The 43,356-nt window shown below is 71.2% G+C and carries 38 protein-coding genes and 1 tRNA gene (1 of these 39 cut by a window edge); 23 read left to right on the top strand and 16 right to left on the bottom strand.

What is annotated here, in order from left to right:
* Positions 1-77 precede the first annotated feature (77 nt).
* A complete protein-coding gene (locus ACFYWQ_RS41070) occupies positions 78-965 on the bottom strand; it encodes a DUF262 domain-containing protein (protein WP_389525146.1) in 888 nt (295 codons plus the stop codon).
* 383 nt (positions 966-1,348) lie between these two features.
* Here ACFYWQ_RS41070 and ACFYWQ_RS41065 point away from each other — a divergent pair, with 383 nt between their 5' ends.
* Together ACFYWQ_RS41065 and ACFYWQ_RS41060 are read left to right on the top strand one after the other, a co-directional pair.
* The gene (locus ACFYWQ_RS41065; RefSeq protein ID WP_389525143.1) at positions 1,349-2,200 is read left to right on the top strand and encodes a helix-turn-helix domain-containing protein; all 852 of its coding nucleotides are present in this window, start codon (positions 1,349-1,351) and stop codon (positions 2,198-2,200) included.
* A gap of 155 nt (positions 2,201-2,355) precedes the next feature.
* Positions 2,356-3,138 carry a site-specific integrase gene (locus ACFYWQ_RS41060; RefSeq protein ID WP_389525140.1) on the top strand — a complete coding sequence of 261 codons (783 nt, stop codon included), beginning with the start codon at positions 2,356-2,358 and terminating at the stop codon, positions 3,136-3,138.
* A 74-nt stretch (positions 3,139-3,212) separates the two neighbouring features.
* Here ACFYWQ_RS41060 and ACFYWQ_RS41055 read toward each other — a convergent pair.
* The 3 genes from ACFYWQ_RS41055 to ACFYWQ_RS41045 all read right to left on the bottom strand — a co-directional run bounded on the left by ACFYWQ_RS41055 (position 3,213) and on the right by ACFYWQ_RS41045 (position 5,239).
* A tRNA-Pro gene (locus ACFYWQ_RS41055) sits at positions 3,213-3,286 on the bottom strand.
* 51 nt (positions 3,287-3,337) lie between these two features.
* Positions 3,338-4,123, bottom strand: coding sequence for a Pr6Pr family membrane protein (locus tag ACFYWQ_RS41050; protein WP_389525138.1), 786 nt, complete (start codon positions 4,121-4,123; stop codon positions 3,338-3,340).
* Positions 4,124-4,312: 189 nt separating this feature from the next.
* On the bottom strand, positions 4,313-5,239 hold the full coding sequence (locus tag ACFYWQ_RS41045; protein WP_389525135.1) for a metallophosphoesterase: 927 nt from the start codon (positions 5,237-5,239) through the stop codon (positions 4,313-4,315).
* Positions 5,240-5,314: 75 nt separating this feature from the next.
* On the opposite strand from ACFYWQ_RS41045, the gene ACFYWQ_RS41040 reads away from it, so the two are divergent.
* The gene (locus ACFYWQ_RS41040; protein ID WP_389525132.1) at positions 5,315-5,779 is read left to right on the top strand and encodes a GatB/YqeY domain-containing protein; all 465 of its coding nucleotides are present in this window, start codon (positions 5,315-5,317) and stop codon (positions 5,777-5,779) included.
* Between the two features lie 217 nt (positions 5,780-5,996).
* Here ACFYWQ_RS41040 and ACFYWQ_RS41035 read toward each other — a convergent pair whose 3' ends face one another.
* Positions 5,997-8,267: a transglycosylase domain-containing protein gene (locus tag ACFYWQ_RS41035; protein WP_389525129.1), complete on the bottom strand. Its 2,271-nt coding sequence runs from the start codon at positions 8,265-8,267 to the stop codon at positions 5,997-5,999.
* 407 nt (positions 8,268-8,674) lie between these two features.
* On the opposite strand from ACFYWQ_RS41035, the gene wblA reads away from it, so the two are divergent.
* A complete protein-coding gene (gene wblA, locus ACFYWQ_RS41030) occupies positions 8,675-9,013 on the top strand; it encodes a transcriptional regulator WblA (protein WP_324787120.1) in 339 nt (112 codons plus the stop codon).
* Between the two features lie 95 nt (positions 9,014-9,108).
* Here wblA and ACFYWQ_RS41025 read toward each other — a convergent pair whose 3' ends face one another.
* Both ACFYWQ_RS41025 and ACFYWQ_RS41020 read right to left on the bottom strand, forming a co-directional pair.
* Positions 9,109-10,569 (bottom strand): ArsA-related P-loop ATPase, encoded by a 1,461-nt coding sequence (locus ACFYWQ_RS41025; RefSeq protein ID WP_389525125.1) that lies wholly within the window; start codon positions 10,567-10,569, stop codon positions 9,109-9,111.
* A complete protein-coding gene (locus tag ACFYWQ_RS41020; protein ID WP_389525122.1) occupies positions 10,566-11,543 on the bottom strand; it encodes an ArsA family ATPase in 978 nt (325 codons plus the stop codon). Before ACFYWQ_RS41020 ends, ACFYWQ_RS41025 begins: the two co-directional genes overlap by 4 nt.
* A 139-nt stretch (positions 11,544-11,682) precedes the next feature.
* Here ACFYWQ_RS41020 and ACFYWQ_RS41015 point away from each other — a divergent pair, with 139 nt between their 5' ends.
* From ACFYWQ_RS41015 to ACFYWQ_RS41000, 4 genes are all read left to right on the top strand, one after another.
* Complete coding sequence (locus ACFYWQ_RS41015; RefSeq protein WP_003967454.1) at positions 11,683-11,841, top strand: DUF4177 domain-containing protein; 159 nt, start codon at positions 11,683-11,685, stop codon at positions 11,839-11,841.
* Positions 11,838-12,299 (top strand): RidA family protein, encoded by a 462-nt coding sequence (locus ACFYWQ_RS41010; RefSeq protein ID WP_389525119.1) that lies wholly within the window; start codon positions 11,838-11,840, stop codon positions 12,297-12,299. Before ACFYWQ_RS41015 ends, ACFYWQ_RS41010 begins: the two co-directional genes overlap by 4 nt.
* Positions 12,300-12,761: 462 nt before the next feature.
* Positions 12,762-13,631, top strand: coding sequence for an NUDIX hydrolase (locus ACFYWQ_RS41005; protein WP_389525116.1), 870 nt, complete (start codon positions 12,762-12,764; stop codon positions 13,629-13,631).
* A complete protein-coding gene (locus tag ACFYWQ_RS41000; RefSeq protein ID WP_389525113.1) occupies positions 13,628-14,458 on the top strand; it encodes an MBL fold metallo-hydrolase in 831 nt (276 codons plus the stop codon). Before ACFYWQ_RS41005 ends, ACFYWQ_RS41000 begins: the two co-directional genes overlap by 4 nt.
* A 133-nt stretch (positions 14,459-14,591) precedes the next feature.
* Here the strand turns inward: ACFYWQ_RS41000 and ACFYWQ_RS40995 are convergent, their stop codons facing one another.
* Positions 14,592-15,266, bottom strand: a complete 675-nt coding sequence (locus ACFYWQ_RS40995; protein WP_133928442.1) for a Crp/Fnr family transcriptional regulator — start codon at positions 15,264-15,266, stop codon at positions 14,592-14,594.
* Positions 15,267-15,517: 251 nt separating this feature from the next.
* On the opposite strand from ACFYWQ_RS40995, the gene nth reads away from it, so the two are divergent.
* From nth to ACFYWQ_RS40980, 3 genes are all read left to right on the top strand, one after another.
* Positions 15,518-16,504, top strand: coding sequence for an endonuclease III (gene nth / locus ACFYWQ_RS40990; protein ID WP_389525109.1), 987 nt, complete (start codon positions 15,518-15,520; stop codon positions 16,502-16,504).
* A gap of 261 nt (positions 16,505-16,765) precedes the next feature.
* A complete protein-coding gene (locus ACFYWQ_RS40985; RefSeq protein ID WP_389525106.1) occupies positions 16,766-17,461 on the top strand; it encodes an NUDIX hydrolase in 696 nt (231 codons plus the stop codon).
* Positions 17,462-17,474: 13 nt separating this feature from the next.
* The gene (locus tag ACFYWQ_RS40980; RefSeq protein ID WP_389525103.1) at positions 17,475-18,674 is read left to right on the top strand and encodes a MarP family serine protease; all 1,200 of its coding nucleotides are present in this window, start codon (positions 17,475-17,477) and stop codon (positions 18,672-18,674) included.
* A 627-nt stretch (positions 18,675-19,301) separates the two neighbouring features.
* On the opposite strand, the gene ACFYWQ_RS40975 is transcribed toward ACFYWQ_RS40980, so the two are convergent.
* The 5 genes from ACFYWQ_RS40975 to ACFYWQ_RS40955 form a co-directional block, all read right to left on the bottom strand.
* Complete coding sequence (locus ACFYWQ_RS40975; protein ID WP_389525100.1) at positions 19,302-20,267, bottom strand: alpha/beta fold hydrolase; 966 nt, start codon at positions 20,265-20,267, stop codon at positions 19,302-19,304.
* Positions 20,264-20,752, bottom strand: coding sequence for a phage holin family protein (locus tag ACFYWQ_RS40970; protein WP_389525098.1), 489 nt, complete (start codon positions 20,750-20,752; stop codon positions 20,264-20,266). Before ACFYWQ_RS40970 ends, ACFYWQ_RS40975 begins: the two co-directional genes overlap by 4 nt.
* Positions 20,753-20,833: 81 nt before the next feature.
* Positions 20,834-22,330: a Na+/H+ antiporter NhaA gene (gene nhaA / locus ACFYWQ_RS40965; protein WP_389525095.1), complete on the bottom strand. Its 1,497-nt coding sequence runs from the start codon at positions 22,328-22,330 to the stop codon at positions 20,834-20,836.
* Between the two features lie 281 nt (positions 22,331-22,611).
* Complete coding sequence (acs, locus tag ACFYWQ_RS40960) at positions 22,612-24,570, bottom strand: acetate--CoA ligase (protein WP_389525093.1); 1,959 nt, start codon at positions 24,568-24,570, stop codon at positions 22,612-22,614.
* Positions 24,571-25,137: 567 nt separating this feature from the next.
* Positions 25,138-27,789 (bottom strand): SulP family inorganic anion transporter, encoded by a 2,652-nt coding sequence (locus ACFYWQ_RS40955; RefSeq protein WP_389525090.1) that lies wholly within the window; start codon positions 27,787-27,789, stop codon positions 25,138-25,140.
* Positions 27,790-28,128: 339 nt separating this feature from the next.
* Here ACFYWQ_RS40955 and ACFYWQ_RS40950 point away from each other — a divergent pair, with 339 nt between their 5' ends.
* Positions 28,129-29,436: a hypothetical protein gene (locus ACFYWQ_RS40950; protein WP_389525087.1), complete on the top strand. Its 1,308-nt coding sequence runs from the start codon at positions 28,129-28,131 to the stop codon at positions 29,434-29,436.
* A 63-nt stretch (positions 29,437-29,499) separates the two neighbouring features.
* Here the strand turns inward: ACFYWQ_RS40950 and ACFYWQ_RS40945 are convergent, their stop codons facing one another.
* Complete coding sequence (locus ACFYWQ_RS40945) at positions 29,500-30,480, bottom strand: ATP-binding protein (RefSeq protein WP_389525084.1); 981 nt, start codon at positions 30,478-30,480, stop codon at positions 29,500-29,502.
* Positions 30,481-30,581: 101 nt separating this feature from the next.
* Here ACFYWQ_RS40945 and ACFYWQ_RS40940 point away from each other — a divergent pair, with 101 nt between their 5' ends.
* Positions 30,582-31,406, top strand: a complete 825-nt coding sequence (locus tag ACFYWQ_RS40940) for an oxidoreductase (RefSeq protein ID WP_389525082.1) — start codon at positions 30,582-30,584, stop codon at positions 31,404-31,406.
* A gap of 441 nt (positions 31,407-31,847) precedes the next feature.
* Here the strand turns inward: ACFYWQ_RS40940 and ACFYWQ_RS40935 are convergent, their stop codons facing one another.
* Entirely contained in the window at positions 31,848-32,684 is an 837-nt protein-coding gene (locus ACFYWQ_RS40935) for an HAD family hydrolase (protein WP_389525079.1), read from the bottom strand.
* A 569-nt stretch (positions 32,685-33,253) separates the two neighbouring features.
* Between ACFYWQ_RS40935 and ssd the strand changes: the two genes are divergently transcribed.
* The 7 genes from ssd to ACFYWQ_RS40900 all read left to right on the top strand — a co-directional run bounded on the left by ssd (position 33,254) and on the right by ACFYWQ_RS40900 (position 38,592).
* Positions 33,254-34,366, top strand: a complete 1,113-nt coding sequence (gene ssd / locus ACFYWQ_RS40930) for a septum site-determining protein Ssd (RefSeq protein WP_389525076.1) — start codon at positions 33,254-33,256, stop codon at positions 34,364-34,366.
* Complete coding sequence (locus ACFYWQ_RS40925; RefSeq protein WP_389525073.1) at positions 34,363-35,571, top strand: TadA family conjugal transfer-associated ATPase; 1,209 nt, start codon at positions 34,363-34,365, stop codon at positions 35,569-35,571. The genes ssd and ACFYWQ_RS40925 overlap by 4 nt, the downstream gene beginning before the upstream one ends.
* A complete protein-coding gene (locus ACFYWQ_RS40920) occupies positions 35,555-36,424 on the top strand; it encodes a type II secretion system F family protein (RefSeq protein WP_389525070.1) in 870 nt (289 codons plus the stop codon). Before ACFYWQ_RS40925 ends, ACFYWQ_RS40920 begins: the two co-directional genes overlap by 17 nt.
* 221 nt (positions 36,425-36,645) lie before the next feature.
* On the top strand, positions 36,646-37,431 hold the full coding sequence (locus tag ACFYWQ_RS40915) for a type II secretion system F family protein (RefSeq protein WP_389525066.1): 786 nt from the start codon (positions 36,646-36,648) through the stop codon (positions 37,429-37,431).
* Between the two features lie 126 nt (positions 37,432-37,557).
* Positions 37,558-37,767: a DUF4244 domain-containing protein gene (locus ACFYWQ_RS40910; protein ID WP_389525063.1), complete on the top strand. Its 210-nt coding sequence runs from the start codon at positions 37,558-37,560 to the stop codon at positions 37,765-37,767.
* Between the two features lie 34 nt (positions 37,768-37,801).
* Positions 37,802-38,152, top strand: a complete 351-nt coding sequence (locus ACFYWQ_RS40905) for a TadE family type IV pilus minor pilin (RefSeq protein WP_389525061.1) — start codon at positions 37,802-37,804, stop codon at positions 38,150-38,152.
* A complete protein-coding gene (locus ACFYWQ_RS40900) occupies positions 38,149-38,592 on the top strand; it encodes an Rv3654c family TadE-like protein (protein ID WP_389525058.1) in 444 nt (147 codons plus the stop codon). Before ACFYWQ_RS40905 ends, ACFYWQ_RS40900 begins: the two co-directional genes overlap by 4 nt.
* Here the strand turns inward: ACFYWQ_RS40900 and ACFYWQ_RS40895 are convergent.
* A complete protein-coding gene (locus ACFYWQ_RS40895; RefSeq protein WP_389525055.1) occupies positions 38,546-41,011 on the bottom strand; it encodes a DEAD/DEAH box helicase in 2,466 nt (821 codons plus the stop codon). The two genes, ACFYWQ_RS40900 and ACFYWQ_RS40895, sit on opposite strands and share 47 nt — an antisense overlap.
* An 81-nt stretch (positions 41,012-41,092) precedes the next feature.
* On the opposite strand from ACFYWQ_RS40895, the gene bldG reads away from it, so the two are divergent.
* The 3 genes from bldG to ACFYWQ_RS40880 form a co-directional block, all read left to right on the top strand.
* The gene (bldG, locus tag ACFYWQ_RS40890; RefSeq protein ID WP_121787637.1) at positions 41,093-41,434 is read left to right on the top strand and encodes an anti-sigma factor antagonist BldG; all 342 of its coding nucleotides are present in this window, start codon (positions 41,093-41,095) and stop codon (positions 41,432-41,434) included.
* Between the two features lie 118 nt (positions 41,435-41,552).
* Positions 41,553-41,987 carry an ATP-binding protein gene (locus tag ACFYWQ_RS40885; RefSeq protein ID WP_389525052.1) on the top strand — a complete coding sequence of 145 codons (435 nt, stop codon included), beginning with the start codon at positions 41,553-41,555 and terminating at the stop codon, positions 41,985-41,987.
* A 375-nt stretch (positions 41,988-42,362) separates the two neighbouring features.
* On the top strand, positions 42,363-43,356 hold the start of the coding sequence (locus ACFYWQ_RS40880; RefSeq protein WP_389525049.1) for a sodium-translocating pyrophosphatase. 1,412 nt of this gene lie beyond the right edge of the window; only the first 994 of its 2,406 coding nucleotides appear in the window; the start codon lies at positions 42,363-42,365; its stop codon lies off the right edge, out of view.

Genomic DNA, 43,356 nt, shown 5'->3' with positions numbered 1-43,356 from the left:
GCATCGCCCGCCTCCACAACCTCACCCTCGCCAGATGAGAGGCAACGATGCTGGTCAACCGGCATGTCGTAGATCATTTACGGGACAACGCTTAGAGTCTCGGTGCCATAGGCGTTTAGGTCAATGGCAAGCGATTGGCTCTCAGGGGTAGTTGGATCGAAATATTTATCAAGTACATCAGAGCTGACGCTAAATGTGTTTCCCCTGACAACTGAAATGCAAATATCCGCTAGAAGCTGCTCATCTTCACTTTGCTGTAGCTGGCGTGGATTCAGGACTCCCAAGCTGCACCAAAATGTCTCCTCTGCCGCGATCCCGTACCCGAGTCTTTCGCGTGCGGAATCGATGGAGACAACCGGCATCTTGGTGAGCGGGAGCACGTCGGGTGAGCCGTCGTATCGAAAATCGGAGGCAAGCCTCCTAACCATCCGAACGAAGTCGCTGACGACACCTGCCTGTCGTTTCTCCTGCGCACTGAGTTGGCGGCCTCCTGAGTTGATGCGTCGGAATACTTCGGTTACTTGCGTTTCCTCTTTCGAATCGAAGATGGTTACCGCTAGCTGATAGTCAAGCAAGTCGGCGCACTTGCTTGCTGGAAGGAGGTCAGGGTTTCCGGGTTCGGCTTCAAATGCTCCCGCCTCTGCGAATTGTCGCGCTCGCGAGAATTCCTTGAGGTCGAAGAACTGTTTTGCGTCACCGGCTTGAATGGCATACTTGTGTTCAATGAATCCAAAAATCGCGTCCAGCCTCTGCATGCCATCGATGATTTCAAAGTTGCCGTCTAGTGTTTCAGCAAAAAGAAACAGCGGGATCGGGAATCCTTTTAGGATACTGTCAATCAAGTGGACCTTTTCGTCTACCCCCCACACGAGTTTTCTTTGATAGTTGCGATTCACGATAAGCCTTTCACCTCGATAAAGGCTGTAGGCTTCTTGGATCGACATCCCTCGGGGGGTAATGGACATCGATGGGCCTCCTGTCGGTCAAGTCTGGTGACGCGGTAGGTGCAATATCTACCTACTACTCACCGACCAAGAGGTAGGTGTTGGATCTTGTCGGAATTTGTAGGAGTGTGCTTGGCGGAGCCGACCGCCCCAGCCGTGACCTGCCTTTTCTCTGACGTCAGGTGCCTGACTGCTCTGAGCGCGGCGCGGGTGCCGGCCGGGCTGGAGCGGGACGGAGGCTGGAGCGCAGGCCCGGCCGGGGGCCGGGCCGCGCGCGGGGAGCGGAGCGAGCCGCCTTGAACCAGTAGAGAAAGTTTGGATCATGGTCTGACTCCCGGTGTGCCGTTGACCGTCATCGAGTCCGTAGGGCAGGTCCGTTCGGGCCGTGGTGCAGAACCCTGGTTATGGGGAGTGAGCGGCAGGAGTGGATGAAGGCGTTTGGGGTGCGTCTTCGGGGGCTTCGTACTGAGGCTGGTCTGACTGGTGCCGTGCTGGCGCATCGAGCCGGGGTGGGGCAACCGACCATGTCCAAGGTGGAAAACGGGCGCATGGTTCCCAGCGCTGACGTCCTGGACCGCTTGGCTCGCGCCCTTGACCTCGACGAGTCGACGACGCAGGAAGTGCGTGACCTCCTGGTTGCGGTGGAGACCGCATCGGACGCTGTTGAAGCTCCGGAAACTCAGGCCTTCGCCGTGGGGGCTCTTGATGAAGCGGTGCGCTCTGCTCGGCTGGTCCGCTCGTTCGGGTGCGTCGTCCTGCCGGCCATGCTTCAGAGCGCGGAGTATGCCCGTCATGTCTTCGGCAGTGCGCCGGACGCGACTCCGGAAGCTGTCGGCCGTGCGGTCGCCGCCCGTGTGGAGCGGCAGAGTCTCTTGTACGAGCCGGGGCGGGAGTCGGTGTTCGTGCTGACGGAGGCGGTGTTGCGGACCTGGCCGGGGAGTCCTGCGCTGATGCTCGCCCAGCTTGACCGGCTGCTGGCTGTCGAGAGCCTGAGCACGGTCCGCCTCGGTGTCCTGCCGTGGCGTCGCGCCGTTCCCGTCATGCCTCGTCACGGGTTCACCTTGTGCGACCGTGTGTCGGTCGTCGTCGAAACCTCCCGGGTTGAGCGGGCATCGGACGACTTCGCCGAAGTGGCCGCGTACGAGGAGGCGTTCGGTCGCTTCGAAGCGGCCGCGGTCTTCGGGGCTGAGCTGCGGGAGCTGCTGCTCCGAGTGATGGCGGACTTCCGGGACCTGGGCAGCTCCACCACTCGTTAGAGGAATACTGCCGGTGCTGCGCGCAGGGCAAGGACGCCAGGCGGCCCGAGGAGCGACGGCGTTGCTGTGCCAAGGGGGAGTGCTGCCGACAGACCCTGTCGAAGCGCTCGGTCAACGACGCCCGGACGATCCTCCGCAGCGCGCTGACCAACGCCATGGTCGAGGAGCGCATCTCCAAGAACGTCGCCCAGCTCGTCAAGGTCCAGCGGGCCCGGCGAAAGCGGCCCGACCCCTGGTCGGTCGAAGAGGCGTGCACGTTCCTGGAGAACGCCCAGACCTGGCGTGACTACCTCTACTCCGCGTACGTCCTGATCCTCGTCCTGGGCCTGCGCAAGGGAGAGGTCCTCGGCCTCACCTGGTCGGACGTGAACCTGGACACCGGTGAACTGCACATCCGGCACCAACTGCAGCGGGTCCGCCGGCGGCTCCAGCACACCGACACGGCCAAGACGGAAGCGTCGGAAGCCGTGCTCCCGCTGCCGGACGTCTGCCTGACCGCCCTCCGACTCCGGCAGAAGGAGCAGCGGGCCGCGAGGGAGCGGGCCAAGGATCTGTGGACGGAATCGGATCTCGTCTTCACCACCCGCTACGGCAATCCGGTGGAGCCGCGGAACTTCACCCGCGAATTCGACCGCCGCTGTGAGCGCGCCGGCGTCCGCCGCATCCGCGTGCACGACACCCGCCACACCTGCGCCTCGCTCCTGGCTGCCCTCGACGTCCACCCGCGGATCGCCATGCAGATCCTGCGGCACTCCGAGATCGCGGTCACGATGGAGGTCTACACGCACGTGCCCTCCGCCGAGACCCGCCGGGCGCTCCGCAAGCTCGGCAAGGCGCTCGGTGGCGGTAGCAAGCAGAAGAGGGAGAAGAAGGGCAAGCGCAAGCAGGAGGAGCGGGCCGGAGAGCAGCCGGACAAGGACGGCCAGCAAGAGTCATAGCGGTTGCTGTACTCCGCTGCTGTACGCACGACAGAGGCCCATTCACGATCACGTGAATGGGCCTCTGACCTGTGTCGGGGTGGCGGGATTTGAACCCACGACCTCTTCGTCCCGAACGAAGCGCGCTGCCAAGCTGCGCTACACCCCGATGTCGCTGCGGGTCCTGCTTGTGCTGCTTGTCGCGGCGACGTCGTTTACTTTAGCCCACCGGTGGCTGTAGGCGAAATCCGGTTCTGGCGCGGAGGCGCATCGGGTTCGGGCGGGCGTGGTCGAGGGCGACCAGGAGGAGGGCGAGGGCGTAGAAGGACAGGCCCAGGAGGAGTGCGTTGGCGAGGGTGTGCCGGTAGCCGTGGGCGGCCGTGTCGAGGAACGGGTAGAGGTGGCGGCCGGGGGTCCCCGGGAGGATCAGCTCCGCGCGGATGAGGGAAAAGGCCAGGTAGGCCGCGGGGTACAGCAGCCACGGTGCCGCCTGGCGCAGGCGGAGGCGGCCGGCGGGGGTCAGCAGGAGCCAGTCCAGGACGGCGGCCGCGGGGATCACCGTGTGCAGGAGGTGGCCGGCGAGCGCGTGCCAGCGCGTGGGGGTGGCTGTGGTGGCCGTCACGGAGAACGGGGTCGCCGCGTCGGTGAGGAGCAGGTGGTACACCAGGGCGATGATCGTCACGTAGAGCAGGGCCGCGCCGGTCCAGGCGGCGGAGAGGGGGCGGCGGGCGGTCCAGGCGCGGCGGGCCGACAGGGCCGTGACCAGCGCCAGGAGGATGCTGCTCTGGACGGCGAAGTGGCTGAGCACCCGCAGTGGGCTGCCGAGCAGCAGGGCCAGGGCGACGCCCGCCGCCGCGGTCGCGGCGATCAGCAGGCGGAGCACCGCGGCCACGGGGCGTCGTACGGGGGCCACCACCGCCGAGGCGGGGACGGAGGAGGGCAGGAGCGCGTGCGTCCGCGGGATCGCCGGCAGGTCCGGGAGGTCCCTGGGTATCGGGGCGGTCATGCCCTCACGCTAGGGAGGGGGGAGGAAAGGGGCTATTCGGGCGGGCCCGTGTGGGTGATCCGACACCCGGGAGGTCCGGTCCGACCACCCCGACAGCCTCGATGGCCCTGCCCGGCCGACCGCTCCGTCCCGGGCCGAGAGCTGAGTCCTCCGCCGCCCCCTCCGCCCAGGCCGGCAGCGTCCGATCCCCTACTCCCGTCCCACCAACGTCAGCAGAGTGGCCTCCGGCGGGCAGGCGAACCGTACGGGGGTGTACCTGTTCGTTCCGCAGCCCGCCGACACGTGCAGATACGCCGTACGGTCCTCCGCCGTGTGTGTGGACAGGCCCTTCACCCGGTCCGTGTCCAGGTCGCAGTTGGTCACCAGCGCGCCGTAGAAGGGGATGCACAGCTGGCCACCGTGGGTGTGGCCGGCGAGGACCAGGGGGTAGCCGTCCGCGGTGAACGCGTCCAGTGTGCGCAGGTAGGGAGCGTGGACCACGCCCATCGAGAAGTCCGCCGTGCCCGACGGGCCGCCGGCCACCTCGGCGTACCGGTCCCGCTTGATGTGCGGGTCGTCCAGGCCCGTGAGCTCCACCGACACGCCCTCGACCTTGAGCGTGCCGCGTGTGTTCGTCAGGTTGAGCCAGCCCGCGCCGTCGAAGGCGTCGCGCAGTTCCTCCCACGGGTTGTGGACGACGTTGACCGCGGGCGCGTTGCCGTTCAGGCCGTGGCGGCCCTGGGTCTTCTCCAGCAGGTAACGGGCGGGGTTGCGCAGTTTCGGGCCGTAGTAGTCGTTGGAGCCGAAGACGTACGCGCCCGGGAACTCCATGAGCGGGCCGAGCGCGTCGAGGACCTCCGGGACGCCCTCCGGGTCGGACAGGTTGTCGCCCGTGTTGATCACGAAGTCGGGGCGCAGACCGGCCAGCGAGCGCAGCCAGCGCTGTTTCTTGCGCTGGCCGCCGACCATGTGGATGTCGGAGACCTGCAACACGCGCAGGGGACGCATCCCGGCGGGCAGGACGGGAACCGTCACCCGCCGCAGGCGGAAGGAGCGGGCTTCGAAGCCCGCCGAGTAGAGCAGTCCGGCGGCGCCGACCGCCGCGATTCCTAGGGGCACTCCGTATCGCGCGCGCATGTGCCCATCGTGTCAGAACCGTCGCCCGTTAAATGAACGGGCGTCGGACTGTCCGCACCTGCGACAATCGCAGCCATGACCACGCTCAAGTCGAAGCTGCAGGAAGACCTCAACGCCGCGATCAAGGAGCGCGACGAGCTCCGCTCCTCGACGCTCCGGCTGACGCTCACCGCGATCACCAAGGAGGAGGTCGCGGGCAAGGAGAAGCGCGAGCTCTCCGACGACGAGGTGCAGAAGGTGATCACCCGCGAGGCGAAGAAGCGGCGGGAGGCCGCCGAGGCCTTCGCGCAGGGCGGTCGCACCGAGTCCGCCGAGCGGGAGAAGGCGGAGGGCGAGGTGCTCGCCGCGTACCTGCCCAAGCAGCTCAGCGACGACGAGCTGAACGACATCGTCGCCCAGGCCGTCGAGGAGGCGAAGGCGGCCGGTGCGGAGGGTCCGCGGGCCATGGGTGCCGTCATGAAGATCGTGAACCCGAAGGTGGCCGGCCTGGCCGAGGGCGGCCGAGTCGCTGCCGTGGTGAAGAAGCTCCTCGCGGGCTGACCCCGGCCAACCCCTCGCCCTGGATCCGGCCGATGCCTCGCCCTGACTCCGGCCGGGGCCTCGCCCGACGGCGGCCGACACCTCGCCCGACGGCGGCCAGTGCCTCCCCCGACGGTGACCGGCTCCCCTACGTCGAACGGCCCCCGTCCCTCCGTACGAGGGGCGGGGGCCGTTCCCCGTCAAGGACGGGCGGGCCGGGCGGGCCGGGCGGGGCCGCTCAGCCGCGCCCCCCGTTCCCGTTGTTCCCGTTGCCTCCGTTGCTCTGCCCCTGGAACAGGTTCTCGGGGAAGGAGTACGACGGGGTCGGCACCGTGCCGCCGGTCGTCGTGCCGCCGTTGGTCAGGCCGGCGATGAGGCCCTGGTCGTCGTCGTTGCCGCCGTTGTCGTCGCCGTCCTCGTCGCCGCTGTCCTTGTCGCCGCCGGGGATGTCGACGAGGTTGAAGTTCGGGGCTTCCTTGCCCTGGAGCGCGCCGGACATGGCGTCCCGCCAGATCGGGCCGGGTGTGTCACCGCCGTAGACCTGGGCGTGGTAGACGCCTCCGATGGTGATGTTGGTCATCTTGACCTTCTGGGTGGCGCTGCCGACCCAGACGGCGCCGGAGAGGTTCGGGGTGTAGCCGACGAACCAGGCGTTCTTCCGCTCGTCCGTCGTACCCGTCTTTCCGGCGCTCTCGCGGCCCGACAGGCCGGCCTGCTGGCCCGTGCCGGAGTCGACCACGCCGCGCAGCAGGGTGTTGATGCTGTCCGCGGTCTTCTCGCTCATCGCGCGCGAGCACGTCGACTTCGGGACCTCCAGCGACTTCTTCGTGCCGCCGACGGTCTGGGTGATCGACTCGATGGCGATCGGCGTGCAGTACATGCCCCGGCTGGCGAACGCGGCGTACGCGGTCGCCATCGTCAGCGGCGACAGACCGGTCGAACCGAGCGTCATCGAGGACGGCACCTCGGGGACCTTGTCGCCGTTGCCCTGGACCACGCCGAGCGCGTCGGTCATCTTCACCACCGGGCACATGCCGATGTCGGCGAGCATCTGCACGAAGTAGGTGTTGACCGACTTGGCCATGGCCTCCTTCAGCGTGTACGGGCCGACCTCGGACTCCGCCTCGTTCTCCAGCTTCTCGTTGGCCGCGTTGGTCCAGGGCTTCCCGTTGCACGTCTGGACCGAGGCCGGGTAGGGCATCTCGTACGGCGCGGCGTACGACTGGTTGATCGGCCGGCCCTGCTCCAGGGCGGCCGCGGCCACGAACGGCTTGAACGTCGAACCGGTCGGGAAGCCGAAGTTGGAGCCGCCCATCGCCGCGTCGACCGAGTAGTTGTACTCGGTCTCGTTCTTGCCGTAGCCGTACGGCTTCGACTGGCCCATCGCGAGGATCTTGCCGGTGCCGGGCTCGACGAGCGTGGCGGCCGCGGCGACCTTGTCCGACTTGTACACGTGGTCCTTGAGCGAGTCCTGGACGGACTGCTGGGACTGCGGGTCGAGCGTCGTCTGGATGGTGAGGCCGCCCTGGTTCCAGACCTTGGCGCGCTCCTCCTTGGTCTTGCCGAAGACCGGGTCGCTGAGGAAGACCCGCTCGACGTACTTGCAGAAGAAGCTGGCGCCCTGCACGGCCGTGATGCAGCCGTTCTTCGGCTGGGTGACCTTCAGGCCGAGCGGGGCCTTCGTCGCCTCTGCGGCCTCGGCCTGCGAGATGTCGCCGACCTCGGCCATGCGCTCCAGCACGACGTTGCGCCGCTTGGTGGCCTCCGCCGCGTCGTTGACCGGGTCGTAGCGGCTGGGCGACTGCACGATGCCGGCCAGCAGGGCCGCCTCGGGCAGGGTCAGGTCCTTGGCGCTCTTGGAGAAGTACCGCTGGGAGGCGGCCTCCACGCCGTATGCCTGCTGGCCGAAGAACGTGATGTTCAGGTAGTTCTCGAGGATCTTCTTCTTGCCCAGTTCCTCCTCGACCTGGATCGCGTACTTCAGTTCGCGGATCTTGCGGCCGATGGTCTGCTGGGTGGCCTGGGCGACCTTCGTCGGGTCGTCGCCCGCCTCCTCGACGAAGACGTTCTTCACGTACTGCTGGGTGAGCGTCGAGGCGCCCTGGGAGACCCCGCCGCTCTGCGCGTTCTGGTTCAGTGCGCGCAGGACGCCCTTGAGGTCGACGGCGCCGTGCTCGTAGAAGCGCGAGTCCTCGATCGCGACGATCGCCTTCTGCATGTAGGGCGAGATGGCGTCGAGGTCGACGACCGTGCGGTCACGGGAGTAGACCGTGGCGATCTGGTCGCCCTTGGCGTCGAGGATCGTGGTGCGCTGGCTCAGCGGTGGCGTCTTGAGATTGGCCGGGAGTTCGTCGAACGACTCCACCGACCCCTTGGCGGCCAGGCCCAGGGCGCCGAACGCGGGCAGGGCGATACCGGCCAGCACGGCTCCCGCGAGAACACTGACACCGAGGAACTGGGCGGCCTGCTGCGTCGCCGTCAGACCACCGCCCGAGCGCTTCTTTGGCATGGGGGAAGCCTACGTTCTCATTCGCCGGACACGCGTCAATGCCTTGGCCTAAGCTGCCCTCAACTGTCACAGCAGCAGGGCTACGTATCAATACGTCCGGAGACCCCGAATCGTTCCGGAGGTTTCTCGCTTCTTGGTGAGAGCGTGTCCGAATCCGCCTCGTGTGTCGCTCGGCGTCCGTTGTGACTCAACAGGACTGTCCCGTTTTGCAGCGGATAGTCACGCATGTCGCAGGCTCACTCCCCCGGGTGATCTGCCGCTTGCGCATAGTCCGTTCGGGCCATTCAAGATTGGGCCCGAAGGGGGTGTTGCGCTGTGCCCACCTTCCGTAACGTCCTCAACTGGCGGCGGTGAATATGCCGCTGCCGCCGTGGGGGAGCCTCGATTCGGGAGAGGACGGCGCCGGTATGGGCTGGGTAACCGACTGGAGTGCGCAGGCTGCCTGCCGCACTACCGATCCGGATGAACTGTTCGTTCAGGGAGCAGCGCAGAACAGGGCCAAGGCGGTGTGCACCGGATGTCCGGTACGCACGGAATGCCTGGCCGACGCGCTCGACAACCGCGTCGAGTTCGGTGTGTGGGGAGGCATGACGGAGCGCGAGCGCCGCGCCCTCCTGCGCAGGCGGCCGACCGTCACCTCGTGGCGCCGGCTGCTGGAGACGGCACGCTCGGAGTACGAGCGCGGAGCGGGCATCGTGCCCCTCGACGACGACCAGGTGTACGAGAACTACGCGGCGGTGGGCTGAGGCGACCCCTCGGCTCGGCTGCCGGAAGCCGGCGCGGACACTGGCCCAACTGTGGGCTCAGCCGCCGTGGGTCGGCTCGGCTGTGGGCAGTCGGCTCATCCGTCGGCCGCCTCGGGCAGCTCCGGCCGGTTGGCCGCGAGCCGGATCCCGATGTCCCGCAGTCCCGCGAGGTCATGGACATCGCCGGGCAGTGCGGCCACTTCGGTGACCGCGACCTCGGGGTGGAGCGCGGTGAAGCGGTCGCGGGTGCGCTGCTCGCGGGAGAGCAGGTGCATCCGCTCGGCGTGCAGCCTCAACAGGCCCGCCGTGAGATCGTCGACGGTCCGGTCCGCGTCCGCGGGGGAGTCGGACGTGGCGGCCGGCGACCGGGGCGCGGGGGAGCGCCGTGCCGGGGGCCGGTCTGTCGAGGCCTCGGACGTAGGGGACCCGTCCTCCGGGGAGTCGGAGGATCCGTCCACCGGGGAGCCGGAGGACCCGTCCTCCGGGGAGCCGGGGGAGTCGGGGGTCTCTGGTGCCGAACTGCCATACGTGTCGGGGGAGTTACGAAGTCCAGCTTTCCCGTCGTCCTGATCCACAATGCGGGGCTCTTCAAGATTTTCGGCGGCGGCGAGCGCCCGCTCGGCGGACAGCTGGGCGGCGCCGCTGCCGTGGACCCGGTTGAGCACCAGACCCGCCAGCGGCATGTCCTCGGCGGCCAGCCGCTCCACGAAGTACGCCGCCTCCCGCAGGGCGTCCCGCTCCGGAGCCGCCACCACCAGGAACGCCGTCCCGGGCGCCTGGAGCAGCTTGTACGTCGCGTCCGCGCGCGTACGGAAGCCACCGAACATCGAGTCCATCGCCGCCACGAACGTCTGCACGTCCTTCAGCAGCTGACCGCCGAGCAGCTTGCCGAGGACGCCGGTCATCATCGACATGCCGACGTTCAGGAACTTCATCCCCGCGCGGCCGCCGACCTTGGCGGGCGCGAGCAGGACGCGGATCAGCTTGCCGTCCAGGAACGACCCGAGCCGCTTGGGCGCGTCCAGGAAGTCCAGCGCCGAACGGGACGGCGGTGTGTCGACGACGATGAGGTCCCACTCGTCCCTGGCGCGCAGCTGCCCGAGCTTCTCCATCGCCATGTACTCCTGCGTGCCCGCGAAGCCCGCCGAGAGCGACTGGTAGAAGGGGTTGCCCAGGATCGCGGCCGCCCGCTCCGGGTCCGCGTGCGCCTCGACGATCTCGTCGAAGGTGCGTTTCATGTCGAGCATCATCGCGTGCAGCTCGCCGTCGCCCTCGACGCCCTTCACCCGGCGCGGGGTGTTGTCGAGCGAGTCGATGCCCATGGACTGCGCGAGCCGGCGCGCCGGGTCGATGGTGAGGACGACCACCTTGCGGCCCCGCTCGGCGGCCCTGAGGCCCAGCGCGGCCGCCGTCGTCGTCTTGCCGACGCCGCCCGAACCGCAGCACACCATGATGCGCGTGCCCGGATCGTCGAGCAGCGGGTCGACGTCCAGCACGCGCGCGGGGGAGAGGCCGTGCCGGGTGCTCCCCTGGCCGTGAGTCTGGTCCGGACTCATGACATCCCCTGCTTCCGCAGCTCGGTGGCGAGTTCGTACAGGCCCGCGAGGTCCATGCCCTCGGCGAGCAGCGGCACTTCGTGCAGCGGCAGGTCCAGCTCGGCCAGGACGGACCGCTGCTCGTGCTCCAGCGCGTACCGCTCGGCGTACTCCTCGGCCTGCGCCAGGAGCGGGTCGACCAGCCGCTCGGCGTGCCCGCCACGCCGCGCCCCGCCGAGTCCCGCGGCCGACAGCGACCGTGCGACAGAGGAACGGCCCACCGTCCGCAGGAGTTCCAGTTCGTCCGCGTCGAGCAGCTCCGGCCGCACCATGTTGACGACGACCCGTCCCACCGGCAGCCCCGCCCCCCGCAGTTCGGCGATGCCGTCCGCGGTCTCCTGGACGGGCATCTCCTCCAGCAGTGTCACCAGGTGCACCGCCGTCTCCGACGACTTCAGCACCCTCATGACCGCCTGGGCCTGATTGTGTATGGGGCCGATCTTCGCGAGCCCGGCGACCTCGTCGTTGACGTTCAGGAAGCGGGTCACCCGGCCCGTGGGCGGGGCGTCCATGACGACGTAGTCGTACACGAACCGACCACTGCGGTCCCTCCGGCGCACCGCCTCGCACGCCTTGCCGGTGAGGAGGACGTCCCGCACCCCGGGCGCGATGGTGGTGGCGAAGTCGATCGCGCCGAGCTTCTTCAGGGCCCGTCCGGCACCGCCCAGCTTGTAGAACATCTGGAGGTAGTCCAGAAGTGCCAGTTCGGGGTCTATGGCGAGGGCGTACACCTCCCCGCCCCCGGGAGCGACGGCGATCTTCCGCTCCTCATAAGGCAGCGCTTCCGTCTCGAAGAGCTGCGCGATGCCCTGCCGGCCCTCGACCTCGACGAGAAGCGTCCGCTTCCCCTCGGACGCGAGGGCCAGCGCGAGTGCGGCGGCGACCGTCGTCTTTCCGGTCCCGCCCTTGCCGCTGACGACCTGGAGCCTGCTCACGTCTTCGAGCGTAACCAGTCGGCGCCCGGGCCAATCGGGAGGCTGTGGACAACGGGGTGCGCCCGCCCCGGCCCAGGGGCGGCAATCGGCCACGTGGCCTGCGACGGATCACGCGGTCCACAGCGGATACAGTCGGCCCATGACCAAGTGGGAATACGCAACCGTGCCGCTGCTCGTCCACGCCACGAAGCAGATCCTGGACACCTGGGGCGAGGACGGCTGGGAGCTCGTCCAGGTCGTGCCCGGACCGAACAACCCCGAGCAGCTCGTCGCCTACCTGAAGCGGGAGAAGGCGTGAGCGCCGTCGAGGCGAGGCTCGCCGAGCTGGGCCTGACCCTGCCGGCGGTCGTCCCCCCGCTGGCGGCCTACCAGCCCGCCGTGCAGTCCGGGCCGTACGTGTACACGGCCGGCCAGCTGCCGATGGTGGACGGCAAACTGCCGGTCACCGGCAAGGTCGGCGCGGAGGTCACCCCCGAGGAGGCCAAGAACCTCGCCCGCACCTGCGCCCTGAACGCCCTGGCCGCCGTCAAGTCGGTCGCGGGCGACCTGGACCGCATCGCGCGCGTGGTGAAGGTCGTCGGCTTCGTCGCCTCGGCCTCCGACTTCACCGGCCAGCCCGCCGTCCTCAACGGCGCGAGCGAGCTGCTGGGCGAGGTCCTCGGCGACAAGGGCGTGCACGCGCGCAGCGCGGTGGGCGTCGCGGTGCTGCCGCTGGACGCGCCGGTCGAGGTGGAGATCCAGGTCGAGCTGGCGTAGGGCGCGGGGAGACGGCGGTCGCCGTCTGCCGGTGGTCGTGCGCACGGGTACGTACCCGTAGGCGTTCCGGGGATACGTACGGGGCGCCTGCGGGGCGCCTGCGGTAATGGGGCGGCCCGGTGTCGCGGCGTCGGCAGGGCGTGCGCCGGAGGTCCGGCCGCCGCTACTACACCTGGGTGCCTGCGGTGCTTGCGGTGCTTGCGGGGCCTGCGGGGCCTGCGGGGCCTTGCGGTGCTGTTCTCGACCCTCAGACCCCGATTCCGGGGCAGGCCGGCGCCCTCGCGCCGCCACGCCCCCGGAGCACGCCTGGTGCCCGGCCTGCCCGGTGCCGCTCAGCCCGGTGCCGCCTCGCCCGCCCGGTGCCCCGCTCGGCGCTCCCCGGGCGCCCAGGCACTCCCAGGCACCCCTAGGCACCCGTAGGCACCTCTCGAACATTCACGCACCACGGGATAGCCTCCGGCCATGGCGAATGGGCAGTGGTTTCCCGCGGACTGGCCGGATCGCATCCGCGCACTGGCGGACGGGACCCTCGAGCCGGTCGTGCCGAGGCGCGCGGCCACCGTCATGCTGCTGAAGGACACCGACGGCGGTCCCGTCGTCCACATGCTGCGCAGACGCGCCTCCATGGCCTTCGCCGGCGGGGCGTACGCCTATCCGGGCGGGGGAGTCGACCCGCGGGACGACGACCGTCACGTGCGCTGGGCGGGACCCACGCGCGCGTGGTGGGCCGAGCGGCTCGGGGTGGACGAGGCGGCGGCCCAGGCGATCGTCTGCGCGGCCGTACGGGAGACGTACGAGGAGGCGGGGGTCCTGCTCGCCGGGCCGGCCGCCGATTCCGTCGTCGGGGACACCACCGGCGCCGACTGGGAGGCCGACCGGGCCGCCCTGGTCGCCCGGGAGACGTCCTTCGCGGAGTTCCTCGACCGCCGCGGACTGGTACTGCGCTCCGACCTCCTGGGCGCCTGGACGCGCTGGATCACCCCGGAGTTCGAGCCCCGCCGCTACGACACCTGGTTCTTCGTCGCCGCGCTCCCGAAGGGGCAGCGCACCCGCAACGCGTCCACGGAGGCCGACCGCACGGTCTGGATCCGGCCGGCGGACGCGGCCGCGGCGTACGACGACGGCGAGCTGCTGATGATGCCTCCCACCATCGCGACCCTGCGCCAGCTGACGTCCTGCGCCACGGCCGCCGAGGCCCTGGCGGACGCCGACGCGCGCGATCTCACGCCCGTTCTGGCACGGGCGCGCCTCGACGACGGCGAGGTCGTGCTGACCTGGCCGGGCCACGACGAGTTCACCAAACACATCCCCACAGGTGGAGCCCCCGCATGACGGACGCAGCAGCCCTTCCCGGCCGGCCCCGCGGCGGGGTCCTCTCCGGTCCCGCGACCGCCCGCGCGGTCAACGTCCTGGCGCCCAACGCCTCCGCGATGACGCTGGACGGCACGAACACCTGGATCGTCGCCGAGCCGGACTCCGACCTGGCCGTCGTGATCGACCCGGGGCCGCTGCACGACGGCCATCTGCGCGCGGTCGTCGACACGGCGGAGAAGGCCGGCCGACGTGTCGCCCTGACCCTGCTCACGCACGGCCACCCCGACCACGCCGAGGGCGCCGCCCGCTTCGCCGAGCTGACCGGCACCAAGGTGCGGGCCCTGGATCCCGGGCTGCGGCTCGGCGACGAGGGGCTGGCCTCCGGTGACGTGATCGCCGTCGGCGGGCTGGAGCTGCGGGTCGTCCCGACGCCCGGCCACACCGCCGACTCCCTGTCGTTCCACCTCCCGGCCGACAGCGCCGTCCTGACCGGCGACACGGTCCTCGGCCGCGGTACGACGGTCGTGTCCCACCCCGACGGCCGTCTGGGCGACTACCTGGACTCCCTGCGGCGGCTGAGGTCCCTCACGGTCGACGACGGCGTCCACACGGTCCTGCCGGGCCACGGCCCCGTCCTGGAGGACGCCCAGGGCGCCGTCGAGTTCTACCTCGCCCACCGCGCCCACCGTCTCGCCCAGGTCGAGACGGCCGTCGAGAACGGCCACCGCACCGCCGAGGAGGTCGTGGCCCACGTCTACGCCGACGTGGACCGCTCCCTGTGGCCGGCCGCCGAGCTGTCCGTACGGGCGCAGATGGAGTACCTGGAGGAGCACGGGCTCATCTAGGGCCTGCGCCGTCACCCGGGCCCGGGCTCGTCACTGGGCCCGGGCTCGTCACTGGGCCCGGGCTCGTCAACGGCCTGCGACCGCCGTCGGCGGTCGGCCGTCGGCGGTCGCAAGGGTGGCCGGATGGTGTCGGTCAGCGCGACCGCTTCGCGAGCCGCTCCACGTCCAGCAGGATCACCGCACGCGCCTCCAGGCGCAGCCATCCGCGCTGGGCGAAGTCGGCGAGTGCCTTGTTCACCGTCTCGCGGGAGGCGCCGACGAGCTGGGCCAGCTCCTCCTGCGTGAGGTCGTGGACGACGTGGATGCCTTCCTCGGACTGCACGCCGAAGCGGCGCGAGAGGTCCAGCAGGGCGCGGGCGACGCGGCCGGGCACGTCCGAGAAGACCAGGTCCGACATGGCGTCGTTGGTCTTGCGCAGGCGCCGGGCGACGGCGCGCAGCAGCGCGGAGGCCACCTCGGGGCGGGCGTTGAGCCAGGGCTGGAGGTCGCCGTGGCCGAGGCCCAGCAGCTTCACCTCGGTCAGCGCGGTGGCGGTCGCCGTACGCGGGCCGGGGTCGAAGAGCGACAGCTCGCCGATCAGCTCGCTGGGGCCGACCACCGCCAGCATGTTCTCCCGGCCGTCCGGGGACGTGCGGTGGAGCTTCACCTTGCCCTCGGTGACGACGTAGAGCCGGTCGCCCGGGTCGCCCTCGTGGAACAGGGAGTCGCCACGGGCGAGGGTCACCTCACTCATGGAGGCGCGCAGCTCCGCGGCCTGCTCGTCGTCGAGTGCCGCGAAGAGCGGGTTGCGCCGCAGAACGTCGTCCACGAGTTCTCTCCTTGTCGACCTGCTCAGGGGATCTTGCTCCCCTGTCTGCCAGGGGACCGTGTTCCCCATTTTGCCGGACGGTCCAAACAGTGTGATCTGTCACAAGGATGCCGCACAGGTGCCCTGAGGTAAGCGGCAGGGGTCCGATCGGGGGCTGATCTTCCGAGGCCGAGGCGGATGTCGGCGGTGGGCTTTAGGCTGGCCGGGTGTCCAAGTCGCCGGTGAGAGTGCAGGCCTGAGGGGGTTGGGCGGTGGTTGTACGACGGGATTCCGCTGTGGGCGAACAGGTGTCCGGTGAGGGTGAGAAAGCGGCGAAGGTGACGAAGAAGGCGCCTATGAAGAAAGCGCCCGTGAAGAAGGAGCCCGTGGAGAAGGAGCCCCTGGAGGCAGAGCCCGTGACGAGGGGGCCTGCCAGGCCGTCGGCCGGGAAGACCCCGCCGGGAAAGGCGGCGCCCGCGGCGCGGAAGCCCGAGTCCCGTACGGCTCTCGTCCGCCGCGCACGTCGGATCAACCGCGAGCTCGCCGAGGTCTACCCCTACGCCCACCCGGAACTCGACTTCGAGAACCCCTTCCAGCTGCTGGTCGCCACGGTCCTGTCCGCGCAGACCACCGACCTGCGGGTCAACCAGACCACCCCCGCCCTCTTCGCCAAGTACCCCACCCCCGAGGACCTGGCCGCCGCCGACCCGCAGGAGGTCGAGGAGATCCTCCGGCCGTGCGGCTTCTTCCGCGCCAAGACCAGGTCGGTGACCGGGCTGTCCAAGGCCCTGGTGGAGGAGTTCGACGGCGAGGTCCCCGGAAAGCTGGAGGACCTGGTCAAGCTGCCCGGCGTGGGCCGCAAGACCGCCTTCGTGGTGCTGGGCAACGCGTTCGGCCGGCCCGGCATCACCGTGGACACGCACTTCCAGCGGCTGGTGCGGCGCTGGAAGTGGACCGAGGCGACCGACCCCGACAAGATCGAGGCGGAGATCGGCGCGCTCTTCCCCAAGAGCGACTGGACCGACCTCTCCCACCACGTCATCTGGCACGGCCGCCGCATCTGCCACGCCCGCAAGCCCGCCTGCGGAGCCTGTCCCATCGCCCCGCTCTGCCCGGCCTACGGCGAGGGTGAGACGGACCCGGAGAAGGCGACGAAGCTCCTGAAGTACGAGAAGGGCGGCTTCCCCGGCCAGCGTCTGAACCCGCCCCAGGCCTACCTGGACGCCGGGGGCCGGCCGGCGCCCCCGCTGGGTGCCTGATGACGGGAAGGACGGACACGGGACCGGGCCCACGGCCGACCATGCGCCCCTTCCCGGGCCTACGGCCGACCGTGCGCTCCCTCCCGGCCCCATGGCCGACCGCGCGCCCCTTCCCGGGCCCGCGGCCGACCGCGCGCCCCCGCTTCGGCCCCGGCGACGGCTCCCTGCCCCGCCCTCCGAACGCCCCGGCAGCGGCACGTGCCGCGGAACGATCTATGAGGGCTCGGGCGTTGGACTCGGCAGGACGGGGGTGGTGTCTCGGTGACAAGGGCGAGTGACACGCACGGCGGGCCGGTGACGGTCAGCAAGGCGGGGCTGCCGGACTGGCTGGAGCCGGTGGTGCGGGCCGTGGAGACGGTGGAGCCGCGCCAGTTGAGCCGGTTCCTGCCGCCGGAGGACGGGGCGGGACGGCAGTCGGCCGTGCTGATCCTCTTCGGGGAGGGCGCGCGCGGCCCCGAGTTGCTGCTCATGGAGCGGGCCGGCTCCCTGCGCTCGCACGCGGGGCAGCCCTCCTTCCCGGGCGGCGCCCTCGACCCGGAGGACGGCGATCCGCACGGCGACGGGCCGTTGCGGGCGGCCCTGCGGGAGGCCGAGGAGGAGACCGGTCTCGACCCGGCCGGTGTGCAGCTCTTCGGCGTGCTGCCCAAGCTGTACATCCCGGTCAGCGGCTTCGTCGTGACGCCGTGCCTCGGCTGGTGGCGGGAGCCGAGCCCGGTCGGTGTGGTCGATCCCGCCGAGACGGCCCGCGTCTTCACGGTCCCCGTGGCCGATCTCACGGACCCCGCGAACCGCGCCACGGCCGTGCACCCCTCGGGCCACCGCGGTGCGGCGTTCACGGTCGCCTCCGCCCTCGTATGGGGGTTCACCGCCGGACTCATCGACCGCCTGCTGCACTACGCGGGATGGGAGCTGCCCTGGGACCGAGAGAAGCAGGTCCCGCTCGACTGGCGGTCATGACAGGGTGTCCCTCGTGAACGTGCTGGACATCCTGTTGCTGGTCGCGGCCGTGTGGTTCGCGGTGGTGGGCTACCGCCAGGGCTTCGTCGTCGGCATCCTGTCGGTGATCGGGTTCCTGGGCGGCGGCCTCGTCGCCGTGTATCTGCTGCCCGTCATCTGGGACGCGCTGACCGACAACGCCGAGGTCAGTACGACGGCCGCCGTCGTCGCGGTCGTCGTGGTGATCGTCTGCGCCTCCGTCGGCCAGGCCCTGACCACCCACCTCGGCAACAAGCTGCGCCGGTACATCACCTGGTCCCCGGCCCGTGCGCTGGACGCCACCGGCGGCGCCCTCGTCAACGTCGTCGCCATGCTGCTCGTGGCATGGCTGATCGGCTCCGCGCTCGCCGGCACCACCCTGCCCACGCTCGGCAAGGAGGTCCGCAGCTCCACGGTGCTGCAAGGCGTCTCCCGGGCGCTTCCGGACCAGGCCGACAACTGGTTCACCGACTTCTCCACCGTCCTCGCGCAGAACGGCTTCCCGCAGGTCTTCAGCCCGTTCTCCAACGAGCCGATCACCGACGTCCAGCCGCCCGACCCGGCGCTCGCGGGCAGCGCGGTGGCCACGCGCGCGCAGCGCTCCATCGTCAAGGTCATGGGCACCGCGGAGAGCTGCGGCAAGGTCCTGGAGGGCACCGGCTTCGTCTTCGACGAGCGCCGCGTCATGACCAACGCGCACGTGGTCGGCGGCGTCGACGAGCCCACCGTCCAGATAGGCGGCGAGGGCCGCAAGTACGACGCCACCGTCGTGCTGTACGACTGGAAGCGCGACATCGCCGTCCTGGACGTACCGGACCTCGACGCACCCGTCCTGGAGTTCACCACCGCGGACGCGGCGAGCGGCGACAGCGCGATCGTCGCCGGCTTCCCCGAGAACGGGTCCTACGACGTCCGCGCCGCGCGTGTGCGCGGGCGCATCGACGCCAACGGCCCCGACATCTACCACCGCGGCACCGTCAGCCGTGAGGTCTACTCGCTGTACGCCACCGTCCGCCAGGGCAACTCCGGCGGCCCGCTGCTCACCCCCGAGGGCAAGGTCTACGGTGTGGTCTTCGCGAAGTCCCTCGACGACGCCGACACCGGTTACGCGCTCACCGCGGACGAGATCCAGCAGGACATCGCGCAGGGGCGCACCGCCGGCCAGGAAGTCGACAGCGACAACTGCGCTTTGTAGTCCTCCGCCTCACGCCGGGCGGCCTCACGCCGGGCGGCCCGCCGGACAGGCCCCACGCGGGCTCTGTACCCGCAGCGGATGCCGTGGCGGATGTGGTGCCCGCGCCGGATGCCCCGTGCGGGTGCGGGTGCCCGTGCACATGACCCGTCCCGACACGGGCGCCGTGGGGGTGATGCGTGTCCCCGTGTCGGCGCGTCCGCGGTAGGTGCAGGTGCGACGACAGGGGGAGCCGGCTGTGCCCGGCGAGGCGACGTCGGACAGCGGCCGTACGGGACGGAGCCGTGGGAGGCGTGCCGCGGGGGTGTCGTGGTGGGGCGGTGGGTCAGCCGCGCGGGTGACGCAGGCGTACCGAGACCCAGCGGGCCCGGCGGCGCAGGATGCGCGGAATGCCCACACGGAGGTCGCCGCCTTGCGGCGCGTAACCTCGCTCGTGGGGGCTCAGGCCGGAGGCCGAGCGGCGGGTGCGTGCTGCATCACTGTAGTCGTGCGTCCAGCCCATACCCCGACGTGTGCCCTCGCCCCAAGGTCGATAACCTCCCGGAGGGCAGCCAATTGGCCTATGCGCCGGGCAATTGGCTGTTCGTAGGACAGGTGTTCAGTCTCCGGATACCGGGCGCGACGGCCGCGTCACCGATCGGGTTCGGGATCCTTCAGCCAGTTGACCAGTTCGGTGGAGAAGGCGACCGGGTCCTCCTCGTGCGGGTAGTGGCCGAGCCCGTCGAACAGCCGCCAGCGGTAGGGCGCCTCGACATACTCCCCGGAGCCGGCCGCGCTGCGGGTGCGCAACACCGGGTCGAGGGAGCCGTGCAGGTGCAGCGTCGGCACGCGCACGGGCCGCTTCATGCGCCGGTAGAACTGGACGCCGTCCGGCCGGGCCAGCGACCGCACCAGCCACCGGTACGGCTCCACCGAGCAGTGCGCCGTGGACGGGATGCACATCGCGCGCCGGTACGTCTCCACCGCCTCCTCCTCCGGCGGTCGCGGCCCGGACCATTCCCGGATCAGCCGGCCCACCAGTTCCCCGTCGTCCGCGGTCAGCTGCCGTTCCGGGATCCAGGGCCGCTGGAACCCCCAGATGTGCGAGCCGGCGGCGGTCTGCCGGACGTCGGTGAGCATCGCCGAGCGCCAGCGGCGCGGATGCGGCATCGAGGCGACCGCGAGCCGCCGGACCAGCTTGGGGCGCATGACGGCCGCCGTCCACGCCAGGTAGCCGCCCAGATCGTGGCCGACCAGCGCGGCGTCCGGCTCACCGAGGGAGCGGATCACGCCGGTGATGTCGAGGGCGAGGTTGGCGGGGTCGTAGCCGCGGGGGGTGCGGTCGCTGCCGCCGACGCCGCGCAGGTCCATGGCGACGGCCCGGAAGCCCGCGTCGGCGAGCGCGGTCAGCTGGTGCCGCCAGGTCCACCAGAACTGGGGGAAGCCGTGCACCAGCATCACGAGGGGGCCGTCGCCCAGCTCGGCGATGTGGAAGCGCGCGCCGTTCGCGGCGACCTCCCGGTGGGTCACCTTCCTGCCGTCGACCAGGTCGGGTCGTACGACTGCCGTGGGGGGCACCGGGGCGGGCTGCGCCGAAGGCGTCGCGGGGTCCGTCATGACGTCGAGCGTGCCACAGCCTCGATGGCCTGCGGGGCCCGGTCCTGCACGAGCTCGGGCCGCGGGTGCGGCTTCGCCTTCTGGAGGACCCCCGCGGACTCCTTCACGGAGGCGGCGACCTTCTGCGGACCCTTGCCCTTCTTGGCCTTCTTCGCGAAGACGACGCCGATCAGCACGAGGACCAGCGCCACGAGGACGTTGGCCGCGAACGACAGCAGGAAGCAGACGGCGAGGTTCCAACGGCTCCAGGTCCGGATGCCGTAGGCGAGGGCGAAGTTCAGCATCGGCAGCGAGAAGAGGAGGATCGCGCCGGCCAGCGAGAACGCGCCGCCGCTCGTCGCGCCCCGCTTGACGTCCTGCCTGAGCTGCGCCTTCGCCAGCGCGATCTCGTCGTGCACCAGCGCCGACATCTCGGTCGTCGCGGAGGCGAACAACTGGCCGATGCTTCGTTCGGCGCCGACCGGGCTGCCGTCGGGTGCGCTCATCGCGGTCTCCCTCATCTTGTACGGTTCCGCCGTCTTCTGCCTGACTGCGTACGGTCCCGTCTTTTGTACCGTCCCGTCAGATCATGCCGGACGGTCGCCCTCCTCGCCCGCCCCGCCCGCGACTTCGGCCCGCCTGTGGCGTGTGGCCGGCTCTCCGTGCGGTTCTCCGTGCGGTTCTCCGGACGGCGCCCCGGATGTCCCCCCGGCCTGCTCCTCGGCGATCCGGCGGTGTTCGGCGGCCTTGCGGTCGTAGATCTCGGCCATGCGCAGGTGGTACGCCGGATCGTCCTGTTCGTAGACGTCCGGGATGCCGTCGAGGTCGTCGTCGCGCTCCTCCTCCTCGCTCATCCGGCGGTACCCGGCGTTGCGTACCTTCAGCAGGACGGTCGCCAGGCACGCCGCGATCAGTGAACCCATCAGGACGGCGGCCTTGACCTCGCCGGTGAGGGCCGGATCGCCCTCGAACGCCAGTTCCCCGATGAGCAGGGAGACGGTGAAGCCGATGCCGGCGAGCGACGCGACGGCGAAGACGTCCGCCCAGGCGAGGTCCTCGCTGAGGGAGGCCCGGGTGAACCGGACCGTGAGCCAGGACCCGCCGAAGATGCCGATCGTCTTGCCGACGACGAGCCCCAGGACGACACCCAGTGTCTCCGGCCGGGAGAACACGTCCGCGAGAGCACTGCCCGAGATCGTCACACCGGCGCTGAACAGGGCGAACAGCGGAACGGCAAGGCCTGCGGAGAGGGGGCGCACGAGATGCTCGATGCGCTCACCCGGAGACTGCTCCTCGCCCTCCCGGAGGGTGCAGCGCAGCATCAGGCCCATGGCGACGCCGGCGATGGTGGGGTGGATGCCGCTGTTGTACATCAGCGCCCAGATGACGACCGCGAGCGGAACGTACACGTACCAGCCGCGCACGCCCGCCCGCAGCAGCAGCCAGAACAGCGCGAGGCCGGCGACCGCGCCGCCGAGCGCGGCGAAGTCGAGGGACTCCGTGAAGAAGACCGCGATGATCAGGATCGCGAACAGGTCGTCGACGACGGCGAGCGTGAGCAGGAAGGCCCGCAGGGAACTCGGCAACGAGGTGCCGATGACGGCGAGCACGGCCAGCGCGAAGGCGATGTCGGTGGCGGTGGGCACGGCCCAGCCGTCGGTCGCTCCCCCGCCCATGAGATTGGTCAGCGTGTAGACCAGCGCCGGTACGGCCATGCCGCACAGGGCGGCCACCACGGGCAGCACGGCGGCCCTGGGGTCCCTCAGGTCACCGGCGACCAGCTCGCGTTTGAGCTCGATGCCGGCGACGAAGAAGAAGACGGCGAGCAGGCCGTCGGCGGCCCAGTGCGCGATCGACAGGTCCAGACCGAGGGCCTCGGGGCCGAGGTGGAAGTGGCTGACGCTCTCGTAGCTGTCGTGCAGGGCGGGGACGTTCGCCCAGATCAGTGCGGCGACGGCGGCGACGAGCAGGATCACACCACCGACGGTCTCGGTGCGGAGCGCGTCCGCGACGTAGGTCCGCTCGGGGAGGGACAGTCGTCCGAGGACCTTGCGGGGGGCGGGGGTGCGGGGCGGCGCGGTCACGGGGGAGACCTCCGGTCGGTGGGCAGGACGGAACACCTGCCGACCAGACTTCCCGGCGCACCTGTTCGCTCATTTTACGTAACGGGCGTGAAGAGGGGCACCTGGTGGTGCACCGGTCCGACGGGTGTCCGGGGCCGACGTTCTCGGTCGTCCCCGGACACCCGTCACCGTTCTCGGCTGCCCTTCTCGGCCGCTGTTCGCAGCCGACCGGCTCAGCCGCCGTTCTCAGCCGACGGGCTCAGCCGTCGTTCTCAGCCGACGGGCTCAGCCGTCGTGGCTGCTCAGTCCTCGCTCGGTGCGGCCGGCAGTTTGGCCTGGATGAGATCCATGACCGTCGAGTCGCTCAGCGTGGTCACGTCACCGACCTGACGGTTCTCGGCGACGTCCCGCAGCAGGCGGCGCATGATCTTGCCGGAGCGGGTCTTCGGTAGTTCGGCCACCGGGAGGATGCGCTTCGGCTTGGCGATGGGGCCGAGCGTGGCGCCGACGTGGTTGCGCAGGTCGTTGACGAGGCTCTCGTCCTCCGACGCCGTACCGCGCAGGATCACGAAGGCGACGATCGCCTGGCCCGTCGTCTCGTCCGCCGCGCCGACGACGGCCGCCTCGGCCACCGCCGGGTGGGAGACCAGCGCGGACTCCACCTCGGTGGTGGAGATGTTGTGGCCCGACACGAGCATCACGTCGTCCACCCGGCCCAGCAGCCAGATGTCGCCGTCGTCGTCCTTCTTCGCGCCGTCACCGGCGAAGTACTTGCCCTCGAAGCGCGACCAGTACGTGTCGAGGAAGCGCTGGTCGTCGCCCCAGATGGTGCGCAGCATGGACGGCCACGGCTCGGTGAGCACCAGGTAGCCGCCCCCGCCGTCGGGCACCTCGTTCGCCTCGTCGTCGACGACGGTCGCCGCGATGCCGGGCAGCGGGCGCTGGGCCGAGCCGGGCTTGGCCTCGGTGACGCCCGGCAGCGGCGAGATCATCATCGCGCCGGTCTCGGTCTGCCACCAGGTGTCGACGACGGGAGTGCGGTCCGCGCCGATGTGCTTGCGGTACCAGATCCAGGCCTCGGGGTTGATCGGCTCCCCGACCGACCCCAGGACGCGCAGGCTGGAGAGGTCGAACTTCGCGGGGATGTCGTCGCCCCACTTCATGAACGTACGGATCGCGGTCGGCGCCGTGTACAGGATCGTCACGCCGTACTTCTGGACGATCTCCCAGAACCGGCCCTGGTGCGGGGTGTCCGGGGTGCCCTCGTACATGACCTGCGTCGCGCCGTTCGCCAGCGGCCCGTACACGATGTACGAGTGCCCGGTGACCCAGCCGACGTCGGCGGTGCACCAGTAGACGTCCGTCTCCGGCTTCAGGTCGAAGACGGCGTGGTGCGTGTACGCGGTCTGGGTGAGGTAGCCGCCGGAGGTGTGCAGGATGCCCTTCGGCTTCCCCGTGGTGCCGGAGGTGTAGAGGATGAACAGCGGGTGCTCGGCCTCGAACGCCTCCGGCGTGTGCTCCGCCGACTGCCGCCCGACGATCTCGTGCCACCACTGGTCGCGTCCGTCGTCCCACGCGACGTCCTGGCCGGTGCGGCGGACCACGAGCACATGCTCGACGTTGTCGACCTTGGCGACCGCCTCGTCGACGGCCGGCTTGAGCGCGGACGGCTTGCCGCGCCGGTAGCCGCCGTCCGCCGTGATGACGACCTTGGCGTCGGCGTCCTGGATGCGGGTCGCCAGCGCGTCCGCCGAGAAACCGCCGAAGACGACCGAGTGCGCGGCGCCGATGCGGGCGCACGCCAGCATCGCGACCGCCGTCTCGGGGATCATCGGCATGTAGACGGCGACCCGGTCGCCCTTGCGGACCCCCAGCTCCAGCAGGGCGTTGGCGGCCCGGGAGACCTCGTCCTTGAGCTCGGCGTAGGTGAGGGCGCGGCTGTCGCCGGGCTCGCCCTCGAAGTGGATCGCGACCCGGTCGCCGTGCCCGGCCTCCACGTGCCGGTCCACGCAGTTGTAGGCGACGTTGAGCTCGCCGTCCTTGAACCACTTGGCGAACGGCGGGTTCGACCAGTCCAGCGTCTCCGTCGGCTCCTTGGCCCAGGTCAGCCGGCGGGCCTGCGCGGCCCAGAAGCCGAGCCTGTCAGCCTTGGCCTGTTCGTACGCCTCCGCCGTCACGTTGGCGTGGGCCGCCAGGTCGGCGGGGGGCGCGAACCTGCGCTCCTCCTTGAGCAGGTTGGAAAGGGAGGACGACTCGCTCACTGTTCCCTCTCCTTCCCGGACAGGTTGGCCAGGCTCTCGTTGCTCACGACATCTCCCTCTCGCAGGGTGTCCGATGTGTCCCAGGCCACACCTCATCAGACCCGGGGGCCCGGTGACAAGGGGCGACGGACAAATGGTTTAGACCTGTGGACCGTGTTCCAGGCTCGCTTCCCATGGCCGGCCCCGACCGTCGACCGGGGGTCACCCGTAGCCACGGACGCCGACCGGGCCGAGTTCAGCCTCTGTGCTGCCTTTCACATCCCCACCCCAGGACGAGTGAAGCGCCGCCCGGGCGAGGGCAGCCTGGCGGGACAGGGTGGGAGCAGCGGCCGGAGGGAGCATGGTCGGAGGGAGCATGGTCGGAGGGGGCGTAGTAAGTCGCTGGGGACCGGGACACCTGCGGAAGCCGGCGTGCGGGGAATCCGGCGTGGCCTGAACCGGAACCGTCCACGCGCTCAGGGGCAAGCTGCTGTCGCCCTGCGCGGTGGAGCGGTGACCGCAGCGCCGGGCCGATGCCGGAGCCGGTGTGCGACCCCGCCCCGACGGGGCCGCACACCGGCGCCGGGTTCACGCCGACACGTCCATCACCCCCACATGGTCGAACACCTCGCCGTCGCTGTCGTCTGCCTCCGTGAGCAGATACGCCTGTGCCTCGCCCACGTGGAAGTACATCCCGTGCAGCTCCAGCGCCCCGGCCCGCAGTGCCCGGGCCACCGACTCATGGCCGCGCAGGTGGTCCAGCTGCTGGACCACATTGATCAGGCAGAGCTGCTCGACCGCGTCGGCGGGCGCCCGCCCGGCCAGCCGGACCCAGGGGCGGTCGGCGTCGGCCATCCGCTCCAGGCTCGGCAGTCCGAGGCGCAGCCATCGCTTCAACGGAGTCTGCGCCGCACCCGGTTCGGAGGCGAGGAGTGCCTGCATGGCCCCGCACCCGGAGTGCCCGCACACCGTGATGGACCGCACCTTGAGCACGTCCACCGCGTATTCGATGGCGGCCGCCACCGAGTCGTCCCCGCTCTCCTCGCCGGGTGGCGGAACCAGATTGCCCACGTTCCGCACGACGAACAGGTCGCCGGGACCACTGGAGGTGATCATCGACGTGACCAGCCGTGAGTCGGCGCAGGTGAGGAACAGCTGGGACGGCTGCTGCCCCTCGCGGGCCAGTCGGGCCAGTTCCCCTCGCACCAGCGGGGCGGTGTTCCGGTGGAATGCGTTGATCCCTCGTACGAGTTGGCGTGCGCTCGGTTCGGATTCGGCAGATCTGGCCGGGGTGGTCGGTTCGGGTTCGGCGGACCCGTCGGGGGTCGTCGGTCGGGAGTCGGCCGGCCTGCCCGGAGCGGTCGGTTCGGAGCCGGTGGCTCTGTCCGTGGCGGCCGGCTCCTCGGACGTCGGTGTGGTGGTCTTCCCCGAACCGCCCGCCTCCTCGCCCGCGTCGGTCATGGTGGGTCCCTCCGGCGGGCCGCCCGCTTGTCCGGCCGACGGCCGCTCCTCCGGCTTCCCGCCGGTCCGGTCGACGGGTGAGGACGAGGGTGGGGACGAGGGGGCGGACGGCGGGACCTCGCACTGGTGGTTGCGCCAAGGCGTCCACGGACGGCACCGGCAGCCGGCTCTGGGGTCGCCCGTCACCGGGTCGGAGCCGGTGGCCCCGACGGCGGTGGGCTCGGAGACCTTCACCCCGCTGCCGGGGCTGCGGCCGGTCAGTTCGACGGAACCTCCCTGCGCGGTGTGCGTCTTCTGCCAGTCCTGGAGGGTCTCGTACGCCGCGTGGTCCATGAAGGACCCGTCCAACTCGACCACGACCGGGGAGCCGTGGGGCACCAGGTGCAGGGCGCGGCTCAGCCGGGGCACCGCGAGGAACGTCAACTGTCCTCGTACGTGCAAGTGATGGACTCCTTCCCTTTCGTCGTGGGTGATGCGGGTGCGGGCGAGGCGGTGCAGGGACACGGCGACGGCCACGGCGATCCCCAGCGCCACGCCCTCCAGGACGCCGAGGAGCACCACGCCGAGGGTGGTGACGGCGTACACCGGCACCTCTCGGTGGCGGGTCACCGTGCGGATGTGGTGCAGGGACACCATCTGGATGCCGACGGCCATCACCAGGGCGGCGAGCGAGGCGAGCGGGATGAACTCCAGGACCGGGACCATCAGCAGCGCGGCGACTACTACGAGAACGCCGTGCAGCATCGTGGAGTTCCGGCTCACCGCACCGGCACGGACATTCGCGGTGCTGCGCACGGCCACGCCGGCGACGGGCAGTCCGCCGAGTGCGCCGGAGACGATGTTGGCGGAGCCCTGCCCGAGCAGCTCACGGTCGAGGTCGGAGCGGCCGATCCGGGGGGACTGCCCGGGGCGGGAGGCGATCAGCTTGTCCACCGCGACCGCGCCGAGCAGCGACTGCACACTGCACACCAGCGTGATGGTGAGCACGGCCGTGACGAGACCGAGCACCGGTCCCTCGGGCAGTCCGGCCAGGGCGTGACTTCTCCAGGACGGCAGCTCGACCCGGGGCTGGGTCAGGTCGGCGAGTGCGGCGGTCGCGGTGGCCCCGGCGACGGCGACGAGCGCCGCGGGCAGCGTGCGCAGCAGCCTGCCCACCCGGCCGGGCAGGCGCGGCCAGAGCAGCAGCAGGACGAGGGTGAGGGCGCTGACGGTGACGGCGGCGGGGTGGAGGGCCGCCAACTGGGCCGGTAGCGCGCGGACGTTGTCGAGGACGGAGCTCTGCGGGCTGCCGCCGAGGACGATGTGGAGCTGGGCCACTGCGATGGTGACACCGATGCCGGCGAGCATGCCGTGCACGATCGCGGGGCTGACGGCGAGGGCGCTGCGTGCCACGCGCAGGCAGCCGAGGCCGAGCTGGGCCAGTCCGGCGAGGACGGTGATGGCGCACGTCGTCCGCCAGCCGTAGCGGTGGATGAGGTCGGCGGTGACGACGGTCAGTCCGGCGGCGGGGCCGCTGACCTGGAGCGGCGAACCGCCGAGCCGCCCGGCGACGATCCCGCCGACGGCGGCCGCGACGAGACCGGCCTGTAGGGGCGCGCCGGTGGCGAGGGCGATGCCGAGGGACAGGGGCAGGGCGATCAGGAAGACCGCGACAGAGGCGGACACGTCGGCGCCGGCTACCTGGAAGCGGCGCCGCCGGGGCGGTGGGGGGCTGTGCGGTGGGTGGACGTACTGGGTGTGGGACGAGTCGGACGTGCGGGTGGGGACGCAGGCTGACATGTTTCCCGTCTCCTCCGGGGCAGCGCGGTCGCGGAACAGGTGGTCCCCCGTCGGTGTCGGAGGCGGTCGCGGCCGTGGGTCACGGCGTGCAGTGGCGGGATGAAGAATCAACGCTCAGTAAATAGATCGTAATGCAGAGTAAAGGCCAAGCATGGACTTTCCCGGCAAATAGGTCAATAGATCACTCAGAAGGGTGAAGCGAGTCTTTTATCGGCTTGTCGTACTAATTCCTTCTCGGTCCCGTGCGACCTTGGCGGCGCTGTCGGCCCCTCCCGACATGCCACCCGCCGAACGCCCCTGTCGGCGTCGGCCTGAGAGAAGGAAGAAGGTGGGCGGAAGATGGCCGCCACCCAGAGGATCGCTGCGGGCGCCGCGGTTGCCGCGGCCGTCGCCGCATCGCTTGCGGGCTGCACGACAGGAACCGGCGGGACCGACGGTCCCCGGGAAGGAGCGCCGGGCCCGCAGCGGGGCGAGTGGGCCCCGGCTCCCCGGAAGGGCGAGCAGGCCCCGGCCCCTGAGGGCGCGGTCCGCCTGATCGGCGACGGCTCCACCGCCTTCACCGGTGCGCAGCCGTACCTGCCCAGACCGGAACGTCTGAAGCCGGGCCGGAAGCCGCCACAGTTCGTCGTCTTCTCCTGGGACGGTGCCGGCGAGGACAGCCAGCGGCTGTTCTCGCACTTCCGCAAGGTGTCCAAGGCGAACAACGCCACGATGACGTACTTCCTCAGCGGCGTGTACCTGCTGCCGGACGACAAGCGCGACCTCTACAAGCCGCCCCAGCACTCGCCGGGCCGCTCGGACATCGGCTTCAACGACCGCCAGGGCATCGCCGCCACCGTGAAGCAACTGCGCCTGGCCTGGCTGGAGGGCAACGAGATCGGCACCCACTTCAACGGCCACTTCTGCGGCAAGGGCGGCGGGGTCGGCGAGTGGTCGGTGGAGGAGTGGAAGGACGAGATCGCCCAGGCCAAGCAGTTCGTGAAGACCTGGAAGGGCAACACCGGCATGAAGACGGCGGCGCCGCTGCCCTTCGACTACGACAAGGAGCTCATCGGGGCCCGCACCCCCTGTCTCGAAGGCAGGGAGAACTTCATGAAGGCGGCCCGCGACCTCGGCTTCCGCTACGACACCAGCGGTGTCGACAACCAGGTCTGGCCCGAGAAGCAAGAGGGCCTGTGGGACCTGTCGATGCAGCTCGTTCCCTTCCCCGGCCACTCGTACGAGCAGCTCGCCATGGACTACAACTTCATGGTCAACCAGTCCGGCACCGCCACCCAGGGCGACCCCGACAAGCACGCCTCCTGGGGGGACCAGATGCGCGACGGCCTGCTCGGCGGCTTCCGGCGCGCCTACGACGGCAACCGCGCGCCCCTGATCATCGGCAACCACTTCGAGTCCTGGAACGGCGGCGCCTACATGCGCGCCGTCGAGGAGGTGGTGGAGACCGTCTGCACCAAGGAGGACGTGCGCTGTGTCTCCTTCCGGCAGCTGGCCGACTGGCTGGACGCCCAGGAACCGCGGGTCCTGGCCAAGCTGCGCACCCTGGAGGTCGGCGAGTCCCCGAGGCAGGGCTGGGAGACGTTCCTCTCCGGACACCCCGCCCCGGCCCCGAAGGGCGTACCCGGGGCGCCGCCGGCCCGGCAGTAGGCACCGGGTGGGCGCTCGGCGCGCCGGGCAGGCCGGGGCGCGTGGCCGACCACGCGGTGGCGGTTATGCGGTGGCGGTCACGCTCTCGCGCAGGACGAAGCCGGGGTCGACCTGGGCGGCCAGGTCGGCTCCGGTCCGCTCATTGCCCCAGGACCGGGCGTTCTTGAGGTGGAAGTGCACCATGTGGCGGGTGTAACGCTCCCAGTCGCGCCCCTCGTACGCCGCGTCGACGGTCGAGCGCAACAGGTCCAGGGCGTGGCGGTTGGCGTCCTCCAGGGCGTCGAACCGGGGCGGCCTGCCCTTTTCCATGGCGCGCACCCAAGCCGACTGTCCGACCGTCACGAGCAGGTCGTCCCCGACCTCGGCGCGGAGGAAGTCGAGGTCGTCCTGGCCTTGCACCTTGTTGCCGACGACCTTCAGCTGCACGCCGAAGTCCCGGGCGTACTCCTTGTACTGGCGGTAGACGGACACCCCCTTCCGGGTGGGCTCGGCGACGAGGAACGTGACGTCGAAGCGGGTGAACATGCCGGAGGCGAAGGAGTCCGAGCCCGCCGTCATGTCGACCACCACGTACTCGTCACGGCCGTCCACCAGGTGGTTCAGGCACAGCTCCACCGCTCCCGTCTTGGAGTGGTAGCAGGCGACCCCCAGGTCGGCGTCCGTGAAGGGGCCCGTGACCATCAAACGGACGGCGCTGCCGTCGAGTTCCACGGTGCGTGCGCAGGCGTCGTACACCGGGTTCTCCTCGCGCACCCGCAGCAGCCGCGAGCCCTCGCCGGGCGGTGTCGTCTTGATCATCGTCTCGGTGGAGGCGATGCGGGGGTTGGAGCCGCGCAGGTACTCCTTGAGCAGTGGCAGCCGGTCGCCCATCGCGGGCAGCGCGGCGGCGTCCGCGTCATCGAGACCGAGCGCTGCGCCCAGGTGCTGGTTGATGTCCGCGTCGATCGCGATCACGGGCGCGCCGATGGCGGCGAGACGACGGATGAACAGGGAGGACAGGGTGGTCTTGCCGCTGCCGCCCTTCCCGACGAAAGCAATTTTCATGTTCACCAAGAGTAGTGCGGTCATAGCTGTGCGTGGCAGGGGTGCGTGAAGAAGACCACTCCTTCGAGGGGTGCGGACGCCTGTTGCGTAGGGTCGCACTCATGAGTACGACAGGCTCTGCCGCTGATCCGCTCGCCGCTCTGGGTTCGCTGCCCGGAGTGGCCGAGTCCGTGGAGACCGTCCGCAAGGCCGTGGACCGGGTCTACGGTCACCGCGTCATGCGCCGCCGCAGTACCGCGATCACCTCCGAGGCGGCCCTGCGCGGGGCCCGTGGCTCGTCGGCGCTGTCCGGTGCGGACTGGGCCTTGGAGGAGGTGCGCCGGCGCAGCGACTTCGGGGCCGACGACGAGGCGCTCGTCGTGGGTGCCGCGCTGCGGCTGACCGCGGAGGCCGGTCAGCTGCTGTCGATCTGGCGCCAGTCGCCCCTGCGGGTGTTGGCGCGGCTGCACCTGGTGGCCGCGGCGGGCAAGGGGGGCGAGGTCGGGCGCCCGCGACTGGCCGGCGAGCCCGTCGACGAACCCCTGATCGAGCTGCCGCTGCCCGGCGCCGACGAGGTTTCCGGTCGACTGGAGGGTCTTTCCGATCTGATCGTGGCGGGCGGTTCCGCGCCCGCCCTGGTGACGGCGGCCGTCGTCCACGGCGAACTGCTCGCGCTGCGCCCCTTCGCCTCGCTCAACGGTCTGGTCGCGCGCGCCGCCGAGCGCATCGTGCTGATCGGCAGCGGCTTGGACCCCAAGTCGGTCTGCCCGGCGGAGGTGGGCCACGCGGAACTGGGCCGGGCGGCCTACCTGGCCGCCCTGGACGGCTATGTCTCCGGGACTCCGGACGGCATGGCGGCCTGGATCGCCCACTGCGGCCGGGCGGTCGAGCTGGGCGCCCGCGAGTCCATGGCGGTGTGCGAGGCGTTGCAGCGCGGGGCGGCTTAGCGGAACGGGCCCGTGAACGGGCCCGCCGACGGGCGCCCGGACAGGAGATGCGGCGGTACGAGGATTCGTACCGCCGCTGGCATGCTCACCGGGTTACCAAGCGTCCTCGATATGTCGCCCATCAGGTCGGGGACTTTGCCCGTCACCTGGTGCGGCTGGCCCGTAATCGACGGGTCGACGTCGCGTGGGTGCTCGGTGTTCATGCAACCGGTCCGTGGGGCCATGTGCGGTTTTAAGGTGATCCTTTCGGATGTCCTAGGTCTCGCGGGCCGTTGAGTCCTTTGTACTCCAGGAGCCCCATAAGCGGAAGTCCTGCCGCCTTTTCTTTACTTTTACTCTTAAACAGGTGTTAACCGGACTTGTGGGCGGGGGTGGGCCAGGGGCTGGTGGGATCTGGGGCGACGCAAGGTGTGGATGAGGTCGTGCCGTGGGCTCAGTCGCTCAGGCCGTTGCCGCCGACCTGCGTCGGCTGGCGTACCAGACGAGGCCGGCCGTGGCGGCCGCGGCACCTATGGCGGCCGCGGCGACCAGAGCCGGGCGGGGCGGGACGCTGAACGACGGAATACGCTGCTTCAGCCGCACCGGACGGTGGAAGTCGAGAATCGGCCACCCCCGGGCGACGGCCTCGCGGCGCAGCGCACGGTCCGGGTTCACGGCGTGCGGATGGCCCACCGCCTCCAGCATCGGCAGGTCCGTCGCCGAGTCGCTGTAGGCGTGGCAGCGCGAGAGGTCGTACCCCTCGGACTCCGCCAGCTCCTTGATCGCCTCCGCCTTGGTCGGCCCGTACGCGTAGTACTCCACCTCGCCGGTGAAGCAGCCGTCCTCGCCCACGACCATGCGGGTGGCCACCACGCGGTCCGCGCCGAGCAGCTCGCCGATCGGCTCGACGACCTCCGCGCCCGACGTCGACACGATCACCACGTCGCGACCCGCGGTGTGGTGCTCCTCGATCAGGGAGGCCGCCTCGTCGTAGATGAGCGGGTCGATCAGGTCGTGCAGGGTCTCGGCGACGATCTCCTTCACGTGCTGGACGTTCCAGCCCCGCACCATCGCGGACAGATACTCGCGTGTCCGTTCCATCTGGTCGTGGTCCATACCACCCACGAGAAAGACGAACTGGGCGTACGCGGTGCGCAGGGCCGCCCTGCGGTTGATCAGCCCGCCTTGGTAGAAGGACTTGCTGAAGGTGAGCGTGCTCGACTTCGCAATGACCGTCTTGTCCAGGTCAAAGAAGGCCGCTGTGCGGGGCAAGGAGTGGTTTTCCACAACCCAGAGCATAGGGGCAGCCCATTCGGCGTAAGGTTGGCGCGTGGGTTTGCCTGAGAGGGCTCTCGGGTACACCATGGAAGTCACGGATCGTTCGCGACCGTGCTAACCCGGTCCGGCTCCTCCCCCCCCGAGTCGGCCGTGGAGACGACCCCCGCTCTCCCCCCCGGCGGGGGTCGTCGCATGTCCGGGTGGGTTTTCTCCTTTCGTGGACGGCTGCGCTACCGCGTTCGGGCGGTCGCGGCCGTCCCTTCGTGCTGCCCAGCGATCGTCACCCTGGGTAGTTGTGGGGCTGCTCTGTGGAAGTCGTACAGGGAGTGGTGTCGCTGTCACCGGTATGAGTGACGGTGATATTCACAACCACCCACTCCTCCACAGTTATCCACCAAGATCCACACGATTTCCGGGTTCGCTGCACCGTGATTCCGACGCGTCCGATCGCACCGAGTTCATGACCGGTTCCGTTTGCGGACGCCGAGGCCGGTTTCCGCCGGCTGTTCACAGGGAGGCCGCTCGCCGGTTCCTCCCACGTACGGGAATCGCGGGGCCGCGGAGAAGCGCGTGCCACGCAGCGAAGGGGGATGGACATCGTGACCGGAGCCGTCACACACGACCCGCCGCCCACCGCCGGAGGACGGCAGGACAGGCCGCTGATCGTCACCGAGGACGCCGCACTCCTGGACGACCTGCTGCGGCTGTGCGCCGCGGCGGGCGCCACCCCCGAGGTGCACCCCTCGGTGCCGGCCCGGCGGGGCGGATGGGAGGCCGCCCCACTCGTCCTCGTCGGGGACGACGCGGCGCGCCGGGTACGCGGGGCCACCCGCAGACGAGGAGTGGTCCTCGTGGGACGCGACCAGGACGACTCCGGGGTGTGGCGCAGGGCCGTGGAGATCGGAGCCGACCACGTCCTGGTACTGCCCGACGGCGAACAGTGGCTGGTCGACCGCATCGCCGACGTCGCGGAGGGGGTCGGCCGGCCCGCCCTCACCGTCGGGGTCGTCGGCGGGCGCGGCGGGGCCGGAGCGTCCACGCTCGCGTGCGCTCTCGCCGTCACCTCCGCGCGTGAGGGGCTGCGTACGCTCCTCGTGGACGCCGACCCGCTGGGCGGCGGGCTCGATGTGCTCCTCGGCGGTGAGACCACGGACGGACTGCGCTGGCCCGCGTTCGCCGCCTCGCGCGGACGGGTCGGCGGCGGCGCGCTGGAGGAGTCGCTGCCCGAACTGCACCAGCTCAGGGTCCTCAGCTGGGACCGCGGCGACTGCGTCGCCATCCCGCCACAGGCGGTGCGCGCGGTGCTCGCCGCCGCCCGGCGGCGGGGCGGCACGGTGGTCGTCGACCTGCCGCGCCGCATCGACGACGGCGTCGCCGAGGCTCTCGCCCAGATCGATGTCGGGCTCCTCGTCGTCCCCGCCGAACTGCGTGCCGTCGCCGCGTCCGGCCGGGTCGCCTCAGCCGTCGGCATGGTCCTGCGCGACCTGAGGGTCGCGGTACGCGGGCCGTACGCGCCCGGACTCCACGACCGCGAAGTGGCCCGGCTGCTCGGCCTGCCGCTGGCGGGCGAGGTGCCCGTCGAGCCGGGGCTGCTGCGGGCCGACGGCGGCAAGGCCCCGCCCGGAGCCGCCCCGCGCGGGCCCCTAGCTCGCTTCTGCAAGCAGTTCTGGGAGCGGGCGCTGGTCGAGGCGGGTGCCGCATGAACGCGCTGCCCGGACTCGAACGGCCGAGGGCGACGGGAACACTGCTCGACGGCGTACGGCAGTGGCTCGCCGAGAGCGGCGCCGAGCCGACCCCCGCCCGCGTCGCGCAGGCGCTGCGGGAGCAAGGGCGGGTCCTCGGTGACGCGGAGGTCCTCGGCGCGGCCGAGCAACTGCGGTCGGAACTGGTCGGCAGCGGGCCGCTCGAGCCGCTGCTCGCCGACCCGTCGGTGACCGACGTGCTCGTGTCCGCCCCCGACCGGGTCTGGGTCGACCGCGGCGGCGGCCTGGAGCTGACCACCGTCTCCTTCCCGGACGCGGCAGCCGTACGACGTCTCGCGCAGCGACTCGCCGCGGTGGCCGGCCGGCGCCTGGACGACGCCCGGCCGTGGGCCGACGCGCGGCTGCCCGACGGTACCCGGCTGCACGCGGTGCTCCCTCCGGTCGCCGTCGGCTGTACCTGTCTGTCGCTGCGGGTGGTACGGCCACGGGCGTTCACGCTCGACGAACTGGTGGCCGCGGGCACGGTGCCGCCGGGCGGTGACCAGGTGCTGCGCGACCTGCTGCGGGCCCGACTGTCGTTCCTGGTCAGCGGGGGCACCGGCAGCGGGAAGACGACCCTGCTCAGCGCCCTGCTGGGGCTTGTCGGGCCGGGGGAGCGGATCGTGCTCGCGGAGGACTCGGCCGAGCTGCGGCCCGACCACCCGCACGTCGTCCGGTTGGAGACCCGACCCGCCAACCAGGAGGGAGCGGGGCTCGTCACGCTGGAGGACCTGGTGCGGCAGGCACTGCGCATGCGACCGGACCGGCTGGTCGTGGGCGAGGTGCGCGGGCCCGAGGTCGTCCATCTGCTGGCCGCGCTGAACACAGGGCACGAGGGCGGCTGCGGCACGGTCCACGCCAACGCCGCCGCGGACGTGCCCGCCCGGCTGGAGGCGCTCGGCACGGCGGCCGGGCTCGACCGGGCCGCGCTGCACAGCCAGGTGGCGGCCGCCCTGTCGGTGGTGCTGCACCTCGTGCGCGATCCGGCCGGACGGCGGCGGATCGCCGAGGTGCACGTACTGGAACGGGATCCGTCCGGACTGGTGCGGACAGTGCCCGCGCTGCGGTGGCAGGCGCGGGCGTTCAGCCGGGAGCGCGGATGGCAGCGGCTGCGGGAACTGCTGCGGGACCAGGGGAGCGGAGAAGGAGATGAGCGTGATGGCTGAGGTGCCGATGGCCGCGGCCGCGGTCTGCGCCGGCGCGGCGATCTGGCTGCTCGGCGGGCCGTACTCCGGAGCCCGGCGGGCGCAGCTGCTGCTGGCGGGAGGCGGGGTCGTCGACAGCGGCCCGCCGGCCTGGCCGGACCTCGCCGACGAGCTGCGCAGGATCCGCGGGCGGTGGCGTCCCGAGTGGTGGGCGCCCGTCGTCGGGCTGGTCCTGGCGGTGCTGGGTGCCTCGGTGCTGCCGGTCGTCGCCGGAGCGGCCGGAGTGCCCCTGCTGCGCAGGGTGCGGCGCGCTCGTGAGGCTCGGAGGGACAGGGAGCGCCGGGGCGACGCCGTGATCGCGCTGTGCGGCGCTCTCGCCGGGGAGGTGCGCGCGGGACGGCAGCCCGGTGAGGCCTTGCGGCGGGCTGCCTGGGATTCCGGAGGGCTGGGTGCGGCGCAGCCCGCCGTACTGGCGGCGGCACGGTTCGGCGGGGACGTGCCCGGTGCGCTCGCGGTCGCGGCACGGCAACCGGGAGCCGACGGGCTCCTCGGGCTCGCCGCGTGCTGGCGGGTGGCCGTGGACCAGGGAGCAGGCCTCGCCGCCGGTCTCGACCGCCTCGAAGGTGCCCTGCGAGCGGAGCGGGACCAGCGGGCCGACCTCAGAGCGCAATTGGCGGGTACGCGCTCGACGGCGGTGATGCTCGCCGGGTTGCCGGTCCTGGGACTCGCCTTGGGGACCGCGCTCGGCGCCGATCCCCTGCACGTCCTGCTCCATACCGGCGCGGGGTGGGGGTGCCTGCTGGTCGGCGGGGTGCTCGAGGCCGTCGGGATGTGGTGGGCGGTGCGCATCGTGCGGGGCGCGGAGGAGGTGTGAGGCAGGGAACGGGCGGGGGGCGAGGCGATCGCTGCGGTCCGCCGGGACGGGGCGCTGGGGCGGGGCGCTGGGACGGGTCGAGGGGGTGCGGGGTGACGGGCGGGGCGCGACGGATGGCGGGCCGGGGGTGCGGGATGGCGGGTCGGGTGCTGCCGGATGACGGATCGGCGGGCGCCGGATGGCGGGCGGGGCCGTGCCGGGTGAGGGAAACGGAGGGCGGAATGAGTGCGGAAGTTGTCCACAGGCTGGGGGCGGTCGTGGGGATCGCCCTGGTCCTGGCGTGGCTCGCGCGATGGTTGACGGGCGTGCGGCGTGAGCGCCGGACGCGGCAGCGGCTCGCCGAGTTGCTGGCCCTGGCAGCGGAACCGGGCGCCTCGCGTCCTGCCGTGCCGGAGGTTGTGCGGCGGTGGCTGCCTGAGGTGGCCGTTCTGGGCGCCGGGTGGGTGATGGGCGGTGGCGCGGTCGGTCTCGCCCTGGGGGTGACCGGTGCTGTGGGGCTGGGGTGGTGGCGTCACCGGCAGCGGGCGGCCGCTCCTGCGAACGCGGTCGGTGCACAGGTCGCCGCACGGCAGCTCCCTCTCGCCGCCGACCTGCTGGCCGCGTGCGTCGCCGCCGGAGCCGGTCCGGTGATCGCGGCCCAGGCGGTGGGTGAGGCCCTGGGCGGCCCCCTGGGGGACGGTCTGGCGCGCGGTGCCGCCGAGGTGCGGCTGGGCGGTGAGCCGGCCACCGCCTGGCGGAGGCTGGCCGCAGCGCCGGGCGCCGCAGCCTTGGCCCGACTGCTGGAACGGGCCGACGTCACCGGGCTTCCGGCGGCCGCGCCGGTCACCCGGCTCGCCGCCGACGCCCGCGCCGAGTGGGCACGCACGGGAACGGCTCGTGCCCGGCGCGCGGCGGTCATGGTCACCGCGCCGGTGGGGCTCTGCTTCCTGCCCGCCTTCGTCGCGGTGGGCATCGCACCCGTCGTGATCGGGCTGGCGGGCGGCGCTCTGGGAGGAGGTGGGCCGTGACGGCGAGGTGAGCGTGCGAGCACCGGCGGGACGAGGCGGCACTGACGCGAGCAGTGCACGGGTTCGGCGCACCGGCAGGACCGGTGCGCCGGGGAATCAACGGAAACGGACCTCACGGGGGTTGAGATGAGCAAGGCGGTACGGGCACGGATGCGTGCCCTGGTGTGCAGGGCGCGTACGGCGCGCAAGGACGCGGGGATGGTGACGTCCGAGTACGCGATGGGCATCGTCGCGGCGGTCGGCTTCGCCGTGATCCTCTACCAGGTGGTGACGAGCGGGGCGGTCACCGAGGCGTTGCAGGACATCGTGAAGCGGGCGCTCAGTGCGAGTCCGTGAGCGGGCACCGGTGCGAGGCGGGGACCGGGGCTTCGTGACGGCGGAGTCGGCCGTCGTGCTGCCGGTGCTGGTCGCGTTCGCGATGGCGCTGGTGTGGGGCCTGCTCGTCATGGCGGCTCAGATCCAGTGCGTGGACGCCGCCAGGACCGGCGCCCGGGCCGCCGCCCGGCAGGACCCGGTCGACGCGGTGGTCGAAGTGACCCGGGCGACGGCACCCCGCGGGGCGCACGTGACGGTTCACCGGGGAGACGGCCTGGTCCGGGTGGTGGTCGTGGCGCGGCCGCCGGTGCTGCGGGGACTGCCGTTCGAGGTGCGGGAGGAGGCCGTGGCGGCGGCGGAGGACGTGGCGGCGGGGGCCGTGGAGGATGGGGAGGTGGGTCCGTGAGAGGGCATCGTCGCCGCGGGGGCCGGTACCGCGGCTCGGGAGCCGATCGGGGCTCGGCCACCGTCTGGACGCTCGGTGCGATCGCCGTGCTGTGTGTGGTGTTCGGCGTGGTGCTCGCCCTGGGACAGGCCGTCCTGGCCCGGCATCGCGCGGCCGGGGGTGCGGACCTCGCCGCGCTCGCGGCCGCGGACCACTGGACGCACGGTGCCGCGGCGGCCTGCGCTCACGCGGAGCGTGTGGCTCGGGCACAGGGGGCGCGGCTGGTGCGGTGCGCGGTCGTGGGAGAGGTCTCGGACGTGACGGCGGCGGCCGGACGGCGGCCGTTCGCCGTGGAGGTCAGGGCGAGGGCGGGGCCTGCCGGGCCGGCGGACACCGGCCCCACCGCGGACCCGGTCAGCCCACCGGCTTCTCCTCCGGCGCCCCCCGCAGCAGTTCCGTGAGCAGCCGTACCGCCCCCCGTTTGTGCAGTGGGTCGTTGCCGTTGCCGCATTTGGGGGACTGGATGCAGGAGGGGCAGCCGGCCTCGCACTCGCAGGAGGCGATGGCCTCGCGGGTGGCGGTCAGCCAGGAGCGGGCCGTGTGGAAGGCCCGCTCCGCGAAGCCCGCGCCGCCGGGGTGGCCGTCGTAGACGAAGACCGTGGGGAGGAGCGTGTCGGGGTGCAGGGGGACCGACACGCCGCCGATGTCCCAGCGGTCGCAGGTCGCGAAGAGGGGCAGCATGCCGATGGAGGCGTGCTCGGCGGCGTGCAGGGCGCCGCCGAGGATCTCCGGGTTGATCCGGGCGGCGTCCAGCTGGTCCTCGGTGACCGTCCACCACACGGCGCGGGTGCGCAGGGTGCGGGGAGGCAGGTCGAGCTTCGACTCGCCGAGCACCTCACCGGTGATGAGCCGCCGGCGCAGGAAGGAGACCACCTGGTTGGTGACCTCGACGGAGCCGTAGCACAACCGTCCCTCGCCCCATGGGACTTCGACGTCCGTCTCCAGCACGGAGATCGCCGTGGTGTCGCGGGCGACCGTCGAGTACGGCGGTTCGGCCTGCTCGACCAGGGCGACCGAGTCCTCCAGGTCCAGCGACCGCACCAGGTAGGTGCGGCCCTGGTGGAGGTGGACGGCGCCCTCGTGGACGGTCGTGTGGGCGGCGCCCTCGTCGACCGTGCCGAGCAGGCGGCCCGTCCCCTCCTCGACGATCTGGACCGGCCGGCCGCCCCCGCCGCGGATGTCGGTCAGGTCGGCGGCCCGTTCCCGGCGTGTCCAGTGCCAGGCCCTCGTCCGGCGGCGCAGCAGTTTCGCGGCCTCCAGCTGCGGCAGCAGTCCCTCCGTCCCCGGGCCGAACAGCGCCAGGTCCTCCTCCGTCAGGGGGAGCTCGGCGGCGGCCGCGCACAGGTGCGGGGCGAGGACGTAGGGGTTGTCGGGGTCGAGGACCGTCGACTCCACGGGCCGGTCGAACAGGGCTTCGGGGTGGTGGACGAGGAAGGTGTCCAGGGGGTCGTCGCGGGCGATCAGGACGGCGAGGGCGCCCTGCCCGGCCCGGCCCGCGCGACCGGCCTGCTGCCACAGGGACGCGCGGGTGCCCGGGTAACCGGCGATCAGGACGGCGTCCAGTCCCGAGACGTCGATGCCGAGTTCCAGGGCGGTCGTGGCGGCCAGGCCGAGGAGGTCGCCGGAGTGCAGTGCCTGCTCCAGGGCGCGGCGCTCCTCGGGCAGGTAGCCGCCGCGGTACGCCGCGACACGCCGGGCCAGGGAGCGGTCCACCTCGGCGAGACGCTCCTGGGCGATCACCGAGATCAGCTCGGCGCCACGCCGGGAGCGGACGAAGGCGACCGTGCGCACCCCCTGGACGGCGAGATCGGTGAGCAGGTCGGCGGTCTCCGCCGTGGCGGTACGGCGGACGGGGGCGCCCTTCTCGCCCTGCATCTCGGTGAGCGGGGGCTCCCAGAGGGCGAACACCAGTTCACCTCGTGGAGAGGCGTCGTCGGCCACCTCGACCACCCGCAGGCCGGTCAGACGGCCGGCGGCCACCGAGGGCTCGGCCGCCGTCGCGGAGGCCAGCAGGAAGACGGGGGAGGAGCCGTAGCGGGCGCACAGCCTGCGCAGCCGGCGCAGCACCTGGGCGACGTGGGAGCCGAACACACCGCGGTAGGTGTGGCACTCGTCGATGACGACGTACCTGAGCGACTTGAGGAAGGAGGACCAGCGGGGGTGGGACGGCAGGATGCCGCGGTGCAGCATGTCCGGGTTGGTGAGGACGTAGTTCGCGTACTGGCGGATCCACTCACGTTCTTCGAACGGGGTGTCGCCGTCGTACACGGCCGGGCGAACCGCCGTGCCCAGCGACTGTGAAAGTTTCTTCACGGATCGGCACTGGTCCGCCGCGAGCGCCTTCGTGGGGGACAGGTAGAGGGCGGTGGTGCCGCGGCCGTTCGGGGCCTCGGAGCCCTCCAGCAGCGCGGACAGGACCGGGACGAGGTACGCAAGGGACTTCCCGGACGCCGTGCCCGTCGCGACGACCACCGAGTCCCCGTCCAGGGCGTGCTCGGCGGCTCGGGCCTGGTGGGCCCAGGGGTGTTCGATGCCGCAGGCCCGCACGGCCGCGATCACCTCCGGACGAATCCGGTCAGGCCAGACGGCATGGCGGCCCTCACGTGGGGGCAAGTGCTCCGTATGAGTGATGCGCGACGCCCGGCTCGGACCGGGGGCGAGCCGGTCCAGGACCGCGCCCGGCGACAGGCGGGACGCGTGCTGTGCCGGGGATCGATCGGATCGGTGATTCTTGGCCATCGGCACCGAGTGTGTCACTGGCGTGACGGACAATGGAGCCAAGGCGTCGTGCACGCCTGCCGGTAAGTGATTGAATGCCATCGCGGCTGGCGAACCGTCCCGGGGGCTCCTGCCGAGGTGTCCCGAGGGGCGACCGCTCGATAGCAAGGTGCTGGAGGATCCGTGGACCTGTCCCTGTCGACCCGTACCGTCGGCGATCGTACGGTCGTCGAGGTCGGTGGCGAAATCGACGTATATACCGCGCCCAAGCTGCGCGAGCAGCTGGTCGAGCTGGTGAACGACGGGAATTTCCACCTCGTCGTCGACATGGAGGGCGTGGACTTCCTCGACTCCACCGGTCTCGGCGTGCTGGTCGGCGGTCTGAAGCGAGTGCGTGCCCACGAGGGCTCGCTGCGCCTGGTCTGCAACCAGGAGCGCATTCTGAAGATCTTCCGCATCACCGGTCTCACCAAGGTGTTCCCCATCCACACCTCGGTCGACGAAGCGGTGTCGGCCACCGACTGACCACCGATCCCGGGCGAGAACAGCCGCGCCCGGGACGGCAGCACAGTTGAACACCGGGGGGATCGGGCTTCGGCGGCCCGGCCCCCCGACAGCACGCCCGTAGTTCCGAGGGGGACGCATGGCCACCGTTGAACTCCGCTTCAGCGCGCTGCCCGAGCACGTCAGGACCGCCCGACTGGTGGCGGCAGCGGTGGCGCGCAGGGCCGGAGTGGACGAGGCCGTCCTCGACGAGGTCCGGCTCGCCGTCGGTGAGGCCTGCACCCGCGCCGTCGGACTGCACCAGACCAGCGGCATCACCGCGCCGGTGAAGGTGCTGCTCATCGAGGAGGAGAAACAGTTCTCCATCGAGGTGGGCGACGAGGCGCCACGCTCCTCACCCGGTGACCGGGCGCCGGGCACCGGCGGGGACGCCGACGCCGAGGCCGAGGAGGACGAGATGGGCCTCGCCGTCATCAGCGGCCTCGTGGACGACGTGGAGGTCACCGCCGGCGAGCGCGGCGGGGCCATCCGCATGACCTGGCCGAGCGTCCTGGCGTCCGCGCCACCGGCCTGACACCGCCCGCCCGGCACCACCGGCGCGGCTTCGTCGGTCCGGCCACCGCCGGTCCGACGCCCTCGGGCCGAGGCCGACGACCGTCCAGGTGAACCGGCGACACACCCATCGAAGGGCCCCCTCGTGGGGCCCTTCGTCATGTGCGGAGATCGCCGACCGCGCTTACAGTGGTCCCAGGCAGTGAATCTTGAAGAAATGAATCTTGCCGGGAAATTCGTGAATCAATTCACGAAGATGTAGTGCCTCAAAGGCATTACTTGATCACCCCTCTCGCGTGCGAAGGCGAATTACATTCACCGCGCACTGTTTTGATCGGGTTCCGGTACCTACAATCCGTCCACATCTTGAGCTCAGCCCAAGCGTCAAGGAGGACGAATGGCGGGGCTTTCTACCCCTCATCGGTTGGACCACCCCACAACCTTCGCAGCCGCAGTGCTGACCGACGGCAACCGCCTGCTCGTGGTGGTCATCGGGGTCGTCGCACTGGCCGCGCTCGTGGTCGCGGGCGTGCTGCTGCGCCAAGTGCTCGCGGCCGGCGAGGGCACCGACAGCATGAAGAAGATCGCGGCAGCGGTCCAGGAAGGCGCCAACGCCTATCTGGCCCGGCAACTGCGCACGCTCGGCGTATTCGCCGTCGTGGTGTTCTTCCTGCTCATGCTGCTACCCGCGGACGACTGGAATCAGCGCGCCGGACGATCCGTCTTCTTCTTGATCGGTGCGGCGTTCTCGGCGGCCACCGGCTATATCGGCATGTGGCTCGCCGTGCGCAGTAATGTGCGTGTCGCCGCGGCCGCCCGGGAAGCGACTCCCGCGGCGGGTGAACCGGAAAAGGACCTCACCGCCGTCTCGCACAGAGCCATGAAGATCGCTTTTCGTACGGGCGGTGTCGTCGGCATGTTCACGGTGGGGCTCGGTCTGTTCGGCGCCTCCTGCGTGGTGCTGGTGTACGCGGCCGACGCGCCGAAGGTGCTGGAGGGATTCGGTCTCGGCGCGGCGCTCATCGCGATGTTCATGAGGGTCGGCGGCGGCATCTTCACCAAGGCCGCCGACGTCGGCGCCGACCTCGTCGGCAAGGTCGAGCAGGGCATCCCGGAGGACGATCCGCGCAACGCCGCGACCATCGCCGACAACGTGGGCGACAACGTCGGCGACTGCGCGGGCATGGCGGCCGACCTCTTCGAGTCGTACGCCGTGACACTGGTCGCCGCGCTGATCCTCGGCAAGGTGGCCTTCGGCGACGCCGGACTCGCCTTCCCGCTGCTCGTGCCCGCGATCGGCGTGGTCACCGCGATGATCGGCATCTTCGCGGTCGCCCCGCGCCGCACCGACCGCAGCGGCATGTCCGCGATCAACCGGGGCTTCTTCATCT

Source organism: Streptomyces sp. NPDC003247 (assembly GCF_042888135.1).
Lineage (GTDB): Bacteria > Actinomycetota > Actinomycetes > Streptomycetales > Streptomycetaceae > Streptomyces.
The sequence above is the reverse complement of the archived record's forward strand: the minus strand, read 5'-3'. Positions and strand labels throughout refer to the sequence as shown.

Excerpts from the sequence above, each read along its gene's own strand:
- ACFYWQ_RS41070 (WP_389525146.1), bottom strand. The coding sequence starts at position 965 with ATGTCCATTACCCCCCGAGGGATGTCGATCCAAGAAGCCTACAGCCTT.
- wblA (WP_324787120.1), top strand. The coding sequence starts at position 8,675 with ATGGGCTGGGTAACCGACTGGAGTGCGCAGGCTGCCTGCCGCACTACC.
- ACFYWQ_RS41035 (WP_389525129.1), bottom strand. The coding sequence starts at position 8,267 with ATGCCAAAGAAGCGCTCGGGCGGTGGTCTGACGGCGACGCAGCAGGCC.
- ACFYWQ_RS40970 (WP_389525098.1), bottom strand. The coding sequence starts at position 20,752 with ATGAGCGCACCCGACGGCAGCCCGGTCGGCGCCGAACGAAGCATCGGC.
- ACFYWQ_RS40915 (WP_389525066.1), top strand. The coding sequence starts at position 36,646 with ATGAGTGCGGAAGTTGTCCACAGGCTGGGGGCGGTCGTGGGGATCGCC.
- ssd (WP_389525076.1), top strand. The coding sequence starts at position 33,254 with ATGGACATCGTGACCGGAGCCGTCACACACGACCCGCCGCCCACCGCC.
- ACFYWQ_RS40940 (WP_389525082.1), top strand. The coding sequence starts at position 30,582 with ATGAGTACGACAGGCTCTGCCGCTGATCCGCTCGCCGCTCTGGGTTCG.
- ACFYWQ_RS41040 (WP_389525132.1), top strand. The coding sequence starts at position 5,315 with ATGACCACGCTCAAGTCGAAGCTGCAGGAAGACCTCAACGCCGCGATC.
- ACFYWQ_RS41050 (WP_389525138.1), bottom strand. The coding sequence starts at position 4,123 with ATGACCGCCCCGATACCCAGGGACCTCCCGGACCTGCCGGCGATCCCG.
- ACFYWQ_RS40925 (WP_389525073.1), top strand. The coding sequence starts at position 34,363 with ATGAACGCGCTGCCCGGACTCGAACGGCCGAGGGCGACGGGAACACTG.
- ACFYWQ_RS40945 (WP_389525084.1), bottom strand. The coding sequence starts at position 30,480 with ATGAAAATTGCTTTCGTCGGGAAGGGCGGCAGCGGCAAGACCACCCTG.
- ACFYWQ_RS40950 (WP_389525087.1), top strand. The coding sequence starts at position 28,129 with ATGGCCGCCACCCAGAGGATCGCTGCGGGCGCCGCGGTTGCCGCGGCC.
- ACFYWQ_RS41000 (WP_389525113.1), top strand. The coding sequence starts at position 13,628 with ATGACGGACGCAGCAGCCCTTCCCGGCCGGCCCCGCGGCGGGGTCCTC.
- ACFYWQ_RS40935 (WP_389525079.1), bottom strand. The coding sequence starts at position 32,684 with ATGCTCTGGGTTGTGGAAAACCACTCCTTGCCCCGCACAGCGGCCTTC.
- ACFYWQ_RS41015 (WP_003967454.1), top strand. The coding sequence starts at position 11,683 with ATGACCAAGTGGGAATACGCAACCGTGCCGCTGCTCGTCCACGCCACG.
- ACFYWQ_RS40955 (WP_389525090.1), bottom strand. The coding sequence starts at position 27,789 with ATGTCAGCCTGCGTCCCCACCCGCACGTCCGACTCGTCCCACACCCAG.
- ACFYWQ_RS40920 (WP_389525070.1), top strand. The coding sequence starts at position 35,555 with ATGAGCGTGATGGCTGAGGTGCCGATGGCCGCGGCCGCGGTCTGCGCC.
- ACFYWQ_RS41060 (WP_389525140.1), top strand. The coding sequence starts at position 2,356 with ATGGTCGAGGAGCGCATCTCCAAGAACGTCGCCCAGCTCGTCAAGGTC.
- ACFYWQ_RS41025 (WP_389525125.1), bottom strand. The coding sequence starts at position 10,569 with ATGAGTCCGGACCAGACTCACGGCCAGGGGAGCACCCGGCACGGCCTC.
- ACFYWQ_RS41065 (WP_389525143.1), top strand. The coding sequence starts at position 1,349 with ATGGGGAGTGAGCGGCAGGAGTGGATGAAGGCGTTTGGGGTGCGTCTT.
- ACFYWQ_RS41045 (WP_389525135.1), bottom strand. The coding sequence starts at position 5,239 with ATGCGCGCGCGATACGGAGTGCCCCTAGGAATCGCGGCGGTCGGCGCC.
- ACFYWQ_RS40885 (WP_389525052.1), top strand. The coding sequence starts at position 41,553 with ATGGCCACCGTTGAACTCCGCTTCAGCGCGCTGCCCGAGCACGTCAGG.
- ACFYWQ_RS41005 (WP_389525116.1), top strand. The coding sequence starts at position 12,762 with ATGGCGAATGGGCAGTGGTTTCCCGCGGACTGGCCGGATCGCATCCGC.
- ACFYWQ_RS40975 (WP_389525100.1), bottom strand. The coding sequence starts at position 20,267 with ATGACGGACCCCGCGACGCCTTCGGCGCAGCCCGCCCCGGTGCCCCCC.
- ACFYWQ_RS40910 (WP_389525063.1), top strand. The coding sequence starts at position 37,558 with ATGAGCAAGGCGGTACGGGCACGGATGCGTGCCCTGGTGTGCAGGGCG.
- ACFYWQ_RS40895 (WP_389525055.1), bottom strand. The coding sequence starts at position 41,011 with ATGGCATTCAATCACTTACCGGCAGGCGTGCACGACGCCTTGGCTCCA.